The sequence below is a fragment of the Mycolicibacterium sp. XJ2546 genome (genome assembly GCF_053483195.1).
In genome coordinates, this window is the sequence record NZ_JBEFRW010000002.1 from 398,051 (window position 1) to 454,585 (window position 56,535).

General features: G+C 67.9%; 56 protein-coding genes (2 of these 56 only partly in view). 39 read left to right on the forward strand and 17 right to left on the reverse strand.

Going from position 1 to position 56,535, the window contains the following annotated elements; all coding sequences use genetic code 11:
- Together ABQE44_RS05475 and ABQE44_RS05480 are read left to right on the forward strand one after the other, a co-directional pair.
- Positions 1-65: the end of a glycosyltransferase gene (locus tag ABQE44_RS05475; protein ID WP_448428645.1), read on the forward strand. The gene continues 916 nt to the left of window position 1, outside the view; only the last 65 of its 981 coding nucleotides appear in the window; its start codon lies beyond the left edge, outside the window; its stop codon occupies positions 63-65.
- A gap of 19 nt (positions 66-84) precedes the next feature.
- On the forward strand, positions 85-1,314 hold the full coding sequence (locus tag ABQE44_RS05480) for a glycosyltransferase (RefSeq protein WP_448393033.1): 1,230 nt from the start codon (positions 85-87) through the stop codon (positions 1,312-1,314).
- A 5-nt stretch (positions 1,315-1,319) separates the two neighbouring features.
- Here ABQE44_RS05480 and ABQE44_RS05485 read toward each other — a convergent pair whose 3' ends face one another.
- Positions 1,320-2,195, reverse strand: coding sequence for a glycosyltransferase family 2 protein (locus ABQE44_RS05485; protein ID WP_448393034.1), 876 nt, complete (start codon positions 2,193-2,195; stop codon positions 1,320-1,322).
- A gap of 37 nt (positions 2,196-2,232) precedes the next feature.
- On the opposite strand from ABQE44_RS05485, the gene ABQE44_RS05490 reads away from it, so the two are divergent.
- From ABQE44_RS05490 to ABQE44_RS05530, 9 genes are read left to right on the forward strand one after another with little or no spacing between them, the layout of a single operon-like run.
- Positions 2,233-3,210 (forward strand): UDP-glucuronic acid decarboxylase family protein, encoded by a 978-nt coding sequence (locus ABQE44_RS05490; protein WP_448393035.1) that lies wholly within the window; start codon positions 2,233-2,235, stop codon positions 3,208-3,210.
- 13 nt (positions 3,211-3,223) lie between these two features.
- Positions 3,224-4,879, forward strand: coding sequence for a carbamoyltransferase family protein (locus ABQE44_RS05495; protein ID WP_448428647.1), 1,656 nt, complete (start codon positions 3,224-3,226; stop codon positions 4,877-4,879).
- On the forward strand, positions 4,876-6,369 hold the full coding sequence (locus ABQE44_RS05500) for an HAD-IIIA family hydrolase (protein ID WP_448428649.1): 1,494 nt from the start codon (positions 4,876-4,878) through the stop codon (positions 6,367-6,369). Before ABQE44_RS05495 ends, ABQE44_RS05500 begins: the two co-directional genes overlap by 4 nt.
- On the forward strand, positions 6,366-7,385 hold the full coding sequence (locus tag ABQE44_RS05505; protein ID WP_448428651.1) for a glycosyltransferase family 9 protein: 1,020 nt from the start codon (positions 6,366-6,368) through the stop codon (positions 7,383-7,385). The genes ABQE44_RS05500 and ABQE44_RS05505 overlap by 4 nt, the downstream gene beginning before the upstream one ends.
- Entirely contained in the window at positions 7,382-7,951 is a 570-nt protein-coding gene (locus ABQE44_RS05510; RefSeq protein WP_448393039.1) for a D-sedoheptulose-7-phosphate isomerase, read from the forward strand. Before ABQE44_RS05505 ends, ABQE44_RS05510 begins: the two co-directional genes overlap by 4 nt.
- Positions 7,944-9,302, forward strand: a complete 1,359-nt coding sequence (locus ABQE44_RS05515; RefSeq protein WP_448393040.1) for a PfkB family carbohydrate kinase — start codon at positions 7,944-7,946, stop codon at positions 9,300-9,302. The genes ABQE44_RS05510 and ABQE44_RS05515 overlap by 8 nt, the downstream gene beginning before the upstream one ends.
- Before the next feature lie 16 nt (positions 9,303-9,318).
- Entirely contained in the window at positions 9,319-10,008 is a 690-nt protein-coding gene (locus ABQE44_RS05520) for an SDR family oxidoreductase (protein ID WP_448428653.1), read from the forward strand.
- Entirely contained in the window at positions 10,005-10,940 is a 936-nt protein-coding gene (locus ABQE44_RS05525; RefSeq protein WP_448428655.1) for a glycosyltransferase family 9 protein, read from the forward strand. Before ABQE44_RS05520 ends, ABQE44_RS05525 begins: the two co-directional genes overlap by 4 nt.
- Positions 10,937-12,235, forward strand: coding sequence for a UDP-glucose dehydrogenase family protein (locus tag ABQE44_RS05530; RefSeq protein WP_448393043.1), 1,299 nt, complete (start codon positions 10,937-10,939; stop codon positions 12,233-12,235). Before ABQE44_RS05525 ends, ABQE44_RS05530 begins: the two co-directional genes overlap by 4 nt.
- Positions 12,236-12,239: 4 nt before the next feature.
- Here ABQE44_RS05530 and ABQE44_RS05535 read toward each other — a convergent pair whose 3' ends face one another.
- Complete coding sequence (locus ABQE44_RS05535; RefSeq protein ID WP_448428656.1) at positions 12,240-13,256, reverse strand: DNA topoisomerase IB; 1,017 nt, start codon at positions 13,254-13,256, stop codon at positions 12,240-12,242.
- Positions 13,257-13,588: 332 nt separating this feature from the next.
- Between ABQE44_RS05535 and ABQE44_RS05540 the strand changes: the two genes are divergently transcribed.
- On the forward strand, positions 13,589-14,023 hold the full coding sequence (locus ABQE44_RS05540; RefSeq protein WP_448393045.1) for an ATP-binding protein: 435 nt from the start codon (positions 13,589-13,591) through the stop codon (positions 14,021-14,023).
- A gap of 62 nt (positions 14,024-14,085) precedes the next feature.
- On the forward strand, positions 14,086-14,808 hold the full coding sequence (locus tag ABQE44_RS05545; RefSeq protein ID WP_448393144.1) for an RNA polymerase sigma factor SigF: 723 nt from the start codon (positions 14,086-14,088) through the stop codon (positions 14,806-14,808).
- Here ABQE44_RS05545 and ABQE44_RS05550 read toward each other — a convergent pair.
- Complete coding sequence (locus ABQE44_RS05550; RefSeq protein ID WP_448428658.1) at positions 14,779-15,222, reverse strand: STAS domain-containing protein; 444 nt, start codon at positions 15,220-15,222, stop codon at positions 14,779-14,781. The two genes, ABQE44_RS05545 and ABQE44_RS05550, sit on opposite strands and share 30 nt — an antisense overlap.
- A 229-nt stretch (positions 15,223-15,451) precedes the next feature.
- Between ABQE44_RS05550 and ABQE44_RS05555 the strand changes: the two genes are divergently transcribed.
- On the forward strand, positions 15,452-15,985 hold the full coding sequence (locus ABQE44_RS05555; protein WP_448393047.1) for a nucleotidyltransferase family protein: 534 nt from the start codon (positions 15,452-15,454) through the stop codon (positions 15,983-15,985).
- A 4-nt stretch (positions 15,986-15,989) separates the two neighbouring features.
- Here ABQE44_RS05555 and ABQE44_RS05560 read toward each other — a convergent pair whose 3' ends face one another.
- The 4 genes from ABQE44_RS05560 to ABQE44_RS05575 all read right to left on the reverse strand — a co-directional run bounded on the left by ABQE44_RS05560 (position 15,990) and on the right by ABQE44_RS05575 (position 19,731).
- Positions 15,990-16,304 (reverse strand): hypothetical protein, encoded by a 315-nt coding sequence (locus tag ABQE44_RS05560; RefSeq protein WP_448393048.1) that lies wholly within the window; start codon positions 16,302-16,304, stop codon positions 15,990-15,992.
- Positions 16,305-16,353: 49 nt separating this feature from the next.
- Positions 16,354-18,162 (reverse strand): acetyl/propionyl/methylcrotonyl-CoA carboxylase subunit alpha, encoded by a 1,809-nt coding sequence (locus ABQE44_RS05565; RefSeq protein ID WP_448428660.1) that lies wholly within the window; start codon positions 18,160-18,162, stop codon positions 16,354-16,356.
- Between the two features lie 274 nt (positions 18,163-18,436).
- Entirely contained in the window at positions 18,437-18,904 is a 468-nt protein-coding gene (locus ABQE44_RS05570; RefSeq protein WP_448393050.1) for a SufE family protein, read from the reverse strand.
- Positions 18,844-19,731: a sulfurtransferase gene (locus ABQE44_RS05575; protein ID WP_448393051.1), complete on the reverse strand. Its 888-nt coding sequence runs from the start codon at positions 19,729-19,731 to the stop codon at positions 18,844-18,846. The genes ABQE44_RS05570 and ABQE44_RS05575 overlap by 61 nt, the downstream gene beginning before the upstream one ends.
- Positions 19,732-19,849: 118 nt before the next feature.
- Between ABQE44_RS05575 and ABQE44_RS05580 the strand changes: the two genes are divergently transcribed.
- The 3 genes from ABQE44_RS05580 to ABQE44_RS05590 all read left to right on the forward strand — a co-directional run bounded on the left by ABQE44_RS05580 (position 19,850) and on the right by ABQE44_RS05590 (position 23,224).
- Complete coding sequence (locus ABQE44_RS05580) at positions 19,850-21,199, forward strand: nucleotide sugar dehydrogenase (RefSeq protein ID WP_448428662.1); 1,350 nt, start codon at positions 19,850-19,852, stop codon at positions 21,197-21,199.
- The gene (locus ABQE44_RS05585) at positions 21,192-22,172 is read left to right on the forward strand and encodes an NAD-dependent epimerase/dehydratase family protein (protein WP_448428664.1); all 981 of its coding nucleotides are present in this window, start codon (positions 21,192-21,194) and stop codon (positions 22,170-22,172) included. The genes ABQE44_RS05580 and ABQE44_RS05585 overlap by 8 nt, the downstream gene beginning before the upstream one ends.
- A 164-nt stretch (positions 22,173-22,336) precedes the next feature.
- The gene (locus ABQE44_RS05590) at positions 22,337-23,224 is read left to right on the forward strand and encodes a type IV toxin-antitoxin system AbiEi family antitoxin (protein ID WP_448393054.1); all 888 of its coding nucleotides are present in this window, start codon (positions 22,337-22,339) and stop codon (positions 23,222-23,224) included.
- 107 nt (positions 23,225-23,331) lie between these two features.
- Here ABQE44_RS05590 and ABQE44_RS05595 read toward each other — a convergent pair whose 3' ends face one another.
- The 4 genes from ABQE44_RS05595 to ABQE44_RS05610 are packed head-to-tail and all read right to left on the reverse strand — an operon-like array spanning position 23,332 to position 26,660.
- Positions 23,332-23,976 carry a Maf family protein gene (locus tag ABQE44_RS05595; protein WP_448393055.1) on the reverse strand — a complete coding sequence of 215 codons (645 nt, stop codon included), beginning with the start codon at positions 23,974-23,976 and terminating at the stop codon, positions 23,332-23,334.
- Positions 23,973-24,242, reverse strand: coding sequence for an acyl-CoA carboxylase epsilon subunit (locus ABQE44_RS05600; RefSeq protein WP_448393056.1), 270 nt, complete (start codon positions 24,240-24,242; stop codon positions 23,973-23,975). The genes ABQE44_RS05595 and ABQE44_RS05600 overlap by 4 nt, the downstream gene beginning before the upstream one ends.
- Positions 24,239-25,867 (reverse strand): acyl-CoA carboxylase subunit beta, encoded by a 1,629-nt coding sequence (locus ABQE44_RS05605; protein WP_448393057.1) that lies wholly within the window; start codon positions 25,865-25,867, stop codon positions 24,239-24,241. Before ABQE44_RS05605 ends, ABQE44_RS05600 begins: the two co-directional genes overlap by 4 nt.
- Positions 25,868-25,901: 34 nt before the next feature.
- Complete coding sequence (locus ABQE44_RS05610; protein WP_448428666.1) at positions 25,902-26,660, reverse strand: class I SAM-dependent methyltransferase; 759 nt, start codon at positions 26,658-26,660, stop codon at positions 25,902-25,904.
- A 205-nt stretch (positions 26,661-26,865) separates the two neighbouring features.
- Here ABQE44_RS05610 and ABQE44_RS05615 point away from each other — a divergent pair, with 205 nt between their 5' ends.
- Genes ABQE44_RS05615 through ABQE44_RS05625 form a run of 3 tightly spaced genes read left to right on the forward strand, consistent with a single transcriptional unit; the run spans position 26,866 to position 29,384 of the window.
- Positions 26,866-28,002 (forward strand): glycosyltransferase, encoded by a 1,137-nt coding sequence (locus ABQE44_RS05615; RefSeq protein WP_448393059.1) that lies wholly within the window; start codon positions 26,866-26,868, stop codon positions 28,000-28,002.
- 4 nt (positions 28,003-28,006) lie between these two features.
- Positions 28,007-28,687, forward strand: a complete 681-nt coding sequence (locus ABQE44_RS05620; RefSeq protein WP_448393060.1) for an acyltransferase — start codon at positions 28,007-28,009, stop codon at positions 28,685-28,687.
- A gap of 13 nt (positions 28,688-28,700) precedes the next feature.
- The gene (locus tag ABQE44_RS05625) at positions 28,701-29,384 is read left to right on the forward strand and encodes an acyltransferase (RefSeq protein ID WP_448428668.1); all 684 of its coding nucleotides are present in this window, start codon (positions 28,701-28,703) and stop codon (positions 29,382-29,384) included.
- Here the strand turns inward: ABQE44_RS05625 and ABQE44_RS05630 are convergent.
- Entirely contained in the window at positions 29,381-30,109 is a 729-nt protein-coding gene (locus tag ABQE44_RS05630) for a hypothetical protein (protein ID WP_448393062.1), read from the reverse strand. The genes ABQE44_RS05625 and ABQE44_RS05630 overlap by 4 nt on opposite strands.
- A 107-nt stretch (positions 30,110-30,216) precedes the next feature.
- On the opposite strand from ABQE44_RS05630, the gene ABQE44_RS05635 reads away from it, so the two are divergent.
- The 3 genes from ABQE44_RS05635 to ABQE44_RS05645 are packed head-to-tail and all read left to right on the forward strand — an operon-like array spanning position 30,217 to position 33,671.
- A complete protein-coding gene (locus tag ABQE44_RS05635; RefSeq protein ID WP_448393063.1) occupies positions 30,217-31,353 on the forward strand; it encodes a glycosyltransferase in 1,137 nt (378 codons plus the stop codon).
- A gap of 55 nt (positions 31,354-31,408) precedes the next feature.
- The gene (locus tag ABQE44_RS05640) at positions 31,409-32,596 is read left to right on the forward strand and encodes a polysaccharide biosynthesis protein (RefSeq protein ID WP_448393064.1); all 1,188 of its coding nucleotides are present in this window, start codon (positions 31,409-31,411) and stop codon (positions 32,594-32,596) included.
- Positions 32,523-33,671 (forward strand): glycosyltransferase, encoded by a 1,149-nt coding sequence (locus tag ABQE44_RS05645; protein ID WP_448393065.1) that lies wholly within the window; start codon positions 32,523-32,525, stop codon positions 33,669-33,671. The genes ABQE44_RS05640 and ABQE44_RS05645 overlap by 74 nt, the downstream gene beginning before the upstream one ends.
- 6 nt (positions 33,672-33,677) lie before the next feature.
- Here ABQE44_RS05645 and ABQE44_RS05650 read toward each other — a convergent pair whose 3' ends face one another.
- A complete protein-coding gene (locus tag ABQE44_RS05650) occupies positions 33,678-35,105 on the reverse strand; it encodes an O-antigen ligase family protein (RefSeq protein WP_448428671.1) in 1,428 nt (475 codons plus the stop codon).
- A gap of 143 nt (positions 35,106-35,248) precedes the next feature.
- On the opposite strand from ABQE44_RS05650, the gene ABQE44_RS05655 reads away from it, so the two are divergent.
- From ABQE44_RS05655 to ABQE44_RS05705, 11 genes are all read left to right on the forward strand, one after another.
- Positions 35,249-36,799: a tyrosine-protein kinase domain-containing protein gene (locus tag ABQE44_RS05655; protein ID WP_448428793.1), complete on the forward strand. Its 1,551-nt coding sequence runs from the start codon at positions 35,249-35,251 to the stop codon at positions 36,797-36,799.
- Entirely contained in the window at positions 36,799-38,055 is a 1,257-nt protein-coding gene (locus ABQE44_RS05660; protein ID WP_448428673.1) for a lipase family protein, read from the forward strand. Before ABQE44_RS05655 ends, ABQE44_RS05660 begins: the two co-directional genes overlap by 1 nt.
- Positions 38,052-38,717, forward strand: coding sequence for a YveK family protein (locus ABQE44_RS05665; protein ID WP_448393068.1), 666 nt, complete (start codon positions 38,052-38,054; stop codon positions 38,715-38,717). Before ABQE44_RS05660 ends, ABQE44_RS05665 begins: the two co-directional genes overlap by 4 nt.
- Positions 38,717-39,976 (forward strand): alpha/beta fold hydrolase, encoded by a 1,260-nt coding sequence (locus ABQE44_RS05670; protein ID WP_448428675.1) that lies wholly within the window; start codon positions 38,717-38,719, stop codon positions 39,974-39,976. The genes ABQE44_RS05665 and ABQE44_RS05670 overlap by 1 nt, the downstream gene beginning before the upstream one ends.
- The gene (locus ABQE44_RS05675; RefSeq protein WP_448428677.1) at positions 39,973-41,238 is read left to right on the forward strand and encodes an acyltransferase family protein; all 1,266 of its coding nucleotides are present in this window, start codon (positions 39,973-39,975) and stop codon (positions 41,236-41,238) included. The genes ABQE44_RS05670 and ABQE44_RS05675 overlap by 4 nt, the downstream gene beginning before the upstream one ends.
- Entirely contained in the window at positions 41,238-42,479 is a 1,242-nt protein-coding gene (locus ABQE44_RS05680; protein WP_448428679.1) for a lipase family protein, read from the forward strand. Before ABQE44_RS05675 ends, ABQE44_RS05680 begins: the two co-directional genes overlap by 1 nt.
- A complete protein-coding gene (locus ABQE44_RS05685; RefSeq protein ID WP_448393072.1) occupies positions 42,448-43,341 on the forward strand; it encodes a sialate O-acetylesterase in 894 nt (297 codons plus the stop codon). The genes ABQE44_RS05680 and ABQE44_RS05685 overlap by 32 nt, the downstream gene beginning before the upstream one ends.
- Positions 43,342-43,588: 247 nt before the next feature.
- On the forward strand, positions 43,589-45,049 hold the full coding sequence (locus ABQE44_RS05690; RefSeq protein ID WP_448428681.1) for a sugar transferase: 1,461 nt from the start codon (positions 43,589-43,591) through the stop codon (positions 45,047-45,049).
- Positions 45,050-45,358: 309 nt separating this feature from the next.
- A complete protein-coding gene (locus ABQE44_RS05695; protein ID WP_448428683.1) occupies positions 45,359-46,615 on the forward strand; it encodes a lipase family protein in 1,257 nt (418 codons plus the stop codon).
- Positions 46,605-47,411, forward strand: a complete 807-nt coding sequence (locus tag ABQE44_RS05700) for a biotin--[acetyl-CoA-carboxylase] ligase (protein WP_448393075.1) — start codon at positions 46,605-46,607, stop codon at positions 47,409-47,411. The genes ABQE44_RS05695 and ABQE44_RS05700 overlap by 11 nt, the downstream gene beginning before the upstream one ends.
- A gap of 67 nt (positions 47,412-47,478) precedes the next feature.
- Complete coding sequence (locus tag ABQE44_RS05705) at positions 47,479-47,997, forward strand: PH domain-containing protein (protein ID WP_448393076.1); 519 nt, start codon at positions 47,479-47,481, stop codon at positions 47,995-47,997.
- Here ABQE44_RS05705 and ABQE44_RS05710 read toward each other — a convergent pair.
- The gene (locus tag ABQE44_RS05710) at positions 47,952-48,632 is read right to left on the reverse strand and encodes a GtrA family protein (protein WP_448393077.1); all 681 of its coding nucleotides are present in this window, start codon (positions 48,630-48,632) and stop codon (positions 47,952-47,954) included. The genes ABQE44_RS05705 and ABQE44_RS05710 overlap by 46 nt on opposite strands.
- A 103-nt stretch (positions 48,633-48,735) precedes the next feature.
- Here ABQE44_RS05710 and ABQE44_RS05715 point away from each other — a divergent pair, with 103 nt between their 5' ends.
- From ABQE44_RS05715 to ABQE44_RS05730, 4 genes are read left to right on the forward strand one after another with little or no spacing between them, the layout of a single operon-like run.
- Positions 48,736-49,956, forward strand: coding sequence for a 5-(carboxyamino)imidazole ribonucleotide synthase (locus tag ABQE44_RS05715; protein WP_448393078.1), 1,221 nt, complete (start codon positions 48,736-48,738; stop codon positions 49,954-49,956).
- Positions 49,949-50,461 (forward strand): 5-(carboxyamino)imidazole ribonucleotide mutase, encoded by a 513-nt coding sequence (purE, locus tag ABQE44_RS05720; protein ID WP_448393079.1) that lies wholly within the window; start codon positions 49,949-49,951, stop codon positions 50,459-50,461. Before ABQE44_RS05715 ends, purE begins: the two co-directional genes overlap by 8 nt.
- Before the next feature lie 11 nt (positions 50,462-50,472).
- On the forward strand, positions 50,473-51,306 hold the full coding sequence (locus ABQE44_RS05725; RefSeq protein ID WP_448428685.1) for a class I SAM-dependent methyltransferase: 834 nt from the start codon (positions 50,473-50,475) through the stop codon (positions 51,304-51,306).
- A gap of 54 nt (positions 51,307-51,360) precedes the next feature.
- Positions 51,361-52,524, forward strand: coding sequence for an acyl-CoA dehydrogenase (locus ABQE44_RS05730; protein WP_448393081.1), 1,164 nt, complete (start codon positions 51,361-51,363; stop codon positions 52,522-52,524).
- A gap of 18 nt (positions 52,525-52,542) precedes the next feature.
- Here ABQE44_RS05730 and ABQE44_RS05735 read toward each other — a convergent pair whose 3' ends face one another.
- From ABQE44_RS05735 to ABQE44_RS05745, 3 genes are read right to left on the reverse strand one after another with little or no spacing between them, the layout of a single operon-like run.
- A complete protein-coding gene (locus ABQE44_RS05735) occupies positions 52,543-53,982 on the reverse strand; it encodes a multicopper oxidase family protein (protein WP_448393082.1) in 1,440 nt (479 codons plus the stop codon).
- 60 nt (positions 53,983-54,042) lie between these two features.
- Entirely contained in the window at positions 54,043-54,750 is a 708-nt protein-coding gene (locus ABQE44_RS05740; RefSeq protein WP_448428794.1) for a TIGR03089 family protein, read from the reverse strand.
- A gap of 2 nt (positions 54,751-54,752) precedes the next feature.
- Entirely contained in the window at positions 54,753-56,228 is a 1,476-nt protein-coding gene (locus ABQE44_RS05745) for an LCP family protein (RefSeq protein ID WP_448428687.1), read from the reverse strand.
- 293 nt (positions 56,229-56,521) lie between these two features.
- Between ABQE44_RS05745 and ABQE44_RS05750 the strand changes: the two genes are divergently transcribed.
- Positions 56,522-56,535: the 5' end (the start) of a glycosyltransferase family 2 protein gene (locus ABQE44_RS05750; protein ID WP_448428689.1), read on the forward strand. 883 nt of this gene lie beyond the right edge of the window; only the first 14 of its 897 coding nucleotides appear in the window; it begins with the start codon at positions 56,522-56,524; its stop codon lies beyond the right edge, outside the window.

The following is a 56,535-nucleotide window of genomic DNA, read 5'->3' on the forward strand; positions in this document are numbered from 1 at the left end:
TCGAACGTTTCCTGCGCGAGTGGGCCACCACGATCGAAGACGTCATCGACGACATCTGCCAATGAAGATGGGAGGAGGGCGCCGATGAAGATCGCCATGGTGTCCGAGCATGCAAGCCCACTCGCGGCGCTCGGTGGCGCCGACGCAGGCGGACAGAACGTACATGTCGCCGAACTGTCGGCGGCGCTGGCACGCCGCGGACATCAAGTGACCGTCTATACCCGAAGAGACGACCCCGGACTGCCCGAGCGGGTGCACACGGCGCAGGGCTACACCGTTGTGCATGTGCCTGCCGGACCGCCCGAGCAGCTGCCCAAGGACGAACTGCTGGTCCATATGGGCCCGTTCGCCCGGTTCCTCGACGCCGAATGGGCTGCAGACCGCCCCGACATCGCCCACGCCCACTTCTGGATGTCCGGTATCGCAACGCAGTTGGCCGCGCGGCATCTGAATCTGCCTGCCGTGCAGACGTTTCACGCGCTGGGCGTGGTCAAGCGCCGCTACCAGGGCGCGCAGGACACCAGCCCGACCGACCGGCTGCGCCTGGAGGCGACGGTCGCCCGCACCGCCACCTGGGTCGCCGCCACCTGCACCGACGAGGTGTTCGAGCTGATGCGGTTGGGCAGGTCGCGCAGCCGCATCTCCGTTGTGCCGTGCGGGGTTAACCTCGACATGTTCAGCCCGGAGGGACCCACGGCGCCCCGAAGCAGTCACCGGCGGATTGTCAGCGTCGGAAGGTTCGTGCCGCGCAAAGGGTTTGACGTCGTGGTACGCGCGCTGCCCTATATCCGCGATACCGAGCTGGTGCTCGTCGGCGGCCCGGACCTCGCCCGGCTGGGCTCCGATCCGGAGGTCTGCCGGCTGCGCGCGCTCGCCGAGGAACTCGGCGTTGCGGACCGGGTGAGGTTCTACGGTTCGGTCGCCCGCGAGGACATGCCGGCCATCCTTCGGTCGGCCGATGTGGTCGCGTGCACGCCGTGGTACGAGCCGTTCGGCATCGTCCCGCTGGAGGCAATGGCATGCGGCGTACCCGTCATCGCCTCCGCGGTCGGCGGAATGCTGGACACCGTCGTGCACGACGTCACCGGCCGACTGGTGCGGCCCCGGCGGCCCGACAAGGTCGCCGAAGCGGTCAACCACTTGTTGCGTGACGACTTCATGCGCCAAAGCCTCGGTGCGGCCGGTCGCGACCGGGCACAGGCCCGCTACTCGTGGGACCGCATCGCCGCGGACACTCAACGCATCTACGACCGCCTGGTGCCGGTGCGCTTCGAGCAGCCCGCCGAACCGGCGAGGAGTCTGTCATCGGGATGACGGGCTCACTGCGACTCCAGCTTGGCCACTGCTTCCTCCAGGTTCGAAGGAAGCGGGCGACGCTGCTGCACCACGGCAGGCAGCTTCAGGAACGCCTCGGCGGCACCGCGGGCGTGCTCGCGGTCCTGGACCGCCGAGCGCAGCAGATCTGCAGTGACTCGCAGACATTGCGGAATCGGGCGTCTCAGCCATGTGGTCAGCGCATCGTTGCGCAGCACGCGGGCGTCCTGGGCCGCCGTGGTGGCCCTGGTCTCGGACGGCTGGTGGATCGCGGTCAGCGCAGGGCAGTAGCACAGATCCCATCCCAAGGCCGCCAGGTCGAAGGCCAGCAGTTGCTCCTCACCGCGGAAATGCAGGATGTCGCTGAACCCGCCGGCCTGCTGGAAGGCGTGAACGCGCACCATCGCAGCGCAGCTCATGAACCCGAGGATGGACGGGCCCGGCAGGTCGGGGCGGTGACCGAGGGCGCTGTCGGCCAACAACGCGGTGAACGGGTCTTCGCGCCGTTGCGGCCAGACGATCGTGCGGGCGGCCAGCAGGCCCAGCGACGGGTGGCTGTCGAAGAGTTCCGCGCCGATGGCCGGGGATCCGGCTGTCCACCAGGAATCGTCGTCGCAGAACGCGACATACGGGGTGGTGCACGCCGCGACCCCCGCATTGCGCCCCACCGCCCCCTGGTTGGTGCCCAACTCGACTATTCGCAGCCGGCCCGCCGAGCGGGCGGTGATTCGGCGCATGATCGCAACGCTGTCGTCTTCGGAAGCGTTGTCCACCACCACGATCGGGCACGCGGTGGTATCGAGCAGGCGCGCGACCACCGTCGCGAGCTCTTGTGCGCGGTTGCGGCTGGCGATCACAAACGACGTATCCGAGGGCTTCATGACTGTGCTGGCTACCCAGGCGAGGAAAGGGCAAACGATGCATGAGCTGAGGCGTGTCGTGGTGACCGGAGGCGGTGGGTTTCTCGGCGGTCACCTGTGTGAGCGACTGCTCTTCGACGGGGTGGAGGTCACCTGCGTGGACGACCTGTCCACCAGCGCGCCGACGGCCGCCACGCTGCTACGCGACCGACCCGGCTACCGGTTCGTCCGCCACGACATCAGCGAGCCGCTGACCGAGACGCGGCTCGATGTCGACACCGTCTTTCACCTGGCGTCCCCGGCGTCTCCGGTGGACTACATGCGGCTGCCGGTGCAGACGCTGCGCACCGGCGCGCTCGGCACCGCCAACGCGCTCGACTTCGCCGAACGTTGCGGGGCGCGGCTGGTGCTGACCTCCACCAGCGAGGTGTACGGCGACCCGCTGGAGCATCCGCAGCCCGAAACCTATTGGGGCAACGTCAACCCCGTCGGGCCGCGCAGCGTCTACGACGAAGCCAAGCGGTTCGCCGAAGCATTGACATTCGCCTATCAGCGGGGACGGTCAGCCGACGTCGCCGTGGCACGTATCTTCAACACCTACGGGCCACGGATGCGCCCCGACGACGGCCGCATCGTGCCGACTTTCTGTGCCCAGGCCCTGGCCGGTGACCCGATCACGGTCAACGGCACCGGGGTGCAGACCAGGTCGCTGTGCTACGTCGACGACACCGTCGACGCGCTGGTGGCGCTGGCCAGATCGGGCTGCGCAGGACCGGTCAACATCGGCAACCCCGACGAGGTGACCGTCCTTCACATCGCCGAGCTCATCCGCGATTTGGCGGGCAGCGACTCGCCCATCCATTTCCTTCCGCCCGGCGAGGACGACCCGCAGCGCCGATGCCCGGACATCACGCTGGCGCGCAGGCTCCTCGGTTGGCAACCACGGATGCGCTATGCGGACGGTTTGGCCCGCACGGTCGAGTGGTTCCAAGCGCAGCTGACCTCCTCGCCCGAGACCACCGCGGCGGCAGGGTAGTCAGGAGCCGACAATGCGAATCCTCGGAATCAACGCGGTATTTCACGATCCAGCCGCCGCACTGCTGGTCGACGGTCAGATCGTCGCGGCCGCCGAAGAGGAGCGGTTCTCCAGGCGCAAGCACGGAAAGTCCGCAGTGCCGTTCTCGACGTGGGAGCTGCCGGTGGCGGCGGCGCGGTGGTGTCTGCGGCAAGGCGGCCTGAGCCCGGCCGACCTCGACGCGGTCGGCTACTCCTACGACCCGCGCCTGCTGGACGAATCAACCGAGGATATGGCCGGGCTCGACCGCGATTGGGAGTACCTGCGCACCATGTACGCCCAACGCGCACCCAAGTTCCTGCAGTCCGCGCTGCCCGGCCTTGACCCCGGCATCGTCCGATACGTGCGCCACCACGTCGCGCACGCCGCTTCGAGCGCGCTGGCCTCTGCCCACCCCGATTCGGCGGTGCTGGTGGTCGACGGCCGCGGCGAACGCTCGTCGATGCTGGCGGGCAGCTACCGCGACAGCAAACTCGATGTCCTTGCCAGCCAATCGCTTCCGCATTCGCTGGGCCTGCTCTACGAAAGCCTCACCGAGCATCTGGGTTTTCAGCGGTCCAGCGACGAGTACAAGGTGATGGCGATGGGGTCCTACGGGACGCCGCGCTTCATCGACCGGTTCAGGGAGTTGGTCTACGCCACCGGCGACGGCGGGTTTCGTACCCAGCCAATCGATTGGGAGTCGTTCACACCGCGTCGGGAACCTGGTGCGGGCAAGGGCCACGCGCTGGACCGCCCCGAACCGCGGCACGCCGACCTGGCGTGCAGCGTGCAGCGGGTGGTCGAGGAGGTGCTGCTGGATCTCGTCGGCTGGCTGCGAGACGAGAGCGACCAGGAAAACCTTTGTCTGGCAGGGGGAGTAGCCCTCAACTGCGTGGCGAACTCCAAGATCTGGGCACAAGGCGGCTTCTCGAACGTGTGGGTGCAACCCGCCGCCGGTGACGCCGGTACCGCGCTGGGCGCTGCGCTGGCGCTGGCCGGTGAGGCAGGTGAACCGCTCATCCCGATGCCGTCGGCCGCGCTGGGCCGCGGGTTCTCCGACGAGGAGATCGCCGATGTGCTGCGCGACGCCGCGATACCGCACGAGCGGCCCGCTGATCTGGCCGCTGCCATCGGCGACGCGCTGGCCGACAACCAACTGGTGGCCTGGTTTCAGGGCCGCGCCGAGTTCGGCCCGCGGGCCCTCGGACAGCGCTCACTGTTGGCCGATCCGCGCCGCATCGAGAACCTGGAGCGGCTCAACAACGTCAAGGGACGCGAACAGTTCCGGCCCGTCGCCCCGATGGTGCTGGCCGAGCGTGCCGACGAAATCTTTTCCGGCGGGCCGATTCCCAGTCCCTACATGCTGTTCGTCCACGACGTCGCCGAGGGCTGGCGGCCGAAGATCCCCGCCGTCACCCACGTGGACGGCACCGCGCGGATCCAGACCGTCGATCGCGACAACCCGCTTCTGCACGCCACGATCAGCCGCTTCGCCGCGCACACCGGGGTGCCGGTGATCGTCAACACCAGCTTCAACACCGCCGGGCGACCGATGGTGGACAGCCCGCGGGATGCACTCGAATGCTTTGGCAGCGCACCGATCGACGTGCTCGCGATCGGGCCGTATCTCGTCAGGCGGCCGCGATGACACCGGAGTTCGCCGTGGTGGTGCCGACCGTCGGACGGGAATCGGTACACCGGTTGCTGGCCCAACTGGACGGATCCGGTGGCCCGCAGCCGACGGCGGTGATCGTCGTCGACGACCGCGTGCAGCCCACAACGCCGTTGCGCTTTCAGACCAGCCTGCCGGTCACCGTGTTGCACAGTGGGGGACGGGGACCCGCCGCCGCACGCAACCTCGGGTGGCGCGCCGGCAGCGCCGAGTGGATCTGCTTCCTCGACGATGACGTGGTGCCGCAACACAACTGGTTCGAAGCGGTGGCCGACGACCTGGCGAAGGCCGACACCGAAGACGCAGCCGGTTCGCAAGGCGTCATCGACGTGCCGCGCGCACCGGGACGGCGCGCCACCGACGACGAACGTCGCACCCAGGGACTGGCCGACGCCCGGTGGATCACCGCGGACATGGCCTACCGGCGCTCGGCGCTGGTGCGCGCCGGCGGGTTCGACGAGAGGTTTCGGCGGGCCTACCGCGAAGATGCCGACATCGCACTGCGAATCACGTTGGCGGGCAACACCATCGTCAAGGGGACCCGACGGTGCACGCATCCCGTCGCGTCGGCGACGTTCCTCAGCAGCGTACGTGCCCAGCGCGGCAACCGTGACGACGCGCTGATGCTGCGCAAACACGGAAGGCGCTGGCGCCCGGCGATCGGGGAAGGACCCGGACGCCTGCGCGTGCACGCTGCGACCATCGCGGCGGCGCTGACCGCTGCGGCCGCCGCCCTCGCAGGCCGGCGACGCATCGCGGGTTGCGCCGCCGCGCTGTGGGCCGCGCTGACCGCCGAATTCGCCGCCCGCAGATTCTGGGCGGGCCCGCACACCGCGCGCGAAGCGACGAAGATGGCGGTGACGAGCATCCTGATCCCGCCTGTCGCAGTGGCACACCGCATCCGCGGGCAGTGGGCGTTTCGGTCGTCGCGGCCGGAGCCGCCGCTGGCGGTGCTGTTCGACCGCGACGACACCGTCATCGAAGACGGACCGTATCTGCGTGACCCCGCCGGGGTGCGGCCGGTACGCGGTGCGCACGACGCGTTGCGGCGGTTGCGTGACAGGGGTCTGTTGCTGGCGATCGTCACCAACCAGTCCGGCGTGGCCAAGGGACTGATCAGCCCCGACGAACTGGCGGCGGTCAACACCGAAGTCGACGCGGCGCTGGGACCGTTCGGCTCATGGCAGATCTGTGTGCACGACGCCGGCGACGGCTGCGAATGCCGTAAACCCGCACCGGGAATGGTGCGGGCCGCCGCAGCCGAGCTCGGCGTCGAACCCGCTCGCTGCGTGCTGATCGGGGACACCGGCGCCGATGTCGAGGCCGCCCTGTCCGCGGGTGCGCAGGCGGTGCTGGTACCGACCGAGCGCACGCTGACCCGCGAGATCAGCGACGCGCACCAACGTGCCCGCGTCGCCGCGACCATCGGCGACGCGGTTTCGCTCGTGCTCAAGGACTGCCGATGAGTGGCGCCGTGGTTGCCCGACTCGACAGTGCCGGCGATGTGCTGATCACCGGTCCTGCCGTCCGTGCCGTCGCTGCGCGCCACGGCGAGGTGACCTTTCTGGTCGGACCTCGGGGTCGGGCCGCGGCCGAGCTGCTGCCCGCGGTCGGCGACATCATCGAATGGCAGGCGCCCTGGGTCGATTTTGACTCACCCGAACTGACCGCGGGGCATGTGGACGCACTCGTCAAGCAGGTGCGCGACCTGGCGCCCGAACGGGTCTACATCCTCACGTCGTTTCACCAGTCGCCGTTGCCGTTGGCGCTGATCTGCCGGATGGCGGCGGTGCCGTGGATCGGCGCGATCAGCGAGGACTATCCCGGCACCCTGCTCAACCTGCGTCACCACGTTGAAGGCGGTGTGCCCGAACCCGAGCGGGCCCTGTCGCTGGTGCGGGCGGCCGGATGCGAGTTGCCGGCCGGCGACGACGGCAGGCTGCGCGTGCGGACGCCGCCCCATCTGCCGCACACCTTGTCCGAGAAGCTCGGTGACGCACCGTATGTGGCCTTTCACCCCGGGGCGGCGGTGCCGGCGCGCAGACCCACCACCGCGCGAAGCGCCCGGATGGTCGCCGCGTTGGCGGCGGCCGGGCACCGCGTTGTGGTCACCGGTGACGAAACCGAACGTGACCTCACCGCTGCGGTGGCCGGCGACATCGCGATCGACCTCGGCGGGTGCACATCGCTTGCCACCCTGGCCGCGGTGTACGCGGGTGCGAACGTGGTCGTCGCGCCCAACACCGGACCCGCACACCTGGCCGCCGCCGTCGGCGCACCGGTGGTCTCGCTGTTCGCGCCGGTGGTGCCCGCAGAGCAGTGGCTCCCATACGGCCATAACGTCATCCGGCTCGGAGATCAGCAAGCCCCGTGCCGACTCACCCGTGCCCGCGATTGTCCGGTCGATGGCCATCCGTGTCTGGACAACATCACCGACGCACAACTGTGCAGCGCGGTCGACGGAATGGGAGGACAACGATGATCGAGCAACATTTCTGCGCGCTGTCGCGGGCCGTCGATCACATCGGTCACCAGGCGCCCCGGCTCACCGAATGGGGCACGCGGCTCGCCGGGGTGCTCACCGATGGCGGCCGGTTGCTGGCCTGCGGTAACGGCGGCAGCGCGGCCGAGGCTCAGCATCTGACCGCAGAACTCGTCGGACGGTTCCGTGACGAACGAATGCCGTTGTCGGCCATCTCGTTACACGCCGACACGTCGGCGCTGACTGCGATCACCAACGACTACGGGTCCGATGAGATGTTCGCCCGCGGGGTGCGCGCACACGGTCGGCCGGGTGACATCCTGGTCGCCTTGTCCACCAGCGGCACCAGCGCCAACGTGCTCGCCGCCGTCAAGGCCGCCCACGAGACCGGGCTGACCACCTGGGCGCTGACGGGGCCTGCGCCGAACCCGTTGGCCGCCATGTGCGACGACGCGGTGTGCGTGGAAGCGGCCACCACCGCGACCGTGCAGGAGATCCATCTGCTTCTGGTGCACGCGCTGTGCATCGCGCTCGACGACGTGCTGCTGGAGGCGTCTCATGGCTAAGCCGTTGGTCATCGTCGGTGACTCGATGCTCGACGTCGACATCGAGGGCAGCGCCACCCGGCTCAGCCCGGAGGCGCCCGTGCCCGTCGTCGACGCCGAGCGCATCTGGCAGCGTCCCGGCGGCGCCGGCCTGGCCGCCGCCCTCGCCGCCCGCGTGGAGCAGGACGTGGTGTTGGTCACCGCCGTCGGCGACGACGCGGACGGGCGTGCGCTGACCGACCTGCTCGCGCACGCCGGCGTGACGGTGCTTGCCCTGCCGATGTCGGGAACAACGGTGTGCAAGACGAGGATCCGCGCGGCCGGACAGTCGATGCTGCGACTTGACCACGGTACCGGTGTGGCCGCGGGCGACACCGCTCCAGTGGCCGTGGTGACCGCGCTGGAACAGGCGCGCGCGGTGTGCGTTGCGGACTACGGCCACGGCGTCAGCGCCCACCAAGGCATCCGCGACCTGCTGACCCGCATCGCCGACCGGGTGCCGGTGGTCTGGGATCCGCATCCGCGCGGCGCGGTGCCGACCAGGGGATGCTGGTTGGTCACCCCCAATCAGGCTGAGGCCGCCGGGAACCCGCCCGGCTCACTGCGCCGGTTGTGGGACGCCAGAGCGGTGTGTATCACGCTGGGTGCCCGCGGCGCGCTGCTGGCCACCGAGAACGGCAACGTGCCCGTCGGGGTACCCGACGCCGCCGCCCGCGGCGCCGCGGGCGACACCTGCGGCGCAGGTGACCGGTTCGCGATCGCCGCCGCCCAAGCGCTCGGCGCGGGCGCGGACGCGGAGGCCGCGGTCACCGCCGCGGTGGACGCCGCAAGCCGGTTCGTCACCACCGGCGGTGCGGTCGGAGTGTCCAGTCCGGCGGCGCCGGACGGAAACCGGTCGGCGGCAGGGCAAACCGAGCTGATCACTGCCGACGTGTCCGCAGTGCGGGAGCAGCTCCGCCGCCCGGACAAGACGCTGGTCGCCACGGGCGGGTGCTTCGACTTGTTGCACACCGGCCATATCCGGTTACTGCGCCAAGCCCGCCAACTCGGTGACGCGCTCGTGGTGCTGCTCAACTCCGACGCGTCGGTGCGTGCGCTGAAAGGCCCGCGCCGCCCGGTGATGGCCGACGCGGACAGGGCCCGCGTGCTCGCAGCGTTGGCGTGCGTCGACGCCGTCGTCATCTTCGACGAACTGTCCCCAGAGCACGCCCTTGCCCAACTGCGGCCCGACATCTGGGTCAAAGGCGGCGATTACACCGAAGCCGAACTGCCCGAGGCCGACGTGGTGCGCCGCCACGGCGGGGAAGTGGTGCTGCTGCCCACCGTCGCCGGTTACTCGTCGTCCAACCTGATCGCCGCGGCGCGGTCGTGACCGAAAGGAACCACATATGAGCTTGGGCAACATCATTATCACCGGCGGCGCATCCGGACTCGGTGCCGCTACCGCGAAAGCCGTTGCGCAACAGGGTGGAACACCGCTGATCATCGACAGGAACGACCCCGGTGACGGCTCGATGACCTTCGAGCGGGCGGACCTGGCCGACACCGAAGCCGTCGACAGCGCCGTGAAGGCCCTTGCTGATCGCGTCGACGGGCAGGTCCACGGGGTGTTCGCGGCCGCGGGCATCGACTCGTGCGGAAAGCTCGACGACGTCCCCGCCAAGGACTGGGAGCGGGTGGTACACGTGAACCTGCTCGGCACGGCCGCGGTGATCCGCTCCGCGCTGCCGTATCTGAAAAGCACCCACGGCACGATCGTCACCTGCGCATCGACCCTGGGCATCAAGGCCGTCAGCGATGCAACCGCCTACTGCGCCGCCAAGTTCGGCGTCGTTGGGTTCTCCCGCGCGCTGGCCGCGGAGCTGGCCGGGCAGGTCGGCGTCACGACGCTGATCCCCGGCGGTATGCACACCGCGTTCTTCGACGACCGCGACGAGCAGTACAAGCCGCCACCGGACGCCAAGCTCAACCAACCCGAACACGTCGCCGAGACCGTGGTGTTCGCGTTGGCCCAGCCGGCCGGCCGCGAGATCCGGGAGATGGTCGTGTGCGCCTCGACAGAATCCTCGTGGCCGTGAGCCAAGACACCGTTCTGGTTTTGCGTGCGTTGGGCCTCGGCGACCTGCTGACCGGCGTCCCGGCGCTGCGTGGGCTGCGACGCGCACATCCGGAGGCACACATCGTGCTGGCCGCCCCGCAGCGGTACGCGGACCTGGCGATGCTGACGGGTGCGATCGACGAGGTCCATCACACACCGGGACTCGGCCAGCTGGCTGCGCTCGGCCACCCGCCCGCGCTGGCGGTCAACCTGCACGGCAGCGGACCGCAGAGCCTGGCCGACCTGCTGGCGCTGAACCCGCGCACGCTGCTCAGCCATCGGCACCACGCCTACCCCGGCGTTGACGGCCCGCCGTGGCGCGCCGACCTGCACGAGGTCGACCGCTGGTGTGCACTTCTGGAGTGGGCCGGGATCGCCTGCGATCCAACAGATCTCACCATTCCACGCCCGCCCGTCCACCCTGACCGGTCGTCGGCGGTGGTGATTCACCCCGGCGCGGCGTACGGGGCGCGGCGCTGGCCGCCTGAGCGCTTCGCGACCGTCGCCGCCGCGCTGCACGACGGCGGGTACGACGTCGTGATCACCGGTGACGGCACCGAGGTCGAGCTGGCGCGGTCGGTGGCCGACATGGCCGGCCTGCCGCACGGCCGGGTGCTGGCAGGAACTCTCGGGCTGCTCGAATTGGTGGCGCTGATCCACGACTGCCGGCTGTTGATCTGTGGTGACACCGGCGTCGGGCACATCGCCACCGCTACCGGCACCCCGTCGGTGCTGCTGTTCGGTCCGACACCGCCGAGCCGCTGGGGTCCGCGCGGCGCCGGCCCGCACATCGCGGTGTGGGCAGGCGACAAGGGCGACCCGCACGCCGAGGACCCGCATCCCGGGCTGCTGTTGATCACGGTGTCGCGGGTGCTCGAAGCCAGCAAGAACCTGCTGCAGGAGTGCGCATGAGCGGCGTGCGGGTGGGCGTGATCGGCGCCGGCTACGTGGGGTTGACGACCGCCGTGTGCCTCGCTGAGCGGGGGCACTCAACGGTGTGCATCGACGTCGATGCCGGCCGGGTCGAACAACTCAACCGCGGTCAGGCGTCGCTGGACGAACCCGGGCTGCCGCTGCTGCTGCGGCAGGGCATAGCTACCCAAACCCTGCTGTTCAGCACCGATTACGCCGACCTCGCCGATTGCGTCCTGGTGTTCATCTGTGTGCCGACGCCGAGCCGGTTCGACGGATCAGCCGATCTGTCCGCGGTCGAAGCCGCCGTCGCCGAACTGGCCGCGCTGCTGCCGTCGACCGCCGTGCTGGTACTGAAGTCCACGGTGCCGGTCGGCACCACGCGGTGGCTGGCGCGCCGGCTCGAGCCGACCGGTATCCAGGTGGTGTCCAATCCGGAGTTTCTGCGCGAGAGCCACGCCGTCTATGACTTCCGTCACCCCGACCGCGTCGTGATCGGCGCCGACGACGACGCCGCCGCCGCGACCGTCGCCGAGGTGTACGGCAGGTCGGCGCCGATTCTGCGGATGAGCCCGGAAAGCGCCGAGCTGGCCAAGTATGCGAGCAATGCGTTTCTGGCCGTGAAGATCTCGTACGCCAACTCGCTTGCCCGGCTGTGCGCAGGGGTCGGCGCGGACATCGGCGACGTCACCCGTTGCATGGGCGCCGATGTGCGGATCGGTCAGCACTTCCTGCAGCCGGGTCCGGGATGGGGCGGCTCGTGTTTGCCCAAGGACACCGCCGCCCTGCTGCACACCGGTCGGATGGCCGGAGTCGAGCTGCCGGAGGTGGAATCGGCGCGCTGCACCAACGCCGCACAGCCCGCACGGATCGTCTCCACCCTGAGCCGCACGATGGCCACCCCGCTGGCGCATGCGCGGGTGGCCGTGCTGGGCTTGACATTCAAGGCCGGCACCAGCGACGTACGGGACTCACCGGCGTTGACGATCTGCGCCGAGCTGGGCCGAACCGGCGCGCAGGTCACCGGCTACGACCCGCGCCTCGAGCAGATCGACCAGGCCGCGCTGCGGCGGGCCAGCATCGTCGCCGTCGACGATCCGTACCTGGCGGCCAAGGACGCCGACGCCGTCGTCGTACTCACCGAATGGCCGGAGTTCTGCGACCTGAACTGGCCGCTGATCGCCGAACAGTCGCCGGGCGCCGTCGTGCTCGACACGCGCAACCTGCTCGACCCGGCGTCGCTGGCCGACACCGCGCTGACCTATCTGGGCAACGGGACCGCGTCGGGCTACTAGCGGACTAGTGTTTGGCGACCTTGCGGATCAACCGCGCCGTGCTGCGGTCCAGAATCGCCTGCCGCTCATCGGCCGCCTTGATTTTGGCCGCCCGGCGCGCGGCCGAGGCGATGGTGAGCCCCGACTCATAGCCGGTGACCACCCGCGGGTCCACGTAGGAACTGCGCGCCACCGCAGGGGTGTTGCCAAGTTCCTCGGCGACCTCCTTCATCACGGCGGACTCGACCCGTTTGATCACCTTCTTGGTCACCGGTGGGTCAGCATCGACGAAGGCCGCCGCGGCCAGCACCGTGCCATGCCAGGTCCGAAGATCCTTGACGGAATAGTCCTCGCCGACCAGCTCCTTGAACCGATTGTTGAGGTCGTCGGCGTGGATTTCGGTCCAGCCCGAACCGTTGCGGCAGACCAAGAACCGCTCGCCGCGCTCGGGTCTGCGTAACAGCGCGCGCACCGACCTGATCACCTCGGGATCCTCGATGTGCAGGGTTCGGCGCACCCCGCTCTTCGCCGGGTAGTCGAATTCGACTCCCTGAGGACGCACCGTGACGTGATCACAGCGCAGCGTCGCGATCCCGAACGAGTTGTTTTCCTCGACGTATTGCTCACTGCCGGACCGGAAGTATCCGAGATCGAGCAGGTGCAGTGCCAGCGCGAGCACCCGGTCGTAGCTCAGACCGCGACCGCTCAGATCCGACGCGATCCGGCGGCGCATCTCGGGCAGCGCCGCCGACATCTGCAGCACCCGGTCGAACTTCTCCTCGCTTCGTTCCTGCTGCCACTGTTGGTGGTAGAGGTACTGACGTCGGCCGGCAGCGTCGGTGCCCACGGCCTGGATGTGGCCGTTGGGATAGGGGCAGATCCACACCCGCTTCCACGCCGGCGGGATCACCAGGCCCTTGATGCGCTCTAGCGTCGCCGCATCGGTGACCGCGGTGCCGTCGGGATGCTGATAGGAGAACCCGCGTCCGCGCCGCACCCGCCGCAGACCCGGGCCTTGCAGATCGCTACGGCGTAGCCGCATGTTTGATGTCCGAGGTCGTGGGGGTACTGGACCTGCACCATGGTGAAAGAGATTTTGAAGAAGGACCCAGCAAGGTCGACGCTGTCGACGTCACTGCATCATCGGCGCGATCATGACGAACGCGGCGGCGTAGATGGCCACCGCGACCAGAATCAACGCCAGCAGCACCAGCCCGGCCGTCACAAGGATCTTGCGCAACCTAGTGTCCATGTTCGTGGATTACCCGTTGGGCGCAGCCGACACACGCGCGGCTGCACTGGGTTATCGGAGCGCTAGTGGTTAGCTGGGGTACATCCTGGGGTAACCTCGGCTCGACATCGCCGGGAGGGCAAATGGCCGAGGCCACCAACACCAACAACGGGCACCAGCGTGGCGGCTCGTCAGTGGAACTTCGGGTCGCCGCAGAGCTCGAGAACCTCGCCGTGCTACGTACTCTGGTCGCCGCGGTGGCGACCTTCGAAGACCTGGACTTCGATGCGGTCGCCGACCTACGGCTGGCCGTCGACGAAGCGTGCACCCGGTTGATCCGGTCGGCGGTGCCCGGCTCGGTGCTTCTCGTGGTGATCGACGCGCGGCAGGACGCGGTAGTCATTGACGCATCCACCACATGTAGGAGCCCCGACATCCTGTCACCCGGTAGCTTCAGCTGGCACGTGCTCAGCTCGCTGACCGACGAGGTCCGCACCTTCGAGGACGGGCGTGGCCCCGACGACGCGCGGGTGTTCGGGATCTCGATGACGACGAGACGAGCGAGCTCGCTGCAGTGACGCCCCCCACGTCACAGGGTTCGTCATCGCGATCGAACTCTGAGTACGCGGATGTCGCCGACATGTTCCGCGAGTTGAAGGCCGTTCCGGAAGGCTCGGCGAAATTCCAGCGGCAGCGCGACCGCATCGTCGAGCGCTGCCTGCCGCTGGCCGACCATATCGCCAGACGCTTCGACGGGCGTGGTGAGCCGCGTGAAGACCTGGTGCAGGTGGCCCGGGTCGGGTTGGTGAACGCGGTGATCCGCTTCGACGTCGAGGCGGGTTCGGACTTCGTGTCGTTCGCGGTGCCGACGATCATGGGTGAGGTCCGGCGGCATTTCCGCGACAACAGCTGGTCGGTCAAGGTGCCCCGCCGGCTCAAGGAACTGCATCTGCGGCTTGGCGCGGCTACCGCCGAACTGTCACAGCGGCTCGGCCGCGCACCGACCGCCTCGGAGTTGGCCGCCGAACTGGACATGGACCGCGACGAGGTCGTCGAGGGCCTGGTGGCCGGCAGCTCCTACAACACGCTGTCGATCGACAGCGGCGGGAGCGCCAATGACGACGCCCCCGCCATCGCCGACACGCTCGGCGACGTCGACTTCGGCCTCGATCAGATCGAGAACCGAGAAGCCTTGCGGCCGTTGCTCGCTGCGTTACCAGAGCGGGAAAGGACCGTGCTGGTACTGCGGTTCTTCGAGTCGCTCACCCAGACCCAGATCGCCGAGCGAGTGGGCATCTCCCAGATGCACGTTTCGAGGCTGCTGGCGAAATCCCTAGCGCGACTTCGGGACCAGCTGCAGTAGCGGCGGCGATTGACCCTGCACTGCCGACAACGCTTCGTCGACACTCGAGTACATCGGCAGCTGCCAGTCGGGGTCGCAAATATTCAGGATCCGGGCCACCCCGGCACCCGCTGTCAGCGCCCACTCGATACGCGCGCCCACACAGCGCACGTTGAAGGTATGCAGCGCGGAAAACCCTGCCGTGCCGAAGAACTCGACACCGGACAGATCCAGTATCAGCCGGCGGGTCTGGCCGGCGTGGCGCAGCGCGTAGTCGACGAACTCTCGGGAGTTCGCCGCGTCGATCTCGCCGTTCACTGCGATAACCGCGGTGTCGGGCTTCAACCACCGGGTGCTGAACTGCGCGGTGTGGCATTGGACCGAATCGGCGGAGGCTCTCGGCGAAGCGGATGAGGTATCAGAAACAGTAGACATTGTGTGACTCCATCAGTCGGATTCGGGACTGTGGTTCACGTCAAAACAAGTAGACCCTGCGAGCTCAAAGCCTGAATGCAGGAAGCTCTGTCCTGCACGTCGATGACGTTCCCAGCTCGGCTGTGAACTCAACCTGTCTCGAACCCTACGCTGTAGACACCTAACGCACAATTGCAGACGCAGTCTTCTTATAATCGCAGCTCACAGCATCGTGAATCTGAGAGGCCCGATGACGACCACCGCAGGCGTGTTGCTGGCCGCCGGGGCGGGCAGCCGCTATGGAATGCCGAAAGTCCTTGCGGCACAAGGTCATTGGCTGGTATCGGCGGTTTCTGCGCTGCACCGCGGAGGATGCGACGACGTGGTGGTGGTGCTGGGCGCGGCCGTCGTCGATGTGCCCGCACCTGCCCGCGCGGTGATCGCCGAGAACTGGGCGACCGGCCTGTCGTCCTCGCTGCGCGCCGGTCTGACCGCGGTCGACGCCGACTACGCGGTGGTGCTCACCGTCGACACGCCCGATATCGGCGCCGCCGTCGTGTCGCGGGTACTCGCAGCGGCGCGTCGGTCGGCGTCCGGTCTGGCGCGGGCACATTACGCCGACACGCCCGGTCACCCCGTCGTGCTCGCCCGCAGACACTGGGCGCCGCTGCTCGAGCGGCTGCACGGCGACGAGGGCGCGCGGCCGTTTCTGGCGCAGCGCGACGACGTCGTCGCCGTACCGTGCGAGGACCTCGCGACCGGAACCGACATCGACGTCAGATAGCGGGTCACCCCAGCGCTTCGGCGAACCGCCGCACCGCGTCGCCGGCGGCTTGCGCGGCGCCGGCATGGCCCGCGCGTGCCCGCAGACCAATGTGCCCGGTGGCGGGGGACAGCGTCACCTCCGCGAGCATCTCACCGGTCGTCGGTTCGCACACCGCCCACGAATACGTGGTGTCGTCCGCCCACTGCGCGGCCCGCGTCTCGACGTAGTCGGTGTCCGTCGCACCCAACTCGGCCAGCGCAGGCCGATCGTCGATGCGGTCGTCGGCGCGCAAGGCGCGCAGATACCACGCGCCTGCGTTGATCTCGACGGGCTCCATGCGATTTCGGTGCGCTAACGCTCGCTCAGCGCTGGTTCGCGCACCGGAATCACTTGATTTCGGCGAGAACCGTGCCCTGGGTGATGGCCGCTCCGGCCTCCACCGCGAGCCCGGTGATGGTGCCCTCCTTGTGCGCGGTGACGGGGTTTTCCATCTTCATCGCCTCGAGCACCACGACCAGGTCACCGGCGCCGACCTGCTGGCCCTCCTCGACGGCCACCTTCACCACGGTGCCCTGCATCGGCGCCGTCACGGCGTCGCCGGAGGCGGCCGCACCGGCGTTGGAGCCACGCTTGCGCGGCTTGGGCTTCTTACGCACGATGTTGCCGCCCGCTGCGCCGCCGCCACCGCCGATCGCCAGGTCACCGGGCAGCGACACCTCGAGCCGACGCCCGCCCACCTCGACGACGACGGTCTGCCGCGGGATGGTGTCTTCCTCTTCGATCGGGTCACCGCCGGTGAACGGCTCGATGGTGTTGTCCCACTCGGTCTCGATCCAGCGGGTGTGCACGGTGAAACCAGCCGAACCAGCTGAGTCGTCGCCGATGAACGCCGGATCGGACACCACGGCGCGGTGGAACGGGATGACGGTGGCCAGGCCCTCGACCGTGAACTCTGCAAGGGCGCGGCGCGACCGCTCGAGCGCCTCTTGGCGGTTGGCGCCGGTGACGATCAGCTTGGCCAGCATCGAGTCGAACTGTCCGCCGATCACCGAGCCGGTTTCCACGCCGGAGTCCAACCGCACACCGGGGCCCTGTGGAGCCTCGAACTTGGTCACCGGGCCGGGCGCGGGCAGGAAACCGCGGCCGGCGTCCTCGCCGTTGATGCGGAACTCGATGGAGTGGCCGCGCGGGGTCGGGTCCTCGGTGATCTCGAGTGCGTCGCCGTTGGCGATCAGGAACTGCTGGCGCACCAGGTCGATACCCGAAGTCTCCTCGGTCACCGGGTGCTCGACCTGCAGACGGGTATTGACCTCGAGGAAGGAGATCAGCCCGTCCTGGCCGACCAGGTACTCGACGGTGCCCGCGCCGTAGTAGCCGGCCTCCTTGCAGATGCGCTTGGCCGACTCGTGGATCTCCTTGCGCTGCGCATCGGTGAGGAAGGGCGCCGGCGCTTCTTCCACCAGCTTCTGGAACCGGCGCTGCAGCGAGCAGTCGCGGGTGCCCGCGACGACGACGTTGCCGTGCTGATCGGCGATGACCTGGGCCTCGACGTGACGTGGCTTGTCCAGATAGCGCTCGACGAAGCACTCGCCGCGCCCGAACGCCGCGGTGGCCTCGCGCACCGCCGAGTCGTAGAGCTCGGGGATCTCTTCGATGGTGCGGGCCACCTTCATACCGCGGCCGCCGCCACCGAACGCCGCCTTGATGGCGATCGGCACGCCGTACTCCTTGGCGAAGGCCACCACTTCGTCGGCGTCCTTCACCGGATCCGAGGTGCCGGGCACCAGCGGCGCCTGGGCCCGCGCCGCGATGTGCCGCGCGGTGACCTTGTCGCCGAGGTCGCGGATGGACTGCGGGCTCGGGCCGATCCAGATCAACCCGGCGTCCAGGACGGCCTGGGCGAAGTCGGCGTTCTCCGACAGGAACCCGTAGCCCGGGTGGATCGCGTTGGCGCCCGACTTCGCGGCGGCATCGAGCAGCTTGGCGAAGTCGAGGTAGGACTCCGCGGAGGTCTGCCCGCCGAGCGCGAACGCTTCGTCGGCGAGTCGTACGTGCGGTGCGTCGGCGTCGGGTTCGGCGTACACGGCCACGCTCTGCAGCCCCGCATCCCTGGCCGCCCGGATGACCCGGACCGCGATCTCCCCACGGTTGGCGACGAGCACCTTGGAGATCTTTGAGCTGGCGTGACTTGCCACGTGGCCTCCTGACGGCATATCTCTAAGAAACGTCTTTAAGAATCTATCCCGGGGCAGTTTAAGGGGCGATGCGGGGCACCTGATGACGCGGTGCCGGAAAGTCTCCACAGGCATCCGGCCGCTGAGCAGTCGACTCGCAATTTCTTGACTCTGCGCCCAGGGCGCGATAGTGCGGCTGCACGAGCCGTCACCGCAGAGTCAACGCGTCAGCTCGCCCGTTCGACGAAAGAACTTGCACCGCGGGACTTTTCCCAAAGCCCCAGCTCCCGTGGAGCTAGCGCAGCCGGCGTTTGATGCGGGCCAGCATCGCCGAGATGCCGCGCAGCCGCAGCGGGCTGATCAACGCGGCCAACCCAAGTTCGGAATAGAAGTCGTCGGGCACGGCCAGGATCTCGTCGGCGGGTTGGTCGTCGAGCCCGGCGGCCAGGATCGCGGCGAACCCGCGCGTGGTCGGGGCTTCGGCCGGCGCGCTGAAGTACAGCCGGACGTGTTCGCGGTCCTGGGCATCGACATGCAGGAACAACGGCGACTGGCATTCGGGCACCGGCTCCATCGCGGCCTCTTCGAGATGGGCGGGCAGTGCTGGAAGCTCCATGGCGAACTCGAGGAGCAGTTGCAGCTTGTCCTGCCCCTGCACCTCGGCAAAATCCGACACCACCTCGGCTAAGGGGGTCGGCATGCTCACGGCGCTTCGCCTGGCTCTTCCCCGACCGCGACGGGCACGCGCACCGCGTTGCCCCATTCCGTCCACGAGCCGTCGTAGTTGCGCACATCGGGCAGGCCGAGCAGATGGGTCAGCACGAACCAGGTGTGGCTGGAGCGCTCACCGATGCGGCAGTACACCACCGTCCTATCGTCGGGCTGCACGAAGCCGTAGAGCTCCTCGAGTTCGGCGCGGCTGCGGAACCGGCCGCTGTCGTCGGCCGCCTTGGCCCACGGGATCGACTTGGCGGTGGGGATGTGGCCGCCGCGCAGCGCGCCCTCCTCGGGATAGTCCGGCATGTGCGTGCGCTCGCCGGTGTACTCCTGCGGTGAACGCACGTCGATGAGCGGCTCTTCGCCGAGGATGGCCAGCACGTCTTCCTTGTAGGCGCGGATCGGTGCGTCGTTGCGGTCGACGACGGGATAGCCGGTGGACTGCGTGCTGGGCACCGCGAGGGTGGTTTCGCGGCCGTCGGAGATCCACAAATCGCGTCCGCCGTTGAGCAGCCGGACATCAGGGTGCCCGAACAGGGTGAACACCCACATCGCATAGGCGGCCCACCAGTTGCTCTTGTCGCCGTAGACCACGATGGTGTCGTCGCGGGATATCCCCTTGCGGTTCATCAGGTCAGCGAACTGCTCGCCGTTGATGTAGTCGCGCACGTGCGGATCGTTGAGGTCGGTATGCCAGTCAATCTTGACGGCGCCGGGGATATGGCCGGTGTCGTAGAGCAGCACATCCTCATCGGATTCGACGATGGCTAAGCCCGGCCGGCCGAGGTTGGCCGACAACCAATCAGCGGTCACCAGGCGTTCCGGATGGGCGTACGCCTGCAGGGCGGGATCTGGATCGGGTGGCAGAGGCACAGTCAGAGCCTACCCAGCCGCCAGGGCGCGTGGCATGTCCCGCCGTGCAAAAAGAACTCTGGCAAAGTATTGTGTGCACTCGTGTCGGGGTCGTTGCATTCAACAAACTCGAGGAAATATGCCTGAGCCAGCAAATTACGACATTGGAATAGTCGGACTGGGTTATGTGGGGCTGACCTTGGCCACGGTGCTCGCCGAAGCCGGCTACTCGGTGATCGGGGTGGAGAAGCGGCCCGAACTGGTGGCGATGACCAACGAGGGCACACCGCACTTCACCGAAACCGGTCTGCCCGACGCACTGGACGGTGTGACCAGGTTCAAGAAGCTGGTGGCCACCGAGCGGTTCGACAACAGCTTTACCTGTGATACATACATCATTACGGTCGGCACACCGCTTTCGGCGGCGGGTGTGGCGCAGATCGACATGATCGAGTCCGCCGCGCGCGACATTGCCGAGAATATGCGCGACGGCGCCCTGGTGATCCTGCGCTCGACGGTCAAGATCGGCACCACCCGCCAGGTCGTCGCGCCGATCCTGGCGGCCAGCGGCAAGCAATTCGATATCGCAATGTGTCCGGAACGGACGCTGGAAGGCCGGGCACTATCGGAATTGCGCGAATTGCCGCAAATTGTCGGTGCCGACAATTCCGAGGTGGCTGACCGGGCGGCCGCGGTATTTCGCCGGCTAACGAAATCCATCGTCCTGGTGTCCGATATCGAGACGGCCGAGATCATGAAACTGGTCAGCAACACCTACCGCGATGTGCAGTTCGCCTTCGCCAACGAGGTGGCCCGGGTGTGCGACGCGTTCGGCGTCAGCGCGCACGAGGTCATCTCGTCGGGCAAGCTCGGCTACAACCGCACCAACATCCCGCTGCCGGGTCTGGTCGGCGGGCCGTGCCTGGAGAAGGACCCGCACATCCTGATGGAAAGCGCGCGCACCCGCGGCCTCGATCTGGAGATCACCAAAGCGGGCCGGATGGTCAACGAACGCCAGCCGGAGGAGACGGTGCGCTTCATCAGCAGCGAGATCGAACGGCGCGGTCTGCAGGCGTCGGCGCCGATAAAGATCAGCTTGCTCGGCATGGCGTTCAAGGGGTCGCCGGAGACCAGCGACCTGCGCGGATCGATGTCGATCAGGGTGCTCGACGCGCTCAAGAAGGCCCATCCCGGAGCCGAAATCTGCATTTACGACCCCGTCACGCCGACCGGTCTGCTGGCGGCCGAGTTTCCCGACGAGGCCGTTTTCGACCGGTTCGGCGACGCGGTCAGCGGCGCGTCGGTGGTGGTGATCGGCAACAACCACCCGTCGCTCGGCACCATCTCGCCACGCACCATCAGCGAGTTCATCAAACCGAACGGGTTCGTCTTCGACTACTGGAACCATTTCAGCCACCTGCCGGAGTCCGAACTGGGTGACTCCTACTTCGCCGTCGGTAAGAGTGGACGCGTGGTGTGCGATGCCTGACCGCGTGGTGATCACCGGCGGGTGCGGCTTCATCGGGGCATACCTGGCGCGGCGGATGGTCGTCGACGGCTGGAACGTGGCCGTCGTCGACTCGATGGTGCGCGGCGACGCGGGACGCCTTGGCGACGTCGCCGACGACGTCGAACTGTTCACCAACGACGTTCGCGACCAGGATGCGTTGGAGCGGGCGTTCAAGGGCGCCGACGTGGTGATGCACCTGGCCGCCATCAACGGCACCGAAAACTTCTACACCAGACCGGAACTGGTGCTCGACATGGGTCTGCGCGGTGTGCTGGCGGTGAGCAACGCCGGTCGCAACGCCGGGGTGCCCGACCTCGTAGTGGCGTCGACGGCCGAGGTGTACCAGACGCCACCGGTGATTCCCACGCCGGAGACGGTTCCGCTGATGCTGCCCGACAGCCTCAACCCGCGCTACTCGTACGGCGGCTCCAAGATCGTCAGCGAGCTCATCGCGTTCAACTATGGCCAGGAGCACTACCGCAAGGTGCAGGTCTTCCGGCCGCACAACGTCTACGGTCCCGATATGGGTTTCAAACATGTTGAGCCGCAGCTGATTTTGCGGTCACTAGACGCCCAGGAGGCCGGTGACAGCGTGCTGCCGATCCAGGGCGATGGCACCGAGACGCGCTCGTTTCTCTACGTCGACGACTGCGTCGACGGCATCCTCACCATGTATGAGCATGGCGCGCACCGCGAGATCTACCACATCGGCAACGACGAGGAACTCACGATCCGCGAGCTCGCCACCAGGATCGCCGGGATCGTCGGCGTGGAGCTGGACATCAAACCCGGCGAGGCCCCCGAGGGCGCCACGTTGCGGCGCTGCCCAGATATCGCCAAGATGCGCGCGCTCGGGTGGGCGCCAAAAGTCGGTCTCGACGATGGGTTGATGCGCACCGTCGACTGGTATCGCGCGCACCGCCGCGATGTGCCGCCCAACGACCTGATGTAGCTCTCCTTTATGGCGCGAGCAGACGCAAACTCGCATAACAATCGGCCCGCGAGTGCGAGTTTGTGTCTGCTCGCCGAGAGAGGCGTTATCCACAACGGCGTTTTCATCCCCAGATTGGCCTGCGGCCGCAGGTTCTCGACCCGTAGGCCTTTGATGAGTTCGGCATGAACGCGGCTGCCCTGACCCTTCTCGATGAACACGGCGGAATCGCAACGACCGGACAGTTGCTGACGGTCATGACCCGTCAGCAGCTCGACGTAATGGTTCGCAACGGCGAACTCGTTCGGGTGTGGCGGGGGATATACAGCACGGCTGAACCCGACCTGCACGGTCGATTAGCGGCGTTGGATCTTTTGATGGGCCAACCTGCGGTCGCGTGTATGGGCACGGCCGCAAGCCTGTATCGCTTCGATGTGCAGGACACCAAAAGGGTGCACGTGCTCGACCCAGGTGTGCGGATGCGGCCGACGACCGGTTTGATGGTCCACCAGCGTGTGGGCGCGCCACTACAACGGATCGCCGGCCGGCTGGCGACGGCACCCGCCTGGACCGCTGTGGAGGTCGCGCGGCAACTGCGCAGGCCCCGAGCGCTCGCCACTCTCGACGCCGTGCTTCATGTAAACGCCTGCACGCCTGCACAACTCGAGGACGCTGTGCGTGAACAGAAGGGCCGCCGCGGGATTGTTCAGGTGCGAGAGCTGCTGCCGCACGTCGACGGCCGCGCAGAGTCGGCGATGGAAAGCGAGGCACGCCTGGTGATGATCGATTACGGGCTGCCGATGCCTGAGTTGCAGTACGAAATCGTCGGCCTCGACGGCACGGTGTACCGCGTCGATTTCGCCTGGCCGAAACAGCGTGTGGTCGCGGAGTACGAGAGCGTCGACTGGCACGCTGGCAGGCTCGAGATGCTCAGGGACAAGAAGAGGTACGCCGGTGTGCAAGAGGTGGACTGGACGATGGTCCCGATCACCGTTGACGACGTCAGACGTGAGCCGTGGCGGCTCGCCGATCGCCTCCGGTCCCACCTGTCGCGTTCCGCGGCGGCCAGTTAACCCCCGCGAGCAGACGCGAAATCACACAAAACTTGGTAGTTGAGTGCGAGTTTGTGTCTGCTCGCGCGCGCTGCTCGCGCTGCTAGCGCTGCTCGCGCTGCTCGCGCTCAAGGGGTGACCGGGTTGGCGGCCCAAAGGTCGGCGATCGACAACCCCGCCTCACGCAACAGACGACGGGTCAACGGCAGGCCGATGCCGACCACCGACGACGGGTCACCGTCGACCCCTTCGATGAACCAGCCGCCCAGCCCGTCGATGGTGAAACCGCCGGCCACCGCGGTCGGCTCACCGGTGGCGACGTAGGCGTCGAGCTCATCAGCAGACGGCACCCCGAAGTGCACCGTGGTGGCCATGCTGTCGGCGCACTGATACGCAACAGCGTTGTCCCGTAACCGGATAACGCAGTGACCGGTGTACAGCTCACCGGACGTGCCGCCCATCTGCTGCCAGCCGGCGCGTGCTGCCGCGGCTGTCGCGGGCTTACCGACGAGCGCCCCGTCGCGGTAGAGCATCGAATCGCAGCCGATGACCACGCAATCGGCCGACACAGCCGAATCCAGCCCGCCGAGGACCGCCTCGGCTTTGGCCGCCGCCAGCGCCGCCGTGATCTCCGACGGCGTGGCCGCGGGATCAAGCCCTGCGAGCACAGCGTCCTCGTCGACGCCGGAGACGATGACGAGCGGATCTATTCCGGCCTGCCGCAATACCTTTCGGCGGCCCGGCGATGCCGACGCGAGGACCACCCGCGTCATCGGCGCATGTGGGTCCGTTCCACCAACGTCACCCGCTGCCAGCTGAACGACGAGTAGCGCAGCCGGTCAACGGGATGACCCCACAAGTTCTGCTCCTGCTCGCGCGGCTCTTCCGGAGTCCCCGACGCGGCGGCGAACACGGCGAGCAGCGCCGCGAGCTCCTCGGCGGTCGGGTGCCCGGACACCACTTGGATGTGCGCCTCGTGCGCGTGCGGATCCTCAACCACAGCCCCGCTCACAGCGGCTGAATTGTTCGCCCCGCTCACAGTGGAATATTCCCGTGCTTCTTCGGCGGCACCTGGCTGATCTTGCGCTCCAGCAGCCGCAGCGCAGTGCCCACGTAACCGCGGGTGTGCGACGGCGGGATCACCGCGTCGACGTAGCCGCGTTCGGCGGCGATGTACGGGTTGACCAACGTGTCCTCGTACTGCTGTTGCAGCTGTAAGCGCAGCGCCTCAACGTCGGCGCCGTCCTTCGCTGCTTGACTGAGCTCCTGGCGGTAGACGAAGCCGACCGCGCCCGACGCGCCCATCACCGCGATCTGCGCCGTCGGCCAGGCCACGCAGACGTCGGCGCCCATGTCCTTGGACCCCATCACGCAGTAGGCGCCGCCGTAGGCCTTGCGGGTGATCACCGTGATCTTGGCCACGGTGGCCTCACCGTAGGCGTAGAGCAGCTTGGCGCCGCGGCGGATGATGCCGTTGTATTCCTGGCCGGTGCCCGGCAGGAAGCCCGGCACGTCAACCAGCATCACGATCGGGATGTTGAAACAGTCGCAGGTCCGGATGAAGCGAGCGGCCTTCTCGGAGGCGTTGATGTCCAGACAGCCGGCGAACTGGGTGGGCTGGTTGGCGACGATGCCCACCGGACGACCCTCGACGCGGCCGTACCCGACGACGATGTTGGTCGCGTAGTCCGACTGGATCTCGAGGAACTCGTCGTCGTCGAGGATCCTGGTGATCACCGTGTGCATGTCGTAGGGCTGGTTCGGCGAGTCCGGGATCAGCGTGTCCAGCTCGAGGTCCTCGTCGACGAGGTTGTCCTCGATCGCGCCCTCAGGCACCGGGGCCGGGTAGCGCGGTGGGTCGGCGTAGTTGTTGGACGGCAGGTAGCTCAGCAGGTCGCGAACGTAGTCGAAGGCGTCCTGCTCACCGGAGGCGACATAGTGCGCGGTGCCCGACTTCGACATGTGGGTGTGCGCGCCGCCGAGCTCCTCCATCGTGACGTCCTCACCGGTGACGGTCTTGATGACGTCGGGGCCGGTGATGAACATCTGGCTGGTCTGGTCGACCATGATCACGAAGTCGGTGAGCGCGGGGGAGTACACGTGCCCGCCCGCGGCGGCGCCCATGATCAGCGAGATCTGCGGGATGACGCCGGAAGCCTTGATGTTGTTGTAGAAGATCCGGCTGTACAGGCCCAGCGAGACGACGCCCTCCTGGATGCGTGCGCCGGCGCCGTCATTGATGCCGATCAGCGGGCGGCCGGTCTTGATGGCCAGCTCCTGGACCTTGACGATCTTCTCGCCGTAGACCTCGCCGAGGCTACCGCCGAACACCGAGGCATCCTGGCTGAAGATGCACACCTCGCGGCCGTCGATGGTGCCGTAGCCGGTCACCACGCCGTCACCGAGCGGACGCTTGCTGTCCAGCCCGAAGTTCTTGCTGCGGTGCCGCGCCAGTGCGTCGAGTTCGACGAACGATCCCTCGTCGAGAAGCGCCAGAATGCGTTCGCGGGCAGTCAATTTGCCCTTGGCGTGAATCTTCTCCACCGCCGCCTCACCCACCGGGTGCAGCGTCTCCTCCTCGCGCCTGCGCAGATCGGCGAGCTTGCCGGCGGTGGTGTGGATATCGATCTCGTGCGTTTCGCCCGGTTCGGTAACGCTAGTCATGGTGCCCGATGCTACCGGGTTCCTTAATGTCTCCTTAAGCAGGCTTGCGCAGCGCGACCACGGCGAAGCTGGTCAACGCGGGCACCGGGTGTTTGAGCAGGAACCGTGACTTGGCCTGCTCCAGCGCGTCCAGCGGTTTGACCAGGTGATAGTAGTGATGGCCGAAGGCGCCGTGCCACTGCTCGAGCTCGAAGCCCACGCTCTCGAAGCGGCGGATCGCCCGCTTGGTGGGCCCGGTGGTCCAGTGGTAGTAGGCGGGGAACTTTTCGTGTTTGGGGTCGTCGATGCGACCGGGCTGGATCTTGCGCAGCAGTGTGCGCGCAGCATGTTCGGGGATGAGCCGGTTCAGCACGAACGGCAGCGTGTACAGCGTCGGAAAGTAATGCACGGCCAGACCGCCGGGGCGCAGCAGATCGAAGCAGTTGCGGTGAAACGCCCGCCCGTCGGGCACGTGCTCGCACAGCATCTTGGAGAACACGATGTCGTACATCTCGCGGCCGTCGCGTACGGGCTGGCACAAATCCAGCACCCGCGTCTCCACGTCGCCGCCGGCCTTCGCTAGCTCCTCGGCCGATATGTCGACGACGATGCGGTGCGAGGCGAACCCCCAGCGCTCGTTGTCGGCCAGCACCGGGTTGGCACCGCCGCCCAGCTCGGCGATGTTTTGCGCACCCTCACGCAACGCCAGCTCACGGACGTATTCGTCGTAGCCTTTCCACAGCGTTTCGATATCCCGGTAGCTAACACGGCTACCGGCGGGGGACACCGTTAAATTGACGCCTTCGTTATTCATGCGTTTACTCCGGTACTTTTCGGGCGGCGGCTCGGCAAAGCATACCTGCCGCAGGTTCCCACCAAGGAGGGCCGATCAGCAAATTCCAAACTCCCGCTTGTCACGGGGCCGTATTTGCGGTTCTATAGTCCCCGCGGAAGCAGAGCAACCATTCAACCAAACATCTGGCAAACAGGCGACGGAGCCTCGTGAGAGGATTATCAGCGTGCAACCAGCCCGCAAATACGACGGAATCGACGGTCCGAAGGTAGCGATTGCGCACGATTACCTGACCCAACTCGGGGGAGCCGAGAAGATCGTCCTGTCGATGGCCAAGGCGTTCCCCGAGGCACCGATCTACACGATGCTCTACGAGCCGCAAAGCACCTACCCGGAGTTTGCCGACTGCGACGTCCGGGTGTCGCCCTACAACCGCTTCGGGCCGCTGCGCAAGTATCACCGCGCGGCCCTGCCGCTGTACCCCCAGATCGCGCGGTCGGTGTTCGTGGACGCCGACATCGTGCTGACGAGCACCAGCGGGTGGGCGCACGGATTTCGCACCAACGGCCGCAAGCTCATTTACTGCTACTCACCGGCGCGGTGGCTGTATCTGTCCGACAAGTACCTCGGCGACGACAGCGGCCTGATCAAACGCGCCGGGTTAGCGCTGTCCAAGCCGTACCTCAAGGCGTGGGACCGCCGCCAGGCGCTGGCGGCCGACAAGTACTACGCGATCTCGACGCTGATCCAGAACCGCATCGCCGACATCTACGGCATCGACTCCGACGTGATGTTCGCCCCTGTCGCGATGTCGCAGTCGATGAACCCTGAACCGATCCCCGGGCTCGATGTCACCGAGGACGGGTTCTACCTGGTCGTCTCCCGGCTGCTGCCCTACAAGAACGTCGACGTGATCGTGCGTGCCTTCGCCGGAACCGACCGCCGGCTCGTCGTGGTCGGTAAGGGCCCCGACGCCGAGCGGTTGCGCGGCATCAAGACCGCGAATGTGACCATGCTGTCCGACCTCACCGACGGCCAGATGGCCTGGCTCTACAAGAACTGCCGGGCGCTGCTTGCTGCCAGTTACGAGGACTACGGGTTGACGCCCATCGAGGCCGGCGTGTGGGGCCGTCCGAGCGTGGCGCTGCGCTTCGGCGGCTTCCTGGACACCATCGACGAGGGCGTCACTGGGATGTACTTCGACAAGCCGGAGCCCGCCGCGATCGCCGAGACATTGAACCGGTTCGAAGCCACCCGATTCGACGCGGACAAGATCCGCCGCCACGTCGAGCAGTTCACCGAGGAAGTCTTCACCGAAAAGCTGCACGCCGCGGTCGACAACCTGGCATCCGCCAAGGGGTGACGCGATGGGTCTAGAACCGACGAAGATCGACCCCGAGGTCGTCGCCCGGAAGCGCGCCGCCGCGCCCGCGCTCAAGATGAGCCCGCAGTTCGAATACATCACCGACGAGAACGGCCGGATCGTCGACGTGGAGACCGAGGGCGTCACGTTCGCCGACAAGCTTCGCCGGTGGGTTGGGCAACTGGCCTTCAACATCGTCATCACCTACATCCCGTCGCACACCATCCGGCTGGCCTGGTTGCGGCTGTTCGGCGCCGAGATCGGCAAGGGTTCCTCGATCATGCGGGGCACCCAGATCCAAAACATCCACTATCTGGCGATCGGCGAGAACACCACGATCGGCATGCGGTGTGTGCTCGACTGCCGTTCGGGCATCTACTTCGGCAACAACGTGACCATCGCCAGCGATGTGCAGCTGCTGGCCGGCGGCCACGACATCAACCATCCCGACTTCCCGATCGTCGGCCCCGACCCGACCGTCGTCGAGGACCACGTGTGGATCGCCAGCCGCGCCATGGTGCTACCCAGCCACATCAAACGCGGCGCCGTGGTGGCAGCACATGCGTTGGTGGTCAAGGACATCGACGAGCTGACGGTGGTCGGCGGCAACCCCGGCAAGCCGATCGGCAAGCGCGATCCGGATGCGTTGGCCTACAGCGCAAGTTACCGTCCGCTGTTCTTCTGACAGGAGTACTTGAGTGTTCGTAGAACCGACGAAAGCCGACCCCGCCGACGTAGCACGCAAACTCGCGGCCGCACCGGATCTCAAACTGCCTCCACCGCCGTCATGGGAGGTCGGACCCGACGGGAGGCTTGCGAACTACCGCATGCAGACGATGGGCCTTGCGCGCAAGGCGCGCAACCGGATTGCCCAACTGCTGTACAACATGTTCGTCACCTACATCCCCTCCCACACCGTCCGGCTGGGGTTCCTGCGGTTGGTGGGCGCCACGATCGGCGAAGGGTCCTCGATCATGCGCACAACGCAGGTGCTCGATCCCGAGTTCCTGCGCGTCGGACGCCACAGCACGATCGGGCAGCGGTGCCTGCTCGACGCCCGCGCCGGATTGTGGATCGGCGACAACGTCACCATCGCCAGCGACGTCCACATCATCGGTGGCGGGCACGACATCAACCATCCCGACTTCCTACCGGTGCCGGTGCCGACCGTGATCGAGGATTACGTCTGGATCGCCAGCCGTGCGATGATCCTGCCCAGCCATATCCGTCGCGGCGCCGTCGTGGCGGCGCAGGCGCTGGTCAACCAGTACAAGGAAATCGGCGAACTCGAGGTGGTCGGCGGCGTGCCGGCGAAGCTGATCGCCAAGCGCAACCCCGACGCGCTGCAGTACAGCGCCTACTACCGACCGCTGTTCGGCTAGTCGAGTTCGGTTTCGTACTTGCGGATCGCCGCGTCGAGCGACTCCGCGCTGACCGGTTTGGCCGCGGTGATGACCGCCATCCGGCCGTTGACCAGCTGGTCGATCTCGGCGAACTCGGACACCACATGGAAATGCGGGCGGTCACCGTAGTCGTCCATCGCGATGGTCCAGCCGCGCTCGTGGCGCAGCGCGCGCAGGGTCTTGAGCACACAGGCGACCCGGAACCGGCCGTCGACCAGAACGAAGTCGGGGGCCCGGCCGCCCACGAAGCTGGCCGCAGGCAGATCCGAGTAGCGGCGGAATTTCGCCACCCGGCCGGGTGAGTTCAGGCCGGGCCCGATGGGGCGGCCCCAGTGCGCGGTCAGCCCGATATCGGCGTAGTGGAAGCTCTGTCCGACGGGCCGGGCCAGCCCGTCATCGCGAATCTTTTTCTCCACGCTTTTCAAGAAAAACCGGTCCGAGTCGACCGCGATGAACTCAATTCCGAACTTTGCTGCCAGATAAGTCGAACCGCCGGTGCCGAATTCCAGATAACGCTTGGAGGCGCGCAGCGTTTCGATGAACCAGTCGGTACCCTTCGCGAAGCTGCCGTCGGTGCCGTAGAAGACCGGGGTGTCCGGTACGTCAAAGCCCTTAAGACGTTGTATCGCAAGGAATTTGGCGGTTCCAGCTATGCCCACGATGTACTCCTGCCAGACGGCGAAAAACGTGGCGTAGCATAACACGGCGGCAATGCTGCGACCTCAGCGCACAGGCCTTCCTATTGCCCTTACCGGGCGCCCCATCGGCGTTTGGGTATCGTTAGCTCCGATCAACGACGGGAGCATTCGAGGTGACGACGAACCTGCGCGAATACCGGCTGGTCTTCGTCGGCGCTGCCGAAGGTCAGACCGCGGTGGGTGACTACGCCGAGGACTTCGTCACCGCCGTCAGACCCCACTTCCGCGACGTTGCCGAGATTCGTACGCGGGGCCCCGGCGGCGACACCCTGCGCGATATCCGCCGGTATCGACGTGCCGTCGCCGAGACGGTCGCCGAGGCGCCGGACCGCACGCTCGTGCACGCCGAACTCGCCGCAGGCGGGGCGGCGCCGTTCTGGGCCATCGCCGGCCTGCCGGGCACCCCGGTGACCGCGACCATCCACGACCCGCCGCAAGGGGTGTGGTGGCCCGCGGCGACCAAGTTCATGTTCGGCCCCACGCTGAGCCGCAAGCTGATCTTCCACGGCGTGCACTACCCGCTGCGGCCGCTGTCCACCAAGGTGGAAGGCATGGTGAACGGGCGGCGCACGTTGTTCGCCCTCACCGAGACCGGCCGTCGGTCGATCGAGCAGCGCTACCCGCACACCACCGCGGTGTACGTGCCCCACCTGGTGCGCGACCGGCCCGTCATCCGCCCCGTGCAGGAACGCCCGAACGCGGTCGGGTTCTTCGGCCACGTGTACCGAGGTAAGGGCTTCGAGCAGGTCGCGCGCATCCGCGAACTGCTGCCCGACGACATCGCCATCCGGGTCGCCGGCCGCGGCACCGAATCACTGCCGCGCGTGGACGGCATCGAGATCCTCGGTGCCGTCGACGGCCCCGCCGAAGACGCGTTCTTCGGCTCGGTGCGCGCCATCGTGGTGCCCTACGGGAAACGCCACTGGTACGACGAGACGTACCCGGCGTCGGGCGTCGTGGCGCACGCCACCGCGTACCGGACGCCGGTGGTGTGCACCGCCTACGGCTCACTGGCCGAGTTGGACGAGAAATCCGCAGCCGTCGTCGTCCCGACCCCCGACGCCGACCGTGACGCCGTCGCAGCGGACCTGGCCGGCGCGATCGGGGCGCTGCTCGGCGACGCCGGGCGGCTCACCGAGCTGGGGGAGTACGCGGAAAAAACCCGCCAGGCGCGCTCTGCTGCGGCCACCGCGCAGGCCTATGCGGTGACCTGGTCGCAGCTGCTGGCCCGACACCACGAGGGGCACTGACCTGTCGACTCCCGGATCTAAGCCCAAAGCCGCACCCCGCCGATCCGCTAAGACGGTGGTGTCGCTGCTCTACGTCTATGGCGGGCGCGGCACCGGCCTGGCGTGGACGGCGGCGCTGATCTATCAACTGGGCATCAGCGACTACGGCTTGTACAGCCTGGGCTTCGCGCTGATGTCGGTGCTGGGTCAGACGCTGAGCAATCCCTATGTGGTGCGCTCGGTGCGCGAACCGGAGCAGGACTTCGTCCGCGAACGCGCCGGCCGGTATCTGCTCGGGCTGGCGCTGATGGTGCTGGGCCAGATCTTCTTTCCGCTGAACTACATCGTCTGGTTCGGCGTCACGGTAGCCGGCGGCGAGCTGATCGTCGGGGCCTATAAGGCGCGCGCGATGCGTCGGGGCGACCCGCACGTGACGTCGCGGATCGACACCAGCAGACAGGCCGGCAGCGTGCTGGCGGGCTGCGCTTATCTGTTCGGTGCGCCGCTGGTCGGCATGCACCCGACGCTGCTGGGCGCCAGCGTGGCCTACTGCGTGCCCTACGTGGTGATCGCGGTGCTCGCGGCGGCCACGGTGCGCGGCCACCGGCCGCAGTTGCCGGGCCCGCCGCAGACCATCCTGGTGCTGGCCGGGGAGATGCTCGGCACCTCAACCTTCCTCGCCGGCGACGTATTGCTGCTGGGCTGGCTCACCGACACCACGGTCGTCGGCTACTACAACCTGACCTGGGTGGTCGCCTCTGCGGTCTGCTACGTGGGCCAGGCGTTCGGCACCACCTACGCGCAGACGCTGCGCGACAGCGGCGGCGACCTGTCGACCGGCCCGCCGCTGAAGCTGACCGTGGCGCTCGGCGCGGGCGGGGGGCTGCTGGTGCTGCTCGTCGGCATCGGGTTGCTGATCTCGCCCGCGCCCCAACAACTGGCCATCGCGATGATCATAATGTCGGCCTACTGCGCCTTCCGCACGGTGATCATGGTGTTCCAGTTCGTGCTGTATGCCCAGCGGCGCGACATGGTTCGGATGGCGTCGGTGATCGGGTTGGTGCCGCTGAAGTTCGGGTTGTTGGCGATGTTGGCGCATCTCGGCGCGGTCGGCGCCGCGATTGCGACGTCGGCCGCCGACGCGGCGCTGTTGGCCATTTTCTCGCTGGCGATCTACGGAAAGGGACGGCATGGCAAGCGGCCGGCCGAAGACGAAGGTGACATTCCTGCTGTCGAAAGACCCGGTGACGGAGCGGGCCGGTGACGTCGAACTGGGCCAGCTGCTCATGGGCCTGGCCGCCGACGAGTTCGAGGTATCTGCGCTGTGCCTTTCGGCGCAGACGGGCCCGGCCACGCTGCCCGGCGGCCATGCGCTGACCCGGCTGCCGAAGCCGGCGATCCGGCCGGCGAAACTGCTGGCCGATTCCATCCGCAAACGGCGCAGCCTCGTCCACGTCCGTTTCGACACCGACGACCTGGTCGCCGCCATCGATGCGTGCGGTGCCGACGTGTTCGTCGCCGAGCACAGTTACATGGCCGAATCATTCCTGCGCAGCACAAAGTTCGGCCGCGTCCGGTTGGTCGTCAACACCAACATCTCCGAGGCGCTGGTGTGGCGCGCGAGCCGCGGCGCGCTGGGCCGCATCGAGGCGCCCCGGTTACGCCGCGACGAACTGCGGGTCGCGCGGGCCGCCGACGCGGTCGGCACCTACGACGCGGCCGACGCCGAGTTCTACCGCGCCAACGGGGTGGCCTGCGCCCGCTGGCTCGATGTGTCCCTGCCGCCGGTAGCTCAGGTCGACGTGGCGCACACGCCGCGTCGGCTCGTCTTCATGGGGCTGCGGGACTGGCCGCCGAACCAGGAGGCGTTCCTGCACGCGCTGCGGCTGTGGCCGCACATCGCCGCGGGCATCGCCGGCGCCGAACTGGCGGTGATCGGCAAGAAGAAGCCGGGCGCACCCGATCCGGTCTACCCCGACGGTGTGCGCGACCTCGGCTTCGTCGACGACCTGGCCGAGTTCCTCGGCACCTGCCGCGCGATGGTGGCGCCCATCAAGACCGGTGGCGGGGTGCGGGTGAAGGTTCTCGACGCGATCAGAATGGGTCTGCCGGTGGTGGGTACCACCGCGGCAATCGGCGACCTTGGGCCGCTGTACGGCCTTGAAACCCACGACGACGACGACAGCTTCGTCGCGCAGTGCCGGCGCTATCTTCTCGACCAGCCCACGGCGGTGGCCGACGGCGATCGGCTCTACGACGTCAACCGCGCGCGCTGGCAACAGCGCACACCGCACCGCGCGGTGGCCGCGCTGCTGCGCGCCGAGCCGGTGATCGAGTGAACGTCGTCAGCTTGCGGCGACGGCCGCGGGCTCGACAGCCGCTGCCCGGCCGGGCGGCGCCTCGTGTCTGGTCTGATCGACATAGACCAGAAACGCCAGCAGGATCGAGAAGGTCAGCGTCATCTGCGGCATATCGACGACCGACTGCTGCAGGTTCGCCGAGATCACCGCGATACCGATGAACACGCCGCCGTAGACGGCATGGGGCAACGACGGCGAGCGCAGCGCGCGGTAGGCCATCACCGCGCCGATCACCAGGATGGCGACGAACACCAGCCCGGTGATGATGCCTCCGCGGTAGACCGTCAACAGCGGCGCGTTCGAGACGTAGTTGAGCGACTGCGCCAACTGGCCGCTGCGGAATTCGGGTCGGTCCCAGCCGAGCCCGAACAGCCAGTTGCCCGACATGCGGTTCGGGAACTCGGCGATCGAGTCCGCCCGGGCTTCGCGCCCGGTGTCCTCGTCGGCGAACGTGGACAGGATGCGGTCCCGGATCATCGGGGTCAGCAGGGCCGCCCCGGCGCCGACACCGATGATCCCCATCGCGATCTGGCGGTCGCGGGCCCGCATGCTGTGGAACAGCAGCACCAGCAGCAGCCCGACCGCGACCGAGAAGATCATGCTGCGGCTCAGCGTGAGCAGCAGCGCCATCACGATGACGGTGGACATCAGGGTGCGCCGCCAGCCGGTGAACAGGACCAGGCAGATGATCAGCGCGGTCGCCAGGGCCAGCCCGGCGCTGTTGGGCAGCACCCACGTCCCGCCCAGGCGCAACGTCCTGCCGATCGTGGCGCCCTCGTCGGAGTAGACGTACAACGCCGTCTGCTCGCGCAGCCCTGCGCCGACGCCGTAGCCGAAGATCTGCAGCGGCTTCAACAGGCGCTGCTGTTGGTCCACCGTCGCCATGGCAATTCCGACGAGGGCATTGGCTGATGCGGCGTAGACGAATATCCTTCCGAACCGGGCGAGGTTCTCGCGCGACATTCTCAGCAACGCGATTGTCACCGACGTTGCGATGCCCCACTTCGCGTACAGCAAAATTGCCGGAAGGGTGGCCCCGGTGGCGACAACAGACAAAGCCGATGCAACCAGCAACGCGATCACCGCTGTCTCGAGCGTGCTGAGTCGAGTTCGCTGGGTGGGATGGATGATGGCCGCCAGCACCGCTCCGGCGGCGAATAACAGGTACAGCGGAATGTGGACGCTGGGGAAGTATCCGAAGGGCAGTCCGCCGATTACCGCCGCCGTTGCCCAAAACAGCCACAACGGATGGCGCAAACCGATATATACGGCGATGACCAGCGCAATAAGGCCGACAACCCCGTACGTCACCAGCGTCCCGTGCCCGACGGCAAGCCACGCGACGAGGGGGCAGATGGCGATCGCCACCACGGCGAGCAGGCATTTGCCGATCAGGTCCGGGCGGCACGTCACGGGACTATGGTGACAGCTTCGCGGACTGGACACCAGCCTGCCCGGTCAGGTGCATTGCGGCGGTCCGGCCGCACAACCGTTACTCTGTCCGTGTTTGATCTTTAGTTTGCGGCGCGCTTCTGAAAGGTTCGATCTTGGAGATCATGGAATACCTGCGTATTTTCCGCAGGTACTGGTGGCTGATCGTGACCCTGGTGATCGTTGGTGGCGCCGGTGGCTATGCGGCCACGTTTTTACTGACACCCGAATACCAGTCCACTGCGCGCCTGTTCGTAGCAACGCAGCACGGCACCTCGGTCACCGAGGCGTATCAGAACAACCTCTTCTCCCAGGAACGGGTGTACTCCTACGCCGACTTGGCGTCCAGCGAACAAGTGGCCGCCCGCGCGGTGGACCAGCTGAAGGCGCCGATCTCGCCGGACGAGCTGCGTTCGAAGGTCACGGCGCTGCCCGGTGAGAAGACGGTATTGCTCGATGTGAGCGTCACCGACGCCGACCCCGCGCAGGCGCAGGCCTACACCAATGCGGTGGCCGACCAGCTCGTCGGGCTGGTCAGCGAGCTGGAGACGTCGCGCCGGGGCGGCAGCCCCGCCGCGGGCCTGGTGGTGGTCGACGAGGCCAGTTACCCGACGGCGCCGACGGGGCTCGGTGTGCTCACGATGACGGCGTTGGGTGCGGTCATCGGTCTGGTGGTCGGCATCATCGCCGCGGTGCTGGCGGGCATCCTCGACAAGCGGCTGCGCGGCCGCGATGCGGTGGAGGGCGCCGTCGGCACCCGCCTGCTGGGGGCGCTGCCCGCAGCACCCACCCGGCCCGCGACCACGGTCGTCGATCTCGACGGCAACGAGCTCTACGCCGAGCGGGTGCGTGAACTGCGCACGAACCTGCGGTTCGCGGTGCCACCCGGTAGCGGCGCCCCGCCGCGCCGCATCGCGGTGACCAGCCCGTCGACCGGCGACGGACGCACCACCGTCGCCATCGACCTCGCCGCAGCGCTGGCCGAGTCGGGCCGTTCGGTCATCGTCGTCGACGGTGATTTGCGCGGCGCGGACCTGGCCGACCGGCTGGGTCTGGACGACCAGCGTCGCGCCCGCGCCATGAACCGAGGCGTGAGCACGGTGATCGCCGGCGAGCACGCAGTGGCCGAAGCGGTGATCGGCGAGATCCCCGTCGGCGCGCACGCCATCGCGCTGCTGCCCGCGGGACCCAAGGCGTCGCGCCCCGGCGAGATGTGGGCCAACGACCGCGCCACCGCGATGTTCGAGGAGCTCGGACGCAATTTCGACTATGTCGTCGTCGACACGCCTCCGCTCGAGCACTACGCCGACGGCGCGAACATCGGCGCGCTGTGCGACGGTGCGGTGCTGCTGGCCCGCATCGGGTCCACCACGAACTCGGCGCTGCGCCGGGGGATCCAGGCGCTGCAGACCGCCAACGTCGCGTTGATCGGGACGGTGGCGACCTTCGAACGTGTCGGCGGCCGCCTGCGGCGCCAACACCACAAACAGGTGCGCCGTGACGCCCCAGCGGATTCGGCAGCGAGGCCGTCGGGCAGCGGACGCGACAACTCGGCCGACACCCGACCCGTGGCGACCCAGAAGGGTCAACTCGTCGGCTCGGACACCCCGCGGCATGCCAACGGCGACGCGGCGCTGGGCGCCGGGAGCAGGCCCAGACACGGAGGCAACGGATAGTGCGGTTGCGGCTCGCGGTGGCCCACGCAGGAGCCATCGTCGGCGCGGTGTCGGTACTGGCCGGCTGTGCGCCGAGCCCGCCGCAGCCGCAGGCGGACTACAACCGGCCGCCGCACTCGCTGGTGCCGCCGTTCGTCGGCGCGACCGAATTGCCGCCGCCGGATCTGACCGGCGACGGGCCAGGATCGCTGGTTGAGGTCGAACCCCTCGCCCCCAACAGACACTTCACCGACGCCGGCGTGACGGCGGTACGGGTGGTGTACCGCTCGACCACCACCGGCGGCCAACCCGCCGAAGTCTCCGGCGTGGTTGCGGTTCCCGCGGGCAAGGCGCCCGAGGGCGGGTGGCCGGTCATCGCGTTCGGGCACACGCTCACCGGCGTGACGGAGAACTGCGCGCCGTCGCTGGCGCAGGGGCTGGGCGGCTACGCGTCAGCGATGACGGTGCTGCTCAACCGCGGCTACATGGTGATGATGCCCGACTTTCCAGGGCTCGGTGTCGGCGGCCAACAGCACGCGCCGCTGGACTGGGTTGCCCTGGGCAACACCATGATCGACGGGGTGCGCGCGGCGCACCGGGTGGTTCCCGAGACCAGCCCGGACTGGGCGGCGTACGGCAGCGGCCAGGGCGGCCTTGCAGCATGGGCAGCGGCGATCCGGGCCGCCGATTACAGCGCCGGGCTCAACCTGGTAGGCGCCGTGGCGCTTTCGCCGTACGCCGACCTGTCGCCATTGGTCGATGCCGCCAGCAGCGGCAACCTCACCCCGAACCAGTACCGGCTGCTCATGGTGCTGCTGCAGGGCTTGTCGCAGGAGCTGCCCAATCTCGATCTGAACGCCTACCGTTCGGGTTTGGCCAGCGAGCACTGGGATCTGCTCACCTCGTGCGCGCCCGCGGATCCCGCAGAGGCGAACCGGCTGGTGTCGCAGTTGCGCCCGGAGGACCTGCGCCCGCGCGACGAGGCCGCCGCCGCTACGCTGCGCAACGCGTTGAACACCTTGGCGCTGCCCGGCAGCTCACCGGCCCCGCCCGCGCCCGTCCTGGTGGTGTACGGCACACACGACCCGGTGGTGCCACAAGCCGGTGTCGCGCTCGCGGTGAAAGAGGCGTGCGCCAAAGGTGATCCCATCGTGGTGAATCGCCGCATCGGTGACACGACCACCACCAACGAGTTGGTCATCCAGACGTCGCTGGCGTGGCTCAAGGCGCGCTTCGACGGCCAACAGCCCGCCGACGTCTGCGTGGGGGCAACATGAGGCCGCCCGCGAACGTGCCTCGGGTACGCGACTATCTACGGCTGCTGGTCAACGGCTGGGTGGTGCTGCTGTGCGCAACCGCAGTCTCGGCGGGCGCCGGTTGGCTGGCCTGGCAGAGCACGCCGCCCGTGTTCACCTCGACCGCACGCGTTTTCGCGGTGACGCCGGGCGGCGCCACCCCGGTGGACGCCTACTACGGCCACCTGAACTCGATCTCGCGAAACCTCACCACCGGCCATCTGGCCCGCAGCCGGCAGGTCACGATCCGCACCATCGAGCAGTTGGACCTGGACACCAGCCCGGCCGAACTCGCGGCCCGCATCACCGTGTCGGCCAAGAACTCCGCGCTGCTGGAGGTGGCGGTGACCGGCAGCGACCCCGACCTCACCCGCCGCACCGCCGATGGCGTCACGCAGAACCTGGTCGCGCTGACCAAGGAGATGGCCAGGGTCGACACCGGCGCCGCCGAACTCGTCGTCGTCGACGCCGCCGAACCGGCGGTCCGGCAGGGCTCGGCGTGGCAGTTCGTCGTCCCCGCAGGCGCAGTGGGGTTTGCGCTCAGCGCCATCCTGGTGCTCGCGTACGGGCTGCTGCGCGACCGCACGCACGGCATCCGTCACCTCGACCACGTCGTCGACGAGGCCCTCGCAGAAAGGAACTGATGATCCGCGCTCACCTCGGGGGCATCGGGCTGGCGTGCCTTCTCGTGGCGACCGGCGCCGTCGTAACCGGTTGTGCCGACGACACTTCCGAACAGGAGGCGCCCGCGGCGATGTCGGGGATGCCCATCGAGGCGGACTACAGCGCCGCCGGACGAGAGCCGGGTGGCCTGGCCCAGGCCAACTCCTTGCCGACCATCGACCGCAGGCTGCGCGCGGCGAGTTCGTTGGCCGCGCGCATCGAGTACACGTCCACCTCCGGTATCGACAACCAGCACACCCGAGTCAGCGGAAGCGTCTTCGTGCCCAAGGGCGACGCGCCCGAAGGCGGCTGGCCGATCGTGGCCTACGCCCACGCCACCACCGGGATCGAATCCACGTGCGCACCGTCGCTTTCGCCGAACCTGCTGGGCACGTCCAACGCGGTGACGGCGCTGGTGGACGCGGGGTTCGTCGTCACCGTGCCCGACTACCAGGGGCTGGGCATGGAAGACGGCGATGACAACAGCGACCACCCGTACCTGGATGCCACCACGGCCGGCTACAACGTCATCGACTCGGTGAAGGCCGCGCGCCACCTGGTCCCCGAGGCATCCGCACGCTGGATGGCGATCGGCGTCTCCCAGGGCGGGCAGGCCGCCTGGGCGGCCAATGAACTGGCCGCCACCTATGGCGCCGGCCTCGCGCTGCTGGGCACGGTCAGCGTGGCGCCGGCCGCCGACATCGCCGGTTTCGCCGACGCGGCCGCCACCGGTCAGCTCACCGGAGAACAGCTGCCCGCGCTGGTGGCGATCCTCGAGTCGCTGCACCGCACACATCCGGACTTCGCGCTCGACGAATACCGGCGGGGCTTCGCAGAAGACAACTGGGACACGTTGATTGCGTGCGACGGGCCCGAGGTCGCTGAGCGCAGCGCGCTGACGCCGCAGCTCAGCGGTGAGGACCTTCGGCCGAGCACTCCGCAGGCCGTCGACACACTGCGCACGCTGCTGCAGAACATGAGCCTGCCGAAGCTCCCGACCACGGCCCCGATGCTCGTGCTCTACGGCGGCAACGATGCGCTGGTGCTTCCGGAGTGGACCGACCGTGCGCTGCGCGCGGCGTGCGCGATGGGCGATGTCATCGACATCGCGCCGCAGCCGGACAAGGGCCACGCCGACATTGACGTCTCCTCGGCGTTCGGCTGGGTCAACGCGCGGTTCCGCGGTGAGCCGGCACCCGACAGCTGTCTGGGTCTGACACCGCCCGGGGCGCCGCAGTGACCATCAAGCCGCGGGATAACGCGGACCCGTCGCCGGCGCGGCCGACACCCGCCACTACCGGGCGCATCATCGGCCTGGACGGGGCGCGTGGCCTGTCGGCCGTCGGAGTGGCGGTCATGCACGTCGCCGGCAACTTTTCACCAAACACCTCGGCGCAGACCAAGATCGGCATCGTCGGGATGAGCCTGATCTTCTTCTTCGTGCTCAGCGGCTTTCTGCTGTTCCTGCCCTACGTTCGCAGGCTGACCGACGACGCCGCGATGGCAACGCCGCCAAGCGCACGCAACTTCGCGATCCACCGGATTGCCCGCATCGCGCCCGGCTACCTGTTCATCTTCCTGGTGTGCAACTACATCTTCGGTGTGGTGTACGTCGAGAACCCCACAGTGCAGGCGCTCGGCACCGACGAGGGCACCGGCACCATCACCGACCCGTGGCAGTTGCTGGCCAATCTCACGCTCGTGCAGACCTACATTCCCGAGTACATTTTCACCGGCCTGAACCCGTCGTGGTCGCTGACTCTGGAATTCGCGTTCTACTTGTCGCTGCCGTTGTCGGCCGTGCTGTTGTTCGCGATACGCCGCAGAACCGCGGCGCGTCCCCTGCTGCTGGCCGCCAGCCTGCCCGTGGTGTTCATCGTGATCGGGTTCGTCGCAAAACTATTGTTGCCGTTGGTGAGCAACCACTTCGGGGTCACCGACCCTGAGCTGATGCAGTGGGGGCCCAACTGGGTTTCGGTGTATCTGAGGAGCTTTCTGGTCAACGCCGACAACTTCGCGTTCGGCATGCTGGCCGCGGTCGCTGTCGTGGCGATCGAACAGGGCACGGTGCGGACACCGGCCGCACGGCGGGTGCGGCCGGTTTCGGCGCTGGCGCTGCCCGTCGTGCTGGTCGTGGGGTTGGCGTTGATCGCGTTGGGCAACATGTTCGGCACCAGCGCGATGGCCATCGCCTCGGCGCTGGTGATCCTGGTGATCGTCGCACCGCTGTCGTGCGGACAACGCTCGAGGATCGGCGAAGGCCTCGAACGGGCCCCCTTCCTGTTCGTGGGTAAGGTGTCGTTGTCGCTGTACCTGCTGCACTTCCCGACGATGTTGATGCTGCACCGGTTCGGCCTGCTGGCGGGTGACTCCCTGGGCGGGATGTGCCTGAACATTGTTGTGGTGCTTGCGGTCACGCTAGCGGTGTCCAGCGTCACCTACTACACGGTGGAGAAGCCCGCAATGAACATCGCCCGACGCTACCGCTACCGGTGGCGCTGATGGGTCGGCTTCGTGTCGCGCTTGTCGTCGCGGCAGCGGTCGTTCTGGTGGCGGGCGCGGTCGTGGTGGCATGGGCGGTTCGCTCCGGCGACGTCGAAGGCGACACGCCGGCTGCCCACCCCGACGCCGAACCGATCGCGACCGCGCGCCTCGGCGGATCCGAACCCGGTGACCTGGTCAGCGCCATGACGATGCCGGGGCTGTCCCGCAGCAAGGTCGGCGCCGAGTTCAACGCCGCACGCGTCCTATACCACTCCACCAACGGCGATACCGGCGACCCGACCGTGGTCTCCGGCTCGGTTTACACGCCCAAAGGTGTTGCGCCCCAAGGTGGGTGGCCGGTCATAGCGTTCGGGCACGGCACCACGGGCATGGACGAGCCGTGCGCGCCGTCGCTGTCGGACTCGCTGCTCGGCATGTCCGCCATGGTGGTCGGGCTGGTTCGGAAGGGCTACGCCGTTGCGTTCGCCGACTACCAGGGGCTCGGCGCGCCGGGCATACACCCCTACCTGGACGCCAAGACCGCGGGGCTCAACATCATCGACTCGGTGCGCGCACTGCACCGCACCTTCGACGACATCTCGCCGCAGTGGGCGGCGCTCGGCGGTTCCCAAGGCGGCGGCGCGGTGTGGGCAGCCGGCGAGCAGGCTGGCGGCTACGCGCCCGAACTCGACCTGGTCGGCGTCGTCGCGATGGTTCCGGCCGCCGACGTCACCGGCCTGGTGGACAAGGCGGAGGCCAAAACGTTGACGTACTACCAGCGGCCGGCGTTTCAGTCGGTGGTGGAGACGTTGGCGCGGCTGCACCCCGACCTCGACCGTGACGACTACCGCAGCGGCGCGGCCGCGGAATACTGGGACGTGCTGTCGTCGTGCTCGGGCGCCAAGGGACTGGACCGCAAGGAGGCGGCGGAGGCGCTCGCCCCCGGCGACCTGGTCCCCAAGACACCGCAGGCCGCCGAGCGGCTCCGCGAACTGTTGGATCAGTGGGCGCTGCCGCAGCAGCCGCTCACGGCGCCGCTGTCGGTGTCCTACGGCGGTCAGGACGAATACATCGACGCACAGTGGACCACCGACGCGATCGCGCGCGCCTGCGCCCTCGGCGGCCCGATCGTATGGGACCTGCAGCCGCAGGCTGGCCACGGCAATGTCGACATCAGCTCCCAATACGCATGGCTGGCAGACAGATTCGCAGGAAAGCCGGTGACAGATGAGTGCACCTCACCCCCACCCGGTAACTGACGGCGACTGGCCGCTGTGGCGGCGGCTGCTGACCGAGGCCAAATGCGTGGTGCTGCGACTGCTCGCACCCAAGGGCATCGACGTCGCGCCGCCCGAGCAGCCGTATCTGATCGTGCCGGTGCTCGGCCAGTCCAATGCGTTCGGCATGGGCCTCGGTCTCGATCTGAGCGGCCCGGACCGGCCGCACCCGCGGGTGCACCAGTGGGCGATGTGCGGACCGTCGGCGGGTAAGGCCGTCCTGGCCGTCGACCCGCTCATCCACGAGATCCCCGGTAAAGGGGTCGGGTTCGGGTTGACGTTCGCCAAACACCTGGCCGACGAGACGGGACGCACCGTCCTGCTCATCCCCGGCGCGCGCGGTGACACGTCGTTCACGCCGAAAAACGGTTACACCTGGGATCCCGCCGACACCCGCACCAGGGTGAACCTCTACCGGCGAGGGGTGAGCGCCATCGACAAGGCGCTGGCGGCCTATCCCGGCAGTGAGGTGGCCGCGGTGCTGTGGCACCAGGGCGAAAGCGACGTGCCGCTGACCTCCGGCACGGTTTATCGGGCCAAGCTCGATTCCCTCATCGCGGATTTACGTACCCGATACGGCAAAGACGTGCCGATGTTGTTGGGCGGAATGGCACCCGAAGAGATGGAATTGAGCGGCCGCGATTATCCGAAGATCCACGCCGTACACGTCGATACGCCGGCCCGGATACCGGGCACCGCTTTCATCCCGGGACCACGCAATTCCGTCAATTCCGCGACCGACCGGCACTACAACGCCGCAGGTATGCGGCAGATGGGCCACGACATGTGGACGAAATTCCGCCAGCTGCGCGCTGAGGAACTTGCTCGATATGCAACGAATTGACAGTTCTCGCTACCCCGAACGACAAATTATCAATTCATGTCAATTTGCCAGCGTCGCGAAGGTGTTGCTGGTTGACGCTCCTTGTTGACCAGCTATTTCGTGGATGGGGTGGCGGAGCCGGGCAAACTTTGACATAGTAAACGCGCAATCGTGCTTCGTCGGGGGGCCCGTAGCCGTCAGCAAATCTTAGGAGGAACGCCTAGCCGTGTTCGTGGCTGAAGAGGCTTACACCCCCGCGAAGCCTCGATTGACGAAGATCGGTGCCGCGCACAGCGCGCCCTGGCACAACTCATACCGCCGCGCCCTGATCGTCACGGACGTCCTCGTCGTCTGCCTGTCCCTCGTCGCCGCACAGTTCATCAGGCTCGGCGCGCCGGAGGCGATGCCGCCCGGGGCGTACTTCTGGGTGTTCTCCTACTACTCGCTGCTGTCGATCATCGTCGCGGCGACGTGGCTGGCCTTGCTCGCGGCCTACCGCACCCGCTCACCTCGGATCGTCGGCGCCGGCGTCGAGGAGTATCGCCGCGTCTTCTCCGCGACGCTGGCAACCGTCGGCGTGATCGCCGTCGGGCTGATGATCTTTCGCCCGGAGTACGCCCGCGGCTATCTCGCGGTCGCCCTTCCGCTCGGTCTGCTCGCGCTGCTGGCCAGCCGTAACTTGTGCCGTCGGCTGCTGGCGCGGAAACGTCGCCAGGGCAAGTGCGTGCAGACCGTTGTCGCCGTCGGTGACGCCCGCGCCGTGCGCAGTTTGGTGCAGTCGTTGGCGCGCGGCTGGTCGTACGGGTATGCGGTGGTCGGGGTGTGTCTGACCGGTCGCCCCGGCGGGGGCACCCTGGAAGTGCCCGGCGTCGGCGCGCTGCCGGTGTTCGGAAACGAACACCACCTGCACGACGCGATCCTCAAGACTGACGCCGACACCGTCGCGCTGACCACCACCGATCACTTCGGCCCCGCAGGGATACGCGAGTTGTCGTGGGAAATGGACAAACTCGGTGTCGACCTGGTGGTTTCGCCGGGTGTCGTCGATGTCGCGGGCCCGCGGCTGACGATGCGGCCGGTGGCCGGGTTGCCGTTGATCCACGTCGAGAAGCCGCAGTACAGCGGAACCAAGAAACTGCAGAAGCGGGCCTTCGACCTCTGTGTGTCGATCACCGTGCTGACCGGCGCGCTGCCCGTGATGCTGCTGGCCGCGCTGGCCATCAAACTGACCAGCAGGGGCCCGGTGTTGTACCGCTCCGAGCGGATCGGACTGGACGGCCGGCCGTTCGAGATGCTCAAGTTCCGCACCATGGTGGACGGCGCGGACAAAGAGGTCGACCGGCTACTCGACGTCAACGATAGCGTCGGCGGCGTGCTGTTTAAGATCCGCGAGGACCCGCGGGTGACTCCGGTGGGCAAGTTCCTGCGCCGCTACAGCATCGATGAGCTGCCGCAGTTCATCAATGTGCTGCGCCGCGATATGAGCGTGGTCGGGCCGCGTCCGCCGTTGCGCCGGGAGGTCGACACCTACACCGACCAGGTGCGCCGTCGACTGTTGGTGCTGCCGGGTATCACCGGGCTGTGGCAGGTCAGCGGACGCTCGGATCTGTGTTGGGAGGACTCGGTGCGCCTGGACCTGTCCTACGTCGAGAACTGGTCGATCACCAGTGACCTGCTGATCGCGGCCAAGACCATCCGCACCGTCGCGGCGGGCACCGGCGCGTACTGACCGTCTGCTGACGGTGCCGCCAGCTATCCCGAATGCGAAAGACCTCCGACAGGTGATCGAGTCAGCCAGCAACCATCAACTGAGTCGGCCGACGCACAAATTGTGATGTCACTTCGGAACGCCTCCGCAAAAGATTTCATCTTGCGCAATGGGTGGGGTTCGTCCGAGACGATCGATCATGAAAATGTGGTGCGCGGCCGTTGCGATGTTCGCGGAATGTGATTCTCACCGGGCTCCGCCGCGGCCCACCGATGCGGCTGCCCTAGGTTTGGGTGGCGGTGTGGGCGCGACGACAACGCTAGGAGGCTCATGTCTAGCCAACGCAGCGGCACGACCCGCACAGTGGTGGTGACCGTCGCCGTCGCGCTGGTGGTCGCGGTGGTGGGCGTGTTGGCCATCGTGCCACTTCAACCGATCGCCACGACGCTTGCCCTGAAGTTCCTCAACCAGTTCCCGTCATCGGGCGGGCCGCCGGTGCCGGTCGAGTCGGCCGACACCAGTGGCGGCGGGCCCGGTTCCCTGGTGACCGCCACCACGATGCCCGGCGTCACCCGCACCGTGGAAGGCCGCCAGCTGCGGGCGGCCCGGGTGGTCTACCGGTCCACCTCCGGCGACACCGGAGCACCGACCGTGGTGTCGGGTTCGGTGTTCACATCCAAGGAGGCCCCGCCCGAGGGTGGATGGCCGGTGGTCGCGTTCGGACACGGCACGTTGGGCATCGACCCGCAGTGCGCACCGTCGCTGTCGCCCAACCTGCACAACCTCGTCCATGTGGTGCGGGTGCTCACCCAGCGGGGATATGCCGTCGCGCTGCCCGACTACCAGGGCCTCGGGGTCAAGGGCACCCACCCGTATTCGGACGCCCGCACGGCGGGACGCAACATGATCGACGCGGTGCGCGCGCTGCGGCACACGTTCGGGGACGTGTCCGAGAACTGGTCGGCGCTGGGCGACTCCCAGGGCGGCGGCGCGGCGTGGGCGGCCAACGAACAGGCCCGCGACTACGCACCGGAACTCCTGCTCGTCGGCGCCGTGGCGTCATCGCCTGCCGCCGACATCTCGGGGCTCGTGACGAAGGCCGAACACGGCACCCTGACCACCGAACAGCGGCCCGTCATGCAGGCGGTGGTCGAGTCCCTGGCACGGCTACATCCCGACCTCGACCGTGACGACTACCGCGGGTTCGAAGCCGCACGGCACTGGGAGGAGCTTTCGGACTGCAGCCAGGAAAACGCCTACGCCCGCGCGGCGGCGATCCAGCGGATCGGCCCGCGGGAGTTCACCCCGCGCACCCCGGAGGCCGCCCAGCGATTGCGCCGGCTGCTCGACGACTGGGCGCTGCCCCAGCAACCGCTGTCGGCGCCGCTGTACGTGTTCTACGGCGGCAATGATCCGTTCATCGACGCCGAATGGACCCGCTCGGCGATCGAGGAGGCGTGCGCGCTCGGCGGGACGGTGACCATCGAATTCGACCCCGACGGCGGCCACAACCCCGCCAACGCACTGCAGATGCTCGACTGGATGTCCGACCGCTTCGCAGGAAGGCCCGCACCCAATGACTGCTGACCGGGTTCCGCTCGACGAGGCGGCGTTGCGGCACAACGTCATCGGTGCCTCGCCGCTGTGGCGTCGCATCGACGTGGTGGCCGAAACCGGCTCCACCAATGCCGATCTGATCGCGCGCGCGCAGCGCGGCGAGGCCGTCGACGGCGCCGTGCTGGTCGCCGAGAACCAGACCGCCGGCCGCGGCAGGCAGGGCCGCAGCTGGTCGGCGGTGCCGTACGCGCAGATCACCGTGTCGGTCGGCGTCGACGCCGCCGCGGTACCCAGCCAGGCGTGGGGATGGCTGCCGCTGGCCACCGGGGTAGCGATCGTCGACGCGGTCGCCGACACCGGCGTGCAGGCCGGCCTGAAGTGGCCCAACGACGTGCTGGCCGGCGGCGGCAAGCTCGCGGGCATCCTCGCCGAGGTGGCCGCCGCTTCGCAGGCCGTGGTGGTCGGTATCGGGCTCAACGTCTCGCTGACCGGCGCCGAGATCGGGGTGCCCGGGGTCACCTCGCTCGTCGAACTCGGTGGGCCGGCCCCGGACCGTCAGCAACTGCTGCAGCGGGTGCTGCACGAACTGGGCCGTCGCTTCGAGGCCTGGCGCCGGCACGGCGGCGCCGACCCCGCGCTGATCGCCGACTACCGCGCACGCAGCCTGACCCTCGGCACGCCCGTGCGGGCGATGCTGCCGGGTGGTCAGGAGATCGTCGGCGTCGCCCGCGACATCGACGAGCAGGGCAGGCTCGACATCGATACCGACGGTGCCCTGACGAAGGTGTCGGCAGGCGACATCGTGCACCTGCGTCCCGCCCCGTAGCGATTTCGGTGCGCGAACGATCGCTGGGCGATGGTTAGCGCACCCAAATCGCCTTAAAGTGCTCGGCATGGGATATCCCGACAACGTGCTGGCCGCCGACGAACAGGTGGTGCTGCACCGCCACCCGCACTGGAAGCGGCTGATCGGCCCGATCCTGATGCTGCTGGTGGCCACCGCGCTGGCAGCGTTCGGCGCGGGTTACGTCAACCAGACGGGATGGGATCCCACCGCCCGCAACGTCGTGCTCATCGTCATCGCGGCGATCTGGTTGGTGATCGTCGGCTGGCTTTCGCTCTGGCCATTCCTGAGCTGGTGGACAACGCATTTCGTCATCACCGACCGGCGGGTGATGTTCCGCCACGGCGTGCTGACGCGCGCGGGTATCGACATCCCGCTGGCCAGGATCAACAGCGTCGAGTACCGGCACGGGCTATTGGACCGGGTGGTGCGTACCGGCACGCTGATCATCGAGTCAGCGTCGCAGGATCCGCTTGAGTTCTACGACATCCCCCGGGTGGAGCGCGTGCACTCGCTGCTGTATCACGAAGTCTTCGACACGCTGGGCTCAGAGGAATCGTCGAGTTGAGCCAGCCGCCGGGCCCGCCGGTTGGGGCGGCGCAGCGGCGTGACGTTCCCATTGCGCGAGCCGTTGCGCTGCACCTGCTCGACGTGGTCTTCCAGCGCTTCGGCGATACCGCCGATGGTGAGCGATTCCAGGGCCTTGTCGGGGTTGCGGCCGAACTCGTCGGGGAAGACCCAGCGGCGGAAGGCCCAGAACCGGAACCCCATCTGCAGCAGGTTGCCGATGATGTAGGCGGCGATGAAGTCGGCGATGTTCTCCACCGTCAGGCTGACCTCGGGCACCCGCAACATCAACACGTAGCTGGAGAAATACAGCGGGGCCATGGACAGCAGCACCCCGACGCCGCTGACCCCGAAGAACATCAGCGCCTCGTGGTGGCGTTCCCGCCCGCCCCGGTCGCGGAAGCTCCATTCCCGGTTGAGGATGTATGACGCGATCACCGCGACGATGCCCGCGATGATCTTGGCCGTGACGGGTTTGGGCTCCAGCACGGTCAGCTTGAGCGTGTAAAAGACCGAGGTGTCGATGACGAACGTTGTCGCGCCCACGATGGCGAACTTGATCAGTTCGTGATGCCGTTCCAGGTACGGCCGAACCACGCGGGGCAGCCGCGCGATCGTGGCATCGGTAAAGGACACAAAGAGGCAGTCTACGGAAATCACCCAGCCAGCGCGTAGCCGCGCAGGTGGTCGGCCTAAAGGCAGCCGAGGCGGCCGATCGTGGCCATGACACCATAAAGGCGTGTCGCGAACCCCGAGCGGGCCCCCGCTGGTGACCATGATCGGCGGCGGGCAACTGGCCAGGATGACCCATCAGGCCGCTATCGCGCTGGGTCAGACGCTGCGGATACTGGCGGTCACCGCCGAGGACCCGGCCGCGCAGGTCAGCCCCGATGTGGTGATCGGCGCCCACACCGACCTCGACGCGCTGCGCCGCGCGGCCGCAGGGGCCGACGCGCTGACCTTCGACCACGAGCACGTGCCGACCGAGCTGCTCGAGAAGCTGGTGGCCGACGGGGTCAACGTGGCACCGCCGCCGTCGGCGCTGATCCACGCACAGGACAAGCTGGTGATGCGGCGGCGGCTGGCGGCCCTGGATGCGCCGGTGCCGCGGTTCGCAGCCGTCACCGAGCCCGCCGACGTCGACGCGTTCGCCGCCCGGGTCGACGGCCCGATCGTGGTGAAGGCCGTCCGCGGCGGCTACGACGGCCGCGGTGTGACGCTGGCGCGCGACCTGGCCGAGGCGCGCGACGCGGCCGCGCGGCACCTGGCCGACGGCGCAGAAGTGCTCGTCGAGGAGCGGGTCGAGATGCGGCGCGAGCTGGCCGCCCTCGTCGCGCGGTCGCCGTTCGGGCAGGGTGCGGCATGGCCGGTGGTGCAGACCGTGCAGCGCGACGGCATCTGCGTCGAGGCGGTCGCCCCGGCCCCCAAGCTCAGCGACGAACTGTCCACCGCGGCGACACGACTGGGTCTGCGGCTGGCCGAAGCGCTCGGCGTGGTCGGGGTGTTGGCCGTCGAACTGTTCGAGACCGTCGAGGGCACGCTGCTCGTCAACGAACTCGCGATGCGACCGCACAACTCCGGGCACTGGACCATCGACGGCGCCCGCACCAGCCAGTTCGAACAACACCTACGCGCGGTTCTCGATTACCCGCTCGGCGACACCGGCCCCATCGCGCCGGTCACCGTGATGGCCAATGTCCTTGGCGCCCAACAGAAACCGGAGATGGGCATGGATGAGCGGCTGCATCACCTCTTCGCGCGGCTGCCCGAGGCCAAGGTGCACCTCTACGGCAAGGACGAGCGGCCCGGCCGAAAGATCGGCCACGTCAACATCATCGGCGCGCCGGACGGTTCGGTGGACGACGACGGGTACGTCGCCGATGTGCGAGAACGCGCCGGCCGTGCGGCGCACTGGTTGTCACATGCGGAATGGACAGACGGATGGGATCCACATGAGTAGTGCTCCTGCGCCGCGCGTCGGCGTCATCATGGGCAGCGACAGCGACTGGCCCGTGATGGAGGACGCCGCAGCGGCCCTTGCCGAATTCGACATCCCGTTCGAGGTCGGCGTCGTCTCCGCGCACCGCACCCCGGCCCGCATGCTCGACTACGCCCAGAGCGCGGCAGGCCGAGGGATCGAGGTGATCATCGCCGGCGCCGGGGGTGCGGCGCATCTGCCCGGCATGGTGGCCTCGGCGACGTCGTTGCCGGTGATCGGCGTCCCGGTGCCGCTGGCCAAGCTCGACGGCCTCGACTCGCTGCTGTCGATCGTGCAGATGCCCGCGGGCGTGCCGGTGGCCACCGTGTCAATCGGCGGCGCCCGTAACGCGGGGTTGCTGGCGGTGCGCATTCTCGGGGCTTGCGACGCGGCGCTGCGTGCGCGGGTCGAGCAGTTCCAGGCGCAGCTACACGACACCGTGTTGCGCAAGGACGCAGCGCTGCGCGAACGCCTCCTCGGGCAGTAGGCTCCAACCCGATGGAGCGCAATTTCGCACGGTACCGGGCTGTCGGGCACCGGGTGGTCACCGGATTCTTAGAGCCTGAGGTCCTGTTGCTGCTCGACGGGTTGAACTCAGCGCAGCGCGCCAAACAGGTGTCGGGCGCGGTGGCCGAAATCGGCGTGCACCACGGCAAGCTGTTCATCGGGTTGCGGTTGCTGCAGCGTCCCGGGGAGAAGTCGGTCGCCATCGACATCTTCGGCGATCAGGACCTCAACGTCGACGGATCCGGACACGGCGACCTGACCAAGTTCGTCAACAACGTGAACCTGTGGTCGTCGATGGACGACGTCGTGATCCACCAGGGTGATTCGACGAAGCTGTCGCCGCAGACGCTGCGGGACCTGGCCGGCGGCAACATCCGGTTTTTCAGCGTGGACGGCGGCCACACCGACGAGATCGTGTACTCCGACATGAAACTCGCCGAGGCCACGCTCGCCGACGGCGGCATCGTCATCGCCGACGACGTGTTCAACCAGCAGTGGCCCGGCGTCGCGGTCGGCACGCTGCGCTACCTGCTGGACTCCGGTGGGCTGGCCCCGTTTTTGATCGGGTTCAACAAGGTCTTCTTCGCCCAGCCCGACTACTGCGGGCTGTACCGGGCCGAGGTGGAGTCCGCGGTCGGTGGCAAGCTGCGCCTGGCGACCGGCGCGTCGGTGTTCGCCGGGCACGACGTGGGCCTGGTCGCCCCGCGGGGTCCGGTGGATCTGCTGCGGCGCAGCGCGATCATCCGGTCGCTGTATCACCGCACGTACCGTGAAATGGTGCGCGGCCTGCAGATCGTCTCGGGTCGCGGCGGATCGGCCCACTGAGCATGACGCCGTCCCGCACGGGTAAAGTTACCCGCGAGTAGCAAGGAGTCTGTGATGGCGATTGGCAACCCGTCTTTCGACACTTTCATGCTGTCCGACGAGCACAACGAGCTGCGGTCGGTGCTTCGTGACCTGTGCGAGAAAGCGATCGCACCGCACGCCGCAGACGTCGACGAGAAAGCGCGCTACACCGATGAGGCGCTGGCGGCGCTGACCGGTTCGGGGATGGCGGCCATCCACATCCCCGAAGAGTACGGCGGCCAAGGCGGTGATTCGGTGGCGGCGTGCATCGTCATCGAAGAGGTGGCGCGGGTGTGCGCGTCCTCGTCGCTGATCCCGATCTGCAACAAGCTGGGCACGATGGGTTTGCTGCTGCGCGGCAGCGAGGAACTCAAAAAGCAGGTGCTGCCGTCGATCGCCGCCGGCGATGCGGTCGCCTCCTACGCCCTGTCCGAACGTGAGGCGGGCAGCGACGCGGCGTCGATGCGGACGCGGGCGCGCCGCGAGGGCGACGAGTGGGTGCTCAACGGCGCCAAGTGCTGGATCTCCAACGGCGGCCAATCGACGTGGTACACGGTGATGGCGGTGACAGATCCGGACAAGGGCGCCAACGGCATCTCGGCGTTCGTCATCCATAAGGACGATCCCGGGTTCTCGGTGGGCGCCAAGGAAAAGAAGATGGGCATCAAGGGATCGCCCACCACCGAACTGTATTTCGAGGATTGCCGGATCCCCGCCGACCGGATCATCGGCGATGAGGGCACCGGTTTCAAGACGGCGCTGGCCACCTTGGACCACACTCGCCCGACGATCGGGGCCCAAGCCGTCGGCATCGCCCAGGGCGCACTGGACGCCTCCATCGAATACGTCAAGGAGCGCAAGCAGTTCGGCAAGCGCATCGCCGACTTCCAGGCGGTGCAGTTCATGCTGGCCGATATGGCGATGAAGATCGAGGCGGCCCGGCTGATGGTCTACACCGCCGCAGCGCGCGCCGAACGCGGTGAGCCCAACCTCGGGTTCATCTCCTCGGCGTCGAAATGTTTTGCCTCCGACGTCGCGATGGAGGTCACTACCGACGCGGTCCAGTTGTTCGGCGGCTACGGCTACACCACCGACTTCCCCGTCGAACGAATGATGCGCGACGCCAAGATCACCCAGATCTACGAGGGCACCAACCAGATTCAGCGCGTGGTGATGTCCCGCGCCCTGCTGAAGTAGGTGTGGGCGCCCTCGCTCTCAGACGTACTCGATGAAGGTGGCCATTCCCGCCTCGAGGTGATACGTGTTGTGGCAGTGGGTGATCCACCGACCGGGGTTGTCCGTGTCGAAGTCGATCTCGACGGTGCGCAGCGGCGCCACCAGCACGGTGTCCTTGCGGGCCAACGGAGTCGAGCCGGGACCCATCACCTGGAACGTGTGCCCGTGTAAGTGCATCGGGTGAAACATCTTCGACTCGTTGACGTAGCGGATGCGCACCCGCTGGCCGGGGCGCACCGGGTAACCGTCGTTGGGCGGATCGTATTGCCTGCCGTTGATCGTCCAGTTGTAGCCGTTCACCGGCCCGGCCAGGCGCATGTCGATGCTCTGGTCGACGGGGCCACCGGGCAGGTTCAGGTCGGGCGGGGCGCTCAGCGTCGCGGTGTCCAGCGGGGCCTGCATGCGCAGCGCGGCGACGTAGTCGTCGGTGTTGACGGCGCTCGCTGCGCCGCCGACGCGCATGTTCAATTGCGCGTAGCCGTCTTTGCGGTACGCCGCCGCGATCACCGGCACCGACGCCTGCAGCGTGACGATCGCATCGACCCGCTCACCCATTCCGAGGATCACCGAGTCGGTGTCGACCGGCTCCACCGCGAACCCGTCGGTGGCGATCACGTGCAGCCGGTGGTTGGGCACCCCGACCTGAAATGCCGTGTCCGAGCCCGCGTTGATGACCCGCAGCCGGATACGTTGCCCGGCACGGTAGTCCACGACCTGCGGATCGGTGGTGACCCGCCCGTTGATGAGGTAGTACGGGTAAGTGACGTCGCCGCCGTCGTCGCCGAGCGGCGTCGACGGCGTGATGCCCGCGTCGGGCAGTTCCGGCATCGCGGGCATCCCCGCCTTCCTCAGCTCGGCCAGCACCTGGTCCGGGTCGCGGCCGGTGCCGTCGACCCAATCATCAAGTACCACAACGAGTTCGTCGTCGTAGTCGGCACCGTCGGCGGGGTCTTCGACAACCAAGGGGCCGTAGAGGCCACGGTCGAGTTGTGTGCCTTCGTGGGAGTGATACCAGTAGGTGCCGGCATCGGGCACGACGAACTCGTAGGTGAAGTCACCGCCGGGCGCCACCGCGGGCTGGGTCAGCACCGGCACGCCGTCCATGTCGTTGGGGATCGCCAGGCCGTGCCAGTGGATGGTGGTGGGAGCGGGCAGCTTATTGGTCAGTTGCGCGCGCAGCCGCTCGCCCTTGCGCAGGCGGATCTCCGGGCCCGGCAGCCGGTCACCGTACGCCCAGGTCCGCACCTGAACGCCGCCGAGGTCGACGTCGGTCTGCACAGGTGTGAACGCGATATCGAAGCCTGGCGTGGCTGCCGCCTCCTGGGCCGCCGCCGGCTCGGCGGTACGCGTCGAGCACGCGCCGACCACACCGGCCGCCAAGCCGGCCGACAGCACGAGAAAGCCGCGCCTGTCGAGCACGGGTCCAGCGTGGCACCACAACGCGGCCGTCGCTTGCGAAATCGCAAATTAATCGGCCCGTCAGCCTCTGGTGACCTTCTCCATCTGTTTGCGCCGCTCGAGCGCAGCGGGATCCGGGTTGGCCACCTGCACCAGGGACGCGCCCACCGCGAACGGCGCCAGCAGGTGTTCGATGAGCGCGTCGGCGGTGTCCCAGGACGCGCTGGAAAGCACCCGGTCCTGCGCGGTCAATCCTTGTGCATCCGCCGACGTCCGGGCGTCGGCGAGCACGTCGGCGACCGAGTGGCCGTCCAACGCCGGACCCGGGCTGGGCTCGGGGACGATCTGGTCGCCGTGCACCCGCACCGCGGTGGCGTAATCGGTCACGCCGATCGGAAGGTCATCGACCGGCTTACCGAACGGGTCCAGTGACAGCACCGCGACCTCGCCGACTCCGACGGCGGCGTCCGCGTCGGACAGCCGGTCCTCGGTGCACAGCGCGACGTCGGCCTCGCCTGCCCCCAACACCACTTCCGCGCCGATCCACCAGATCCCGAACAGCACCGCGGCGCTCTGCCAGTGCGCGGGCAACAAGACCGCGACCCGGCTGCCCGGTCCAGCGCCCAGCTCGTCGCGCAACAGGTTGCCGGTCTTGGCGGCCCAATTAACCAGTGTGGCCGTTGACAATTCGATGCGCTCACCGGTGGCGTCGTCGTAGTAGGTGATGCGCGGACCCGCCGGGTCGGCCGCCATCAGCGGATCCAGGATCGCCGAACTGACCGTCGACACGGCTAGTTGACGCACTGCGGGTCGTCGGAGCCCGCGGTGATGATCTGCGGCGGGGGCGGGGTGCCGTCGGTCGAGGCGGTCGATCCGACGGCGAGCGCGTCGACCGAGGTCAGCGTCGGGTCGGTGCCGTCCAGACCCGAACCGGGGCCGGTGTAATCGTCGGCCAACACCACCCGCACCGTGCCGGGCGGCACCGAGCGGTCTTCGACGACCGCAAGCCCACCCAGATCGGCGGCGACCGCCTGGGCGCCGAGGTCGTCGTCGGCGGCGGCCTGCACCTGGCTGCTGGACACCGCCTCGCCTTCGTGGTTCCCGGTGATGCCGCGGGCGAATCCCTTGTTGGCCAGCACTTGTGACACCGCGGCGGCCAACCCGTTGACATCGGTGGCGTTGAGCACGTCGACGGTGGTCTTGTCCGGTGTGTACGCCAGCTCTTCGGTCTTGCCTTCGTCCTGTTCGGTCAGCAGGCCGGCCACCCACTCCTTGACCGCGGCCGGATCCACCCGGACCACACTCTGCATACCGTCGTCGCTCCAGCCGTTCTCCTGCAGCCATGGGATGGTCGCGAACGCGACGTTACCGGCGGCGAGGTTCTGCAGATGCTGGGCGAATTCCATGACGTCCCAACCGTCGGACAACACGACCGAACGCTGGACGGCCTCCTGTAACCGGTTCAGCGTCGCGGGGCTGGACAGTGTCTTACCGGAGATCACCTTGTGGGCGAGCGAGGCCATCACCGCCTGCTGGCGGGTGACCCGGTCGAGGTCACCGCGCGGGAGATCGTGGCGCTGCCGGACAAAGCTCAACGCCTGTGGGCCGTTGAGCGTCTGCCAGCCCTCCGGGAAGTCGGCACCCGAAAGCGGTTCGTACACCGCTTCTTTCAAGCACACCTCGACACCGCCGAGGGCATCGGTGATCAGCGAGAAGCCCAGCAGCCCGATCTCGGCGTAGTGGTCGACGGTGACACCGGTCAGGTTTGCGACGGTTTTGATCAGCGCCTCGCGGCCGGCTTCGGCGGCCATCGGCTCGGCCACGGCCGGATCCATGCCCTTTTCTTCGACGAGGTCCTTCATCCGCTCCAGGTGGACCGAGCCGTACACGCCGTTGATCTTCATCTTGGCCACCCCGGGCGCCTCCACGTACGAGTCGCGGGGGATCGAGATCGCCGTGGCGGACTTACCGTTGTTGGGCACCCGCACCAAGATGATCGTATCGGTGTTGGTGGCCTCATCATCGCCGGCCCGCAGCATCGCCAGTTCTTCCTGCGACAACGGGTTGCCGTGGGCGTCGGTGCGGCTGTCCATGCCGACCAGCAGGATGTCGATCGCGCCGTCCTCGCCGCCCCCGCCGAGCGCGACCGGGGAGATCTGGTTGATACCGGCTTCAAACGAGCGAATCTTGCCCCAGGCGGCGCCCGTGCTGATCAAGACCAACAGCGCCGCCGACACGGCGATGACACGAATCGTGCGCGCGGGCATCAGCCCAGGCTACGTGCGCATCGCCCAGATCCCGGGTAGCGCGCGTCGGCGTGCCAGAGTCGTGACCTCGGCTCAGCGCAACTCGGCCCCACTCGCTAGCTGCGGCGGCGACGCCGCGTGGGGCGGCGTCCTGGCAGGTCAGCGCCGCTCGGCGGGCGATGTGGTGGCGCCGACGGCGCCGCGGTGTGACATCGGCGACAGCGCGGCCCGTCGGGGCGGCGACGCGCTGACTTCGACGCGCGGTCGGGCACGGTTAACCTCTACGCCGTGAGTGACGAACTGGCAGGAGTCGCGTGAGCGACAATTT

Bases quoted from the DNA above. Each gene is read 5' to 3' on its own strand.
- ABQE44_RS05480 (WP_448393033.1), top strand. From the start codon at position 85: ATGAAGATCGCCATGGTGTCCGAGCATGCAAGCCCACTCGCGGCGCTC.
- ABQE44_RS05485 (WP_448393034.1), bottom strand. From the start codon at position 2,195: ATGAAGCCCTCGGATACGTCGTTTGTGATCGCCAGCCGCAACCGCGCA.
- ABQE44_RS05490 (WP_448393035.1), top strand. From the start codon at position 2,233: ATGCATGAGCTGAGGCGTGTCGTGGTGACCGGAGGCGGTGGGTTTCTC.
- ABQE44_RS05495 (WP_448428647.1), top strand. From the start codon at position 3,224: ATGCGAATCCTCGGAATCAACGCGGTATTTCACGATCCAGCCGCCGCA.
- ABQE44_RS05500 (WP_448428649.1), top strand. From the start codon at position 4,876: ATGACACCGGAGTTCGCCGTGGTGGTGCCGACCGTCGGACGGGAATCG.
- ABQE44_RS05505 (WP_448428651.1), top strand. From the start codon at position 6,366: ATGAGTGGCGCCGTGGTTGCCCGACTCGACAGTGCCGGCGATGTGCTG.
- ABQE44_RS05510 (WP_448393039.1), top strand. From the start codon at position 7,382: ATGATCGAGCAACATTTCTGCGCGCTGTCGCGGGCCGTCGATCACATC.
- ABQE44_RS05515 (WP_448393040.1), top strand. From the start codon at position 7,944: ATGGCTAAGCCGTTGGTCATCGTCGGTGACTCGATGCTCGACGTCGAC.
- ABQE44_RS05520 (WP_448428653.1), top strand. From the start codon at position 9,319: ATGAGCTTGGGCAACATCATTATCACCGGCGGCGCATCCGGACTCGGT.
- ABQE44_RS05530 (WP_448393043.1), top strand. From the start codon at position 10,937: ATGAGCGGCGTGCGGGTGGGCGTGATCGGCGCCGGCTACGTGGGGTTG.
- ABQE44_RS05535 (WP_448428656.1), bottom strand. From the start codon at position 13,256: ATGCGGCTACGCCGTAGCGATCTGCAAGGCCCGGGTCTGCGGCGGGTG.
- ABQE44_RS05540 (WP_448393045.1), top strand. From the start codon at position 13,589: ATGGCCGAGGCCACCAACACCAACAACGGGCACCAGCGTGGCGGCTCG.
- ABQE44_RS05545 (WP_448393144.1), top strand. From the start codon at position 14,086: ATGTTCCGCGAGTTGAAGGCCGTTCCGGAAGGCTCGGCGAAATTCCAG.
- ABQE44_RS05550 (WP_448428658.1), bottom strand. From the start codon at position 15,222: ATGTCTACTGTTTCTGATACCTCATCCGCTTCGCCGAGAGCCTCCGCC.
- ABQE44_RS05555 (WP_448393047.1), top strand. From the start codon at position 15,452: ATGACGACCACCGCAGGCGTGTTGCTGGCCGCCGGGGCGGGCAGCCGC.
- ABQE44_RS05560 (WP_448393048.1), bottom strand. From the start codon at position 16,304: ATGGAGCCCGTCGAGATCAACGCAGGCGCGTGGTATCTGCGCGCCTTG.
- ABQE44_RS05570 (WP_448393050.1), bottom strand. From the start codon at position 18,904: ATGGGGCAACGCGGTGCGCGTGCCCGTCGCGGTCGGGGAAGAGCCAGG.
- ABQE44_RS05580 (WP_448428662.1), top strand. From the start codon at position 19,850: ATGCCTGAGCCAGCAAATTACGACATTGGAATAGTCGGACTGGGTTAT.
- ABQE44_RS05585 (WP_448428664.1), top strand. From the start codon at position 21,192: ATGCCTGACCGCGTGGTGATCACCGGCGGGTGCGGCTTCATCGGGGCA.
- ABQE44_RS05590 (WP_448393054.1), top strand. From the start codon at position 22,337: ATGAACGCGGCTGCCCTGACCCTTCTCGATGAACACGGCGGAATCGCA.
- ABQE44_RS05595 (WP_448393055.1), bottom strand. From the start codon at position 23,976: ATGACGCGGGTGGTCCTCGCGTCGGCATCGCCGGGCCGCCGAAAGGTA.
- ABQE44_RS05605 (WP_448393057.1), bottom strand. From the start codon at position 25,867: ATGACTAGCGTTACCGAACCGGGCGAAACGCACGAGATCGATATCCAC.
- ABQE44_RS05610 (WP_448428666.1), bottom strand. From the start codon at position 26,660: ATGAATAACGAAGGCGTCAATTTAACGGTGTCCCCCGCCGGTAGCCGT.
- ABQE44_RS05620 (WP_448393060.1), top strand. From the start codon at position 28,007: ATGGGTCTAGAACCGACGAAGATCGACCCCGAGGTCGTCGCCCGGAAG.
- ABQE44_RS05645 (WP_448393065.1), top strand. From the start codon at position 32,523: ATGGCAAGCGGCCGGCCGAAGACGAAGGTGACATTCCTGCTGTCGAAA.
- ABQE44_RS05655 (WP_448428793.1), top strand. From the start codon at position 35,249: ATGGAATACCTGCGTATTTTCCGCAGGTACTGGTGGCTGATCGTGACC.
- ABQE44_RS05665 (WP_448393068.1), top strand. From the start codon at position 38,052: ATGAGGCCGCCCGCGAACGTGCCTCGGGTACGCGACTATCTACGGCTG.
- ABQE44_RS05670 (WP_448428675.1), top strand. From the start codon at position 38,717: ATGATCCGCGCTCACCTCGGGGGCATCGGGCTGGCGTGCCTTCTCGTG.
- ABQE44_RS05680 (WP_448428679.1), top strand. From the start codon at position 41,238: ATGGGTCGGCTTCGTGTCGCGCTTGTCGTCGCGGCAGCGGTCGTTCTG.
- ABQE44_RS05685 (WP_448393072.1), top strand. From the start codon at position 42,448: ATGAGTGCACCTCACCCCCACCCGGTAACTGACGGCGACTGGCCGCTG.
- ABQE44_RS05695 (WP_448428683.1), top strand. From the start codon at position 45,359: ATGTCTAGCCAACGCAGCGGCACGACCCGCACAGTGGTGGTGACCGTC.
- ABQE44_RS05700 (WP_448393075.1), top strand. From the start codon at position 46,605: ATGACTGCTGACCGGGTTCCGCTCGACGAGGCGGCGTTGCGGCACAAC.
- ABQE44_RS05705 (WP_448393076.1), top strand. From the start codon at position 47,479: ATGGGATATCCCGACAACGTGCTGGCCGCCGACGAACAGGTGGTGCTG.
- purE (WP_448393079.1), top strand. From the start codon at position 49,949: ATGAGTAGTGCTCCTGCGCCGCGCGTCGGCGTCATCATGGGCAGCGAC.
- ABQE44_RS05725 (WP_448428685.1), top strand. From the start codon at position 50,473: ATGGAGCGCAATTTCGCACGGTACCGGGCTGTCGGGCACCGGGTGGTC.
- ABQE44_RS05730 (WP_448393081.1), top strand. From the start codon at position 51,361: ATGGCGATTGGCAACCCGTCTTTCGACACTTTCATGCTGTCCGACGAG.
- ABQE44_RS05745 (WP_448428687.1), bottom strand. From the start codon at position 56,228: ATGCCCGCGCGCACGATTCGTGTCATCGCCGTGTCGGCGGCGCTGTTG.